Source organism: Aminobacter sp. SR38 (assembly GCF_014843375.1).
GTDB classification, from domain to species: domain Bacteria; phylum Pseudomonadota; class Alphaproteobacteria; order Rhizobiales; family Rhizobiaceae; genus Aminobacter; species Aminobacter ciceronei.
On sequence record NZ_CP062113.1, the window covers coordinates 402,524 to 460,194 of the forward strand.

Consider the following 57,671-nt stretch of genomic DNA (forward strand, 5'->3'; position numbering starts at 1 on the left):
CCGTCAGGTTCGATGGACCTGGCCTCCGAGCGCCAGCTTATCAAGCAGCTCAAGGTCGCCTTCGACGACAAGACCACACTGATTATATCGACCCACCGCTACAGTATGCTGGAAATCGTCGACCGCCTTATCGTGGTGGAACAAGGACGTGTCGTTGCCGATGGGCCAAAAGAGAAGGTCATTCAGGCGCTGCAGAAGCCCAGTGGTTGAGATTTCGTCGGCTTTGGGGGTGATTATATTGGCCTTGTTCAATATAATGGAGATCTAATGATAGCCAGGGAAGATAGGCCGCCATTGTTTGCATCGGCTGTGGTGCTGATCATCGCAGCCCTGTTTGCGGCGTTTGTGGTATGGGCTTCATTCGCCGAAATCGACGAGATCGCCCGCGGCGAAGGCAAGGTCATCCCGGCCTCCAAGACCCAGATCGTGCAGGCAAGCGAGGCAGGTGTGGTCCAGGAGATCGCCGTCAAGATTGGCCAGGTGGTCAAGAAGAACGACCTCATCATCCGGCTCGACAACACGGTCAGCACCTCAAGCCTCGGCGAGCAGCAAGCCAAGGCGCGAACGCTCAGTGCCCGCATCGCCCGTCTCAAGCAGGAGCAGGAAGGCCGGATCGGCGAGCCGCTCGCTTGCCCCGAAAGCCTTGTGAAGGCAGCCCCCGAGATTTGCGAGAACGAGCAGAAGCTGCTGGTGGCACGCCGGCAAAACTTCGAAACCAAGCTCAATGTGCTGAAGTCGCGGCTGGACCAGCGCGAGAAGGAGCTGAACGAGGCCAAGGTCAACGTCCAGCGCCTGACAGAAAGCCTTGGCGTCAGCGACAGGGAAGCCGAGCTCGTCACCTCCATGGTCAAACGCAACCTGATGGCCAAGACCGAGCAGATCCGCGTCGACCGCGAACAGACGGAGATGCGAGGACAGCTCAATCTCGCCGACGAGACGATCAAGAGAACTGGTGCTGCGATCGTCGAGGCGAAGCTCCAGGTCGACGAGTTCGGCCTGCAATTGCAGCAGGAAGCGCTTGACGAACTGACCCAGGCCTTGGCCGAGCTCTCGGTGGTGGAAGAAACGATCCGCGGCGCCACCGACCGTGTCGCCCGCACCGACATCCGCTCGCCTGTGGACGGCATCGTCAACACGCTCGACGTCAACACGTTGGGCGCCTTCGTCCAGCCCGGCGCTGTCGTGGCTGGCATCGTGCCGACCTCCGAGACTTTGCTTGTCGAAGCACGCGTCTCGCCGCGCGACGTCGCCTTCATTCGCCCGGACCAGAAGGCACTGATCAAGGTCTCGGCCTATGATTTCTCGATTTTCGGCGGTCTCGACGGCAAGGTGCAGAACATCACGGCCGACAGCCTCGTAGACCAGAACACCGGCGAACCCTATTATCAGGTCAGGGTTTCGACCGACCGCTCTGCGCTGGAACGGGATGGCAAGTCCTACTCCATCATTCCAGGCATGATCAGCACCGTCGAGATCATTACCGGTCGCAAGACAATCCTGAGCTACCTGCTGAAACCCATCAACAAGGCGCGCGACGAGGCGCTCCATGAACGATAGTGGAGCGGCGCCTGGTGGACCCGTACACCACATCTATTCGGCCGACGATCTGACATCGGATTTTCGCGTTGTCGTGCGCCAGGGCACGCGACGCGGCATCAAGCTCGAGCGCGTGTTTTGGGCAACGCTGAAACAGCTAGCTGAAGACAAGCACCTGACGCTCGGCGAAATAGTGGACGAGATCGAAATTTCCAACACGCAAACCGGCAACCTCACCTCGGCCATCCGTGTTGCGTGCCTGCGCTGGATGACCGATCAGAGCACCGCCTTGGCCAAGCTGGCATCGCTGCGAACCATCAACGCTATCCTGGGTGCCTGCCCGGCGCCGGCTTTTGCATTATCATCGACAAAGAAGATCCTGACCTTCAATCCATCCTTCCAGAACCTGGTCAAACGCCATCTGCCGGTCGGATTCGGAGAAGAAGGGCGCCGCGACCTCCGGCTGTCCCTCGACCTGAACGTCGCCGACATCTTCGCCAGGCTCGACGCCAATTACGGCGTGCCGATCGCCAGCGGCTTCGTCCTCGCCACAGCCGACCGGCGTTACCGCGGCCAGCTCAATATCGTCCGCGCCCCGGTCAAGTCGCCGGATCTGCTGCTTTCTTTCGTGGTCAACGGATAGTTGCAGCCACCTTTTCCTATGCCCACATGACACCTTGCACGATACTCGCGCGACGACCCTAAAGTCTGTTCGACAAGATGCTTCAGGTGCATCTCACCTCTCCAAATTAACCACCCATTAAGTTTTCCTGCTCGCTTGCATATGGGGATATGCAGCTTTGCGCACGCCCCCGTTGCAATCACTCAAATCTCGCTGCTCTGCTGTTGCCAGCAAGAAATTAGGGGATGGGTTATGGCAACCTCCGTTGACCAGGGAAATCTTTCGGCAGCAGCTGCAACCGGCAGCGACGCGCTGCTTGAACAGGCGGCACCATTGTCGGAGGCGCAGATCCTCGCGCAGGCGACCGATCCGGCTGCAAAAGCCGACCCTGTTCCGGTCGATGCAGGCTCGGGCCAGCCAATCCAGGCTGCTCAGCCCAGTACGACGCCGCCCGTGCCGGAGGCAGTCTCCGGTGAATATGCCGCCGACGCCTCCAATGTCGTTCACCTCCCTGCCAACGTCTCCGTCGACAATATCAAGGTCGACGGCAAGAACCTGATCCTCGAGCAGGCCGACGGTACCGAGATCGTCGTCAAGGACGCCGCCTCGAACGTGCCGACCTTCATGCTCGGCGATGTCGAGCTTCCGCGCGTCGCCCTGATCGCCGCGCTTGAAGCCGGCGGCGTGGACGTCGCCTTTGGCCCTGACGGATCGATTTCGGTCGGACCAGGCTCCGCCAACAGCTCCGGCGGAAATTTCGAGACTCCGGTGGGCGGCATCGGCAACGGCTTCGACCTATCGGCTCTGCTGCCACCAACCGCATTGCAGTTCCCGCAATACGAGTATCGCGAACTTTTCCCGGGCGGGCGGCGCAATCGTGCGCCGGAGATGCTCGATTTCGCGGTAAGAGTGTCCGAAGAAGGACTTCAGAATGGCATCAAGGATGACTCGGGAAGTAGCGACACGACCGATCAGGCTATTGCGACTGGCCCGTTCTCGGCGACTGATGCGGATGGCGATCCGTTGTCATATACGTTTGGCGTGCCCTCGTTGCCTGCAGGCATGGCAGACTTGTACTCCGGCAATGACAAAATCGAATGGATTGGACAGGGCACCAGTCAGTTGGTTGGTATGGCCAATGGCTTACCAATCATAACCATCACCGCAACGGGCGATAGCTATTCTGTCGTCCTCTCCGGACCGATCAACCATCCCATAAGCGGCAGCGAGGATGAGCTGACGCTGGTCATCCCTGTCACCGTCAGCGACGGGAAAGGTGGCACGGCAACGGCCAATATGTCGGTGACCATCGAGGATGATAGTCCCGTCAACAATGCCGCGACGGTCAACCTCGGCACGGTGCATGAAGATGCGCTGAACACGGCAGGTGCCGTTGGCAACAGCGAAGGCGGCCAGACGGTGACGGCGTCGATCACCGCGGCCCAGATCGCCGCCCTGGTGACGGCAGGCGCCGATGCGCCGGTGGCGATCGCGCTGAACGCTGCGGTGTCGGGCCCGAGCGGCCTGACCCAGGATGGCCATGCCATCAACTTCGTCTATGACGCCAACAGCGGCGTCATCAACGGCGTTGTGGCCGACGGCCCGAATGCCGGCGGCGTGGTGTTCACCATTGCGCCGAACGGCAGCGACTTCACCTTCACGCTGAAGGACAATGTCGACCATGGTGCGCTGGATGTCGGCGGCGGCGACGCCGAGACGACGAGCCTGAGCCTTGCCAATGTGTTCACGGCAACCGACAGCGATGGCGATGCGATCGTCATCAATGCCGGGGCGAGCGTGACCATCGAGAACGACATTCCGGTCAACAATGCCGCGACGGTCAACCTCGGCACGGTGCATGAAGATGCGCTGAACACGGCAGGTGCCGTTGGCAACAGCGAAGGCGGCCAGACGGTGACGGCGTCGATCACCGCGGCCCAGATCGCCGCCCTGGTGACGGCAGGCGCCGATGCGCCGGTGGCGATCGCGCTGAACGCTGCGGTGTCGGGCCCGAGCGGCCTGACCCAGGATGGCCATGCCATCAACTTCGTCTATGACGCCAACAGCGGCGTCATCAACGGCGTTGTGGCCGACGGCCCGAATGCCGGCGGCGTGGTGTTCACCATTGCGCCGAACGGCAGCGACTTCACCTTCACGCTGAAGGACAATGTCGACCATGGTGCGCTGGATGTCGGCGGCGGCGACGCCGAGACGACGAGCCTGAGCCTTGCCAATGTGTTCACGGCAACCGACAGCGATGGCGATGCGATCGTCATCAATGCCGGGGCGAGCGTGACCATCGAGAACGACATTCCGGTCAACAATGCCGCGACGGTCAACCTCGGCACGGTGCATGAAGATGCGCTGAACACGGCAGGTGCCGTTGGCAACAGCGAAGGCGGCCAGACGGTGACGGCGTCGATCACCGCGGCCCAGATCGCCGCCCTGGTGACGGCAGGCGCCGATGCGCCGGTGGCGATCGCGCTGAACGCTGCGGTGTCGGGCCCGAGCGGCCTGACCCAGGATGGCCATGCCATCAACTTCGTCTATGACGCCAACAGCGGCGTCATCAACGGCGTTGTGGCCGACGGCCCGAATGCCGGCGGCGTGGTGTTCACCATTGCGCCGAACGGCAGCGACTTCACCTTCACGCTGAAGGACAATGTCGACCATGGTGCGCTGGATGTCGGTGGCGGCGACGCCGAGACGACGAGCCTGAGCCTTGCCAATGTGTTCACGGCAACCGACAGCGATGGCGATGCGATCGTCATCAATGCCGGGGCGAGCGTGACCATCGAGAACGACATTCCGGTCAACAATGCCGCGACGGTCAACCTCGGCACGGTGCATGAAGATGCGCTGAACACGGCAGGTGCCGTTGGCAACAGCGAAGGCGGCCAGACGGTGACGGCGTCGATCACCGCGGCCCAGATCGCCGCCCTGGTGACGGCAGGCGCCGATGCGCCGGTGGCGATCGCGCTGAACGCTGCGGTGTCGGGCCCGAGCGGCCTGACCCAGGATGGCCATGCCATCAACTTCGTCTATGACGCCAACAGCGGCGTCATCAACGGCGTTGTGGCCGACGGCCCGAATGCCGGCGGCGTGGTGTTCACCATTGCGCCGAACGGCAGCGACTTCACCTTCACGCTGAAGGACAATGTCGACCATGGTGCGCTGGATGTCGGTGGCGGCGACGCCGAGACGACGAGCCTGAGCCTTGCCAATGTGTTCACGGCAACCGACAGCGATGGCGATGCGATCGTCATCAATGCCGGGGCGAGCGTGACCATCGAGAACGACATTCCGGTCAACAATGCCGCGACGGTCAACCTCGGCACGGTGCATGAAGATGCGCTGAACACGGCAGGTGCCGTTGGCAACAGCGAAGGCGGCCAGACGGTGACGGCGTCGATCACCGCGGCCCAGATCGCCGCCCTGGTGACGGCAGGCGCCGATGCGCCGGTGGCGATCGCGCTGAACGCTGCGGTGTCGGGCCCGAGCGGCCTGACCCAGGATGGCCATGCCATCAACTTCGTCTATGACGCCAACAGCGGCGTCATCAACGGCGTTGTGGCCGACGGCCCGAATGCCGGCGGCGTGGTGTTCACCATTGCGCCGAACGGCAGCGACTTCACCTTCACGCTGAAGGACAATGTCGACCATGGTGCGCTGGATGTCGGTGGCGGCGACGCCGAGACGACGAGCCTGAGCCTTGCCAATGTGTTCACGGCAACCGACAGCGATGGCGATGCGATCGTCATCAATGCCGGGGCGAGCGTGACCATCGAGAACGACATTCCGGTCAACAATGCCGCGACGGTCAACCTCGGCACGGTGCATGAAGATGCGCTGAACACGGCAGGTGCCGTTGGCAACAGCGAAGGCGGCCAGACGGTGACGGCGTCGATCACCGCGGCCCAGATCGCCGCCCTGGTGACGGCAGGCGCCGATGCGCCGGTGGCGATCGCGCTGAACGCTGCGGTGTCGGGCCCGAGCGGCCTGACCCAGGATGGCCATGCCATCAACTTCGTCTATGACGCCAACAGCGGCGTCATCAACGGCGTTGTGGCCGACGGCCCGAATGCCGGCGGCGTGGTGTTCACCATTGCGCCGAACGGCAGCGACTTCACCTTCACGCTGAAGGACAATGTCGACCATGGTGCGCTGGATGTCGGCGGCGGCGACGCCGAGACGACGAGCCTGAGCCTTGCCAATGTGTTCACGGCAACCGACAGCGATGGCGATGCGATCGTCATCAATGCCGGGGCGAGCGTGACCATCGAGAACGACATTCCGGTCAACAATGCCGCGACGGTCAACCTCGGCACGGTGCATGAAGATGCGCTGAACACGGCAGGTGCCGTTGGCAACAGCGAAGGCGGCCAGACGGTGACGGCGTCGATCACCGCGGCCCAGATCGCCGCCCTGGTGACGGCAGGCGCCGATGCGCCGGTGGCGATCGCGCTGAACGCTGCGGTGTCGGGCCCGAGCGGCCTGACCCAGGATGGCCATGCCATCAACTTCGTCTATGACGCCAACAGCGGCGTCATCAACGGCGTTGTGGCCGACGGCCCGAATGCCGGCGGCGTGGTGTTCACCATTGCGCCGAACGGCAGCGACTTCACCTTCACGCTGAAGGACAATGTCGACCATGGTGCGCTGGATGTCGGTGGCGGCGACGCCGAGACGACGAGCCTGAGCCTTGCCAATGTGTTCACGGCAACCGACAGCGATGGCGATGCGATCGTCATCAATGCCGGGGCGAGCGTGACCATCGAGAACGACATTCCGGTCAACAATGCCGCGACGGTCAACCTCGGCACGGTGCATGAAGATGCGCTGAACACGGCAGGTGCCGTTGGCAACAGCGAAGGCGGCCAGACGGTGACGGCGTCGATCACCGCGGCCCAGATCGCCGCCCTGGTGACGGCAGGCGCCGATGCGCCGGTGGCGATCGCGCTGAACGCTGCGGTGTCGGGCCCGAGCGGCCTGACCCAGGATGGCCATGCCATCAACTTCGTCTATGACGCCAACAGCGGCGTCATCAACGGCGTTGTGGCCGACGGCCCGAATGCCGGCGGCGTGGTGTTCACCATTGCGCCGAACGGCAGCGACTTCACCTTCACGCTGAAGGACAATGTCGACCATGGTGCGCTGGATGTCGGCGGCGGCGACGCCGAGACGACGAGCCTGAGCCTTGCCAATGTGTTCACGGCAACCGACAGCGATGGCGATGCGATCGTCATCAATGCCGGGGCGAGCGTGACCATCGAGAACGACATTCCGGTCAACAATGCCGCGACGGTCAACCTCGGCACGGTGCATGAAGATGCGCTGAACACGGCAGGTGCCGTTGGCAACAGCGAAGGCGGCCAGACGGTGACGGCGTCGATCACCGCGGCCCAGATCGCCGCCCTGGTGACGGCAGGCGCCGATGCGCCGGTGGCGATCGCGCTGAACGCTGCGGTGTCGGGCCCGAGCGGCCTGACCCAGGATGGCCATGCCATCAACTTCGTCTATGACGCCAACAGCGGCGTCATCAACGGCGTTGTGGCCGACGGCCCGAATGCCGGCGGCGTGGTGTTCACCATTGCGCCGAACGGCAGCGACTTCACCTTCACGCTGAAGGACAATGTCGACCATGGTGCGCTGGATGTCGGCGGCGGCGACGCCGAGACGACGAGCCTGAGCCTTGCCAATGTGTTCACGGCAACCGACAGCGATGGCGATGCGATCGTCATCAATGCCGGGGCGAGCGTGACCATCGAGAACGACATTCCGGTCAACAATGCCGCGACGGTCAACCTCGGCACGGTGCATGAAGATGCGCTGAACACGGCAGGTGCCGTTGGCAACAGCGAAGGCGGCCAGACGGTGACGGCGTCGATCACCGCGGCCCAGATCGCCGCCCTGGTGACGGCAGGCGCCGATGCGCCGGTGGCGATCGCGCTGAACGCTGCGGTGTCGGGCCCGAGCGGCCTGACCCAGGATGGCCATGCCATCAACTTCGTCTATGACGCCAACAGCGGCGTCATCAACGGCGTTGTGGCCGACGGCCCGAATGCCGGCGGCGTGGTGTTCACCATTGCGCCGAACGGCAGCGACTTCACCTTCACGCTGAAGGACAATGTCGACCATGGTGCGCTGGATGTCGGTGGCGGCGACGCCGAGACGACGAGCCTGAGCCTTGCCAATGTGTTCACGGCAACCGACAGCGATGGCGATGCGATCGTCATCAATGCCGGGGCGAGCGTGACCATCGAGAACGACATTCCGGTCAACAATGCCGCGACGGTCAACCTCGGCACGGTGCATGAAGATGCGCTGAACACGGCAGGTGCCGTTGGCAACAGCGAAGGCGGCCAGACGGTGACGGCGTCGATCACCGCGGCCCAGATCGCCGCCCTGGTGACGGCAGGCGCCGATGCGCCGGTGGCGATCGCGCTGAACGCTGCGGTGTCGGGCCCGAGCGGCCTGACCCAGGATGGCCATGCCATCAACTTCGTCTATGACGCCAACAGCGGCGTCATCAACGGCGTTGTGGCCGACGGCCCGAATGCCGGCGGCGTGGTGTTCACCATTGCGCCGAACGGCAGCGACTTCACCTTCACGCTGAAGGACAATGTCGACCATGGTGCGCTGGATGTCGGTGGCGGCGACGCCGAGACGACGAGCCTGAGCCTTGCCAATGTGTTCACGGCAACCGACAGCGATGGCGATGCGATCGTCATCAATGCCGGGGCGAGCGTGACCATCGAGAACGACATTCCGGTCAACAATGCCGCGACGGTCAACCTCGGCACGGTGCATGAAGATGCGCTGAACACGGCAGGTGCCGTTGGCAACAGCGAAGGCGGCCAGACGGTGACGGCGTCGATCACCGCGGCCCAGATCGCCGCCCTGGTGACGGCAGGCGCCGATGCGCCGGTGGCGATCGCGCTGAACGCTGCGGTGTCGGGCCCGAGCGGCCTGACCCAGGATGGCCATGCCATCAACTTCGTCTATGACGCCAACAGCGGCGTCATCAACGGCGTTGTGGCCGACGGCCCGAATGCCGGCGGCGTGGTGTTCACCATTGCGCCGAACGGCAGCGACTTCACCTTCACGCTGAAGGACAATGTCGACCATGGTGCGCTGGATGTCGGTGGCGGCGACGCCGAGACGACGAGCCTGAGCCTTGCCAATGTGTTCACGGCAACCGACAGCGATGGCGATGCGATCGTCATCAATGCCGGGGCGAGCGTGACCATCGAGAACGACATTCCGGTCAACAATGCCGCGACGGTCAACCTCGGCACGGTGCATGAAGATGCGCTGAACACGGCAGGTGCCGTTGGCAACAGCGAAGGCGGCCAGACGGTGACGGCGTCGATCACCGCGGCCCAGATCGCCGCCCTGGTGACGGCAGGCGCCGATGCGCCGGTGGCGATCGCGCTGAACGCTGCGGTGTCGGGCCCGAGCGGCCTGACCCAGGATGGCCATGCCATCAACTTCGTCTATGACGCCAACAGCGGCGTCATCAACGGCGTTGTGGCCGACGGCCCGAATGCCGGCGGCGTGGTGTTCACCATTGCGCCGAACGGCAGCGACTTCACCTTCACGCTGAAGGACAATGTCGACCATGGTGCGCTGGATGTCGGCGGCGGCGACGCCGAGACGACGAGCCTGAGCCTTGCCAATGTGTTCACGGCAACCGACAGCGATGGCGATGCGATCGTCATCAATGCCGGGGCGAGCGTGACCATCGAGAACGACATTCCGGTCAACAATGCCGCGACGGTCAACCTCGGCACGGTGCATGAAGATGCGCTGAACACGGCAGGTGCCGTTGGCAACAGCGAAGGCGGCCAGACGGTGACGGCGTCGATCACCGCGGCCCAGATCGCCGCCCTGGTGACGGCAGGCGCCGATGCGCCGGTGGCGATCGCGCTGAACGCTGCGGTGTCGGGCCCGAGCGGCCTGACCCAGGATGGCCATGCCATCAACTTCGTCTATGACGCCAACAGCGGCGTCATCAACGGCGTTGTGGCCGACGGCCCGAATGCCGGCGGCGTGGTGTTCACCATTGCGCCGAACGGCAGCGACTTCACCTTCACGCTGAAGGACAATGTCGACCATGGTGCGCTGGATGTCGGTGGCGGCGACGCCGAGACGACGAGCCTGAGCCTTGCCAATGTGTTCACGGCAACCGACAGCGATGGCGATGCGATCGTCATCAATGCCGGGGCGAGCGTGACCATCGAGAACGACATTCCGGTCAACAATGCCGCGACGGTCAACCTCGGCACGGTGCATGAAGATGCGCTGAACACGGCAGGTGCCGTTGGCAACAGCGAAGGCGGCCAGACGGTGACGGCGTCGATCACCGCGGCCCAGATCGCCGCCCTGGTGACGGCAGGCGCCGATGCGCCGGTGGCGATCGCGCTGAACGCTGCGGTGTCGGGCCCGAGCGGCCTGACCCAGGATGGCCATGCCATCAACTTCGTCTATGACGCCAACAGCGGCGTCATCAACGGCGTTGTGGCCGACGGCCCGAATGCCGGCGGCGTGGTGTTCACCATTGCGCCGAACGGCAGCGACTTCACCTTCACGCTGAAGGACAATGTCGACCATGGTGCGCTGGATGTCGGTGGCGGCGACGCCGAGACGACGAGCCTGAGCCTTGCCAATGTGTTCACGGCAACCGACAGCGATGGCGATGCGATCGTCATCAATGCCGGGGCGAGCGTGACCATCGAGAACGACATTCCGGTCAACAATGCCGCGACGGTCAACCTCGGCACGGTGCATGAAGATGCGCTGAACACGGCAGGTGCCGTTGGCAACAGCGAAGGCGGCCAGACGGTGACGGCGTCGATCACCGCGGCCCAGATCGCCGCCCTGGTGACGGCAGGCGCCGATGCGCCGGTGGCGATCGCGCTGAACGCTGCGGTGTCGGGCCCGAGCGGCCTGACCCAGGATGGCCATGCCATCAACTTCGTCTATGACGCCAACAGCGGCGTCATCAACGGCGTTGTGGCCGACGGCCCGAATGCCGGCGGCGTGGTGTTCACCATTGCGCCGAACGGCAGCGACTTCACCTTCACGCTGAAGGACAATGTCGACCATGGTGCGCTGGATGTCGGCGGCGGCGACGCCGAGACGACGAGCCTGAGCCTTGCCAATGTGTTCACGGCAACCGACAGCGATGGCGATGCGATCGTCATCAATGCCGGGGCGAGCGTGACCATCGAGAACGACATTCCGGTCAACAATGCCGCGACGGTCAACCTCGGCACGGTGCATGAAGATGCGCTGAACACGGCAGGTGCCGTTGGCAACAGCGAAGGCGGCCAGACGGTGACGGCGTCGATCACCGCGGCCCAGATCGCCGCCCTGGTGACGGCAGGCGCCGATGCGCCGGTGGCGATCGCGCTGAACGCTGCGGTGTCGGGCCCGAGCGGCCTGACCCAGGATGGCCATGCCATCAACTTCGTCTATGACGCCAACAGCGGCGTCATCAACGGCGTTGTGGCCGACGGCCCGAATGCCGGCGGCGTGGTGTTCACCATTGCGCCGAACGGCAGCGACTTCACCTTCACGCTGAAGGACAATGTCGACCATGGTGCGCTGGATGTCGGCGGCGGCGACGCCGAGACGACGAGCCTGAGCCTTGCCAATGTGTTCACGGCAACCGACAGCGATGGCGATGCGATCGTCATCAATGCCGGGGCGAGCGTGACCATCGAGAACGACATTCCGGTCAACAATGCCGCGACGGTCAACCTCGGCACGGTGCATGAAGATGCGCTGAACACGGCAGGTGCCGTTGGCAACAGCGAAGGCGGCCAGACGGTGACGGCGTCGATCACCGCGGCCCAGATCGCCGCCCTGGTGACGGCAGGCGCCGATGCGCCGGTGGCGATCGCGCTGAACGCTGCGGTGTCGGGCCCGAGCGGCCTGACCCAGGATGGCCATGCCATCAACTTCGTCTATGACGCCAACAGCGGCGTCATCAACGGCGTTGTGGCCGACGGCCCGAATGCCGGCGGCGTGGTGTTCACCATTGCGCCGAACGGCAGCGACTTCACCTTCACGCTGAAGGACAATGTCGACCATGGTGCGCTGGATGTCGGTGGCGGCGACGCCGAGACGACGAGCCTGAGCCTTGCCAATGTGTTCACGGCAACCGACAGCGATGGCGATGCGATCGTCATCAATGCCGGGGCGAGCGTGACCATCGAGAACGACATTCCGGTCAACAATGCCGCGACGGTCAACCTCGGCACGGTGCATGAAGATGCGCTGAACACGGCAGGTGCCGTTGGCAACAGCGAAGGCGGCCAGACGGTGACGGCGTCGATCACCGCGGCCCAGATCGCCGCCCTGGTGACGGCAGGCGCCGATGCGCCGGTGGCGATCGCGCTGAACGCTGCGGTGTCGGGCCCGAGCGGCCTGACCCAGGATGGCCATGCCATCAACTTCGTCTATGACGCCAACAGCGGCGTCATCAACGGCGTTGTGGCCGACGGCCCGAATGCCGGCGGCGTGGTGTTCACCATTGCGCCGAACGGCAGCGACTTCACCTTCACGCTGAAGGACAATGTCGACCATGGTGCGCTGGATGTCGGTGGCGGCGACGCCGAGACGACGAGCCTGAGCCTTGCCAATGTGTTCACGGCAACCGACAGCGATGGCGATGCGATCGTCATCAATGCCGGGGCGAGCGTGACCATCGAGAACGACATTCCGGTCAACAATGCCGCGACGGTCAACCTCGGCACGGTGCATGAAGATGCGCTGAACACGGCAGGTGCCGTTGGCAACAGCGAAGGCGGCCAGACGGTGACGGCGTCGATCACCGCGGCCCAGATCGCCGCCCTGGTGACGGCAGGCGCCGATGCGCCGGTGGCGATCGCGCTGAACGCTGCGGTGTCGGGCCCGAGCGGCCTGACCCAGGATGGCCATGCCATCAACTTCGTCTATGACGCCAACAGCGGCGTCATCAACGGCGTTGTGGCCGACGGCCCGAATGCCGGCGGCGTGGTGTTCACCATTGCGCCGAACGGCAGCGACTTCACCTTCACGCTGAAGGACAATGTCGACCATGGTGCGCTGGATGTCGGCGGCGGCGACGCCGAGACGACGAGCCTGAGCCTTGCCAATGTGTTCACGGCAACCGACAGCGATGGCGATGCGATCGTCATCAATGCCGGGGCGAGCGTGACCATCGAGAACGACATTCCGGTCAACAATGCCGCGACGGTCAACCTCGGCACGGTGCATGAAGATGCGCTGAACACGGCAGGTGCCGTTGGCAACAGCGAAGGCGGCCAGACGGTGACGGCGTCGATCACCGCGGCCCAGATCGCCGCCCTGGTGACGGCAGGCGCCGATGCGCCGGTGGCGATCGCGCTGAACGCTGCGGTGTCGGGCCCGAGCGGCCTGACCCAGGATGGCCATGCCATCAACTTCGTCTATGACGCCAACAGCGGCGTCATCAACGGCGTTGTGGCCGACGGCCCGAATGCCGGCGGCGTGGTGTTCACCATTGCGCCGAACGGCAGCGACTTCACCTTCACGCTGAAGGACAATGTCGACCATGGTGCGCTGGATGTCGGCGGCGGCGACGCCGAGACGACGAGCCTGAGCCTTGCCAATGTGTTCACGGCAACCGACAGCGATGGCGATGCGATCGTCATCAATGCCGGGGCGAGCGTGACCATCGAGAACGACATTCCGGTCAACAATGCCGCGACGGTCAACCTCGGCACGGTGCATGAAGATGCGCTGAACACGGCAGGTGCCGTTGGCAACAGCGAAGGCGGCCAGACGGTGACGGCGTCGATCACCGCGGCCCAGATCGCCGCCCTGGTGACGGCAGGCGCCGATGCGCCGGTGGCGATCGCGCTGAACGCTGCGGTGTCGGGCCCGAGCGGCCTGACCCAGGATGGCCATGCCATCAACTTCGTCTATGACGCCAACAGCGGCGTCATCAACGGCGTTGTGGCCGATGGCCCGAATGCCGGCGGCGTGGTGTTCACCATTGCGCCGAACGGCAGCGACTTCACCTTCACGCTGAAGGACAATGTCGACCATGGTGCGCTGGATGTCGGCGGCGGCGACGCCGAGACGACGAGCCTGAGCCTTGCCAATGTGTTCACGGCAACCGACAGCGATGGCGATGCGATCGTCATCAATGCCGGGGCGAGCGTGACCATCGAGAACGATATTCCGGAGTTAATTGCGCAGGACCTGGCAGTTTACAGGGTGACCGGCGTCACATCGGGCAATTACGATTTCGATGTCGGCGCTGACAATGCTCCGTTCCCACAGTCCTTCGCCGCGCCAGCGCTAACATGGACCAACGTCCCAGATGGCTACACATTCGCCCTCAAGCCTGGCACAACGGCGACCTATCAGGCGCAGTTCGTGGAAGATGGCGTCACGAAAACCTACTTTGAAATCACAATCAAAGCTGATGGTACGTACGACTTCAATCTGGTCGATGCAGCGCCCTCAGTCTCCGTGCCGAGCGGCAACCTGTTGAGCGGGATTTCGGGAGGCAGCGGTCTGCCGAGCTATACTATTCCGGCCAGCACGTTCGGCGGCGCCTTTAGTATTGTCATAACCGGCACCAATAACGGCAACGCGGATACGCTAACGATTTCGTCAACCGACCTTGGCGTCGGCGACAATGTCGTGCACAAGAACGGCGACGTCCTGAAATTCGATCTGCTGCAGCAGGCAGGCTATGAGACGAGTACGCTGAGCACCATGACGTTCTCGGTCGCGTCAGCCGGTATAGCGGCTGGCGACGACGTTTCGATCACCGTACGATACACAGATGGCACAACGCAGACGTTCAACGAAGAGGTAACGGCGGGCCCTGGAGGCAGCATGCAACTTGTTGTCGACGGCTTTAACGCGTCAAAGACCGTCGACTATGTCACGATCGATCCGGTTGACAGCAACATGAAAATTACGGGCGTGGCGCTTTCATACACCACGACCATCAACCCTGCCGACCAACTCCTGAACTTCCAGCTCACTGGCACAGACGCAGACGGCGACAAAGCGTCGGATGCGTTTACGGTGACAGTCATGGCCGGTACCAGCGGCGACGACAATATCACAACCGGCAGTTCCAACGATCAGGTCTCCGGCGGCGCGGGCAACGACACTCTCAACGGCGGCGCGGGCAATGACGTGCTGATCGGCGGTACCGGCAACGACGTTCTGAATGGAGGAACTGGTAGCGATACCGCCTCCTATTCTGACAGCGCCACACCAGTTCGCATTAATCTGGACGACAGCGGCAATGCGGCGACCGATACCGCCAGTTTGACCCCTGCTAATGGTGAAGTTGGCGGTGCTGCATTCGGTGATGACTTGATCGGTATAGAAAACCTCACCGGCGGCTCCGCAGGTGACTATCTCGCCGGCAATAGTTCGTCGAATGTCTTGATGGGGCTTGGTGGCGATGATTTTCTGTTCGGCGAGAACGGCAACGACATTCTGAACGGCGGCAGTGGTCAAGACACCATGACCGGCGGAGCAGGGGCCGACACCTTTGTCGTCAGCGCGGATGCGATCGGTGGATCGATCAATGACATCATCTCAGACTTCACGATTGCCCAGGGCGATCAAATCGATCTGAGCGAGCTGTTGAAAGGGCTTGCCGCCGGCACCGATCTGGAAGCGGGGGGGTATGTCAAGATCGAGCAAACCGGAGTCAATACTTCGACCGTCAGCGTCGACGTCGATGGTGGTGGCAATTCCTATCAGGCCGTCGCCGAGCTGCAGAACTTGACCTACAACAGCGCAACAACCGACACGGTGAAGATACTGTTCGAAGATAATTCGGGCACCAAGCACACGGATAACGTATAAGCGTGATCAGGTGCGAATGATTTGGTCGATGTCCCGATGACAAAGGCGATGGCCGACAACAATGACAAGGGCGTCGGTGCGATCTTGCCGACACCCCTTCAAGACGTGGGGGCTGCGCAGGAAGAAGTTCTGCTTGATGCCGGAGTCTTGCTTGCGCTGCTGGCCACGCCTGCGGTCGAACCTATGGCGCTCGGCGAGATACTGGCCGATGCAGTTATTGGTGACGTCGTCGACATCTCGGACATGCTGCCAGGCATATTCGAAACGACACTGGCTCCGGAGATGGTCGCTGTCGAAGGGCAGCGACTGGATGCGGTCAGCGTGGTCGGCGACCTGATCGACCTTCCGGGCGGCTTTTTTACTTCGGCAGTTGCCTTGGTGCCATTGTTCGACGATGGCGCCAAGGTGCATACTGATGCGTGACAGCAGCTTAGGGTTGGATTGCCGTTTTGACAGTGGGACGCTGGCGAGAACTACTCCCAGTAAAGAGAGGGACTATCGATGCTTGACGGACTGAAGCGGTCGGCCATTGGCGGCCTGTGCGTACTCGCCTTTGCCGGGCAGGTGGCGGCGGCGGACCTCATCGACGTGCCGACGGCAAGCTACTGCCGCCTGGCGACGACGTCGGACCTAGCGCTGAACGAAAACATCGGCGAGGTGAAGACCGAGGTGGTGCGCATGATGGACGAGGCTGTGGCTGCCGCAAACAGCTCGCAGTGGCTCGATTCCTCGCGCCCGGTGTTCGTCTGGGCGTCGGAAGCCAAGGTCGCCTGCGGCAAGGCCTATGGTTACCTCAAGACCAATTATCGCGACGAGGATTACCTCAACAAATGCGAGTGTTTCCACAGCCGCATGGTGGAGTACATGAACTAGTTGAGCGGCGACCGGGCCCGCCCTTCGTAGCGGTCGCTTGATGAGCCCCGGGCTCCGCATGATGACAAAGCATGTCGCCCCGGCACTCCTGGCCGCCAGCCTGACGTTTTCGGCTGCGGCCTCGGCTGCGGTTCCGGAGCAGGTACGGCCACAAGCTGAAAGGGTAGTCCACGCGCGCGCCGCGGCCTGTGATGGGCCCGGCAACGAGGCAGACAGGGAAGCGTTCCGTGCCCTCGCCGCCTGCGAGGCCCGCGCCAAGGAATTGCCGGAAGAGTTCGCTCTTGCGGTGATGGAGATCGAGAGCTTCTACGATCCCGAGGCGCGCGGCGGCGATGGCGAGGTAGGGCTCATGCAGGTCATGCCGGCGACCGCCCGGCTAATGGGGTTCCGCGGCACGCTCGATGAGCTGGCCGATCCCCGGACCAACATATCCCTTGGCGTGCGCTATCTCGCCGGTGCGTTTCGGCTGGCAGAAGGCGATCTCTGCACGACAGTGATGAAATACCGTGCCGGCCACGCCGAAACGCGGTTTTCAGCCCTCTCGGTGCGCTATTGCCTCCGCGCCCGGGCGATTCTCGAACGGGACGGTTTCAAGGTCACCGGCACGGTGCCGGAGGCGACGTTCGGCTTTGCCGCCGTGGCCGGCCTGGGCGAGGTCAACGCCAAGGGTTCGGCTGCGCCCAAAGGCGTCTGCGTCAGAAGGTCCTTCGTGCCTGGCCCGCGCTACATGCGCTGCGTCGAGTACCGACCGGCAGCGCAGGCGCGCCATATCCGTAGCCTGCGCGCCAAGTTGTTCGGTGGCTAAAACCGATGGCACACCTCGGAAGGCTGCAGGAGTGTCAGTTTGTGCCCAACACGGCCACGGTGATCGGACGCTTGTCCACCCGTCCAACTGACTGGTCAATTTTGCAACAGGTGGCGGAACAATTGCTGGTCTGTTCAACGGTCCCTCGCGAAATGACGTGGACATTCCCCCACGCGATAAGCAGGTTGATGGTCGGGGTGCGAGTTTGCGCTCCTGGGGAGGAATGATGAGGGAACCTAAACGGCTGGGGCGTGCCGCATTGCTGGCACTCGCCTTGGCGCTGCCGCTCGGCCTTGGCGCATGCCAATCCGACACCAGCACCGAAGACGTCCTCGGCTCCGCGTCGGACGGCCAGATCGGCCCGCAAAATACTTCAGTTGCAAAATCAGGACCTGCGAAATCGGGCGAAAGCCTGGGCAAGGGACCGATCAAGGTGTCGATGCTGCTGCCCTTGTCGGCAGGCGGGACCGCCGGCGACCGCGGCCGCAAGATGCGCGACGCCGCTGCGCTGGCCATGGCCGACCTCGGCAATGACCTATTGACCTTGAACATCGAGGATACCGGTGGCGACGAAACGCGTGCTCGGACCCTGACGACGGGGGCGCTTGCTTCGGGTGCCAAGCTGGTCATCGGTCCCTCCGAGCAAGGCGCGGTGCGCCAGCTGGCAGCCGTATCAGGCGCCAACAGGCCGCTCGTGCTGGCGCTCGCCGACAACTACGCCGGCGCACCGGGCGTCTATTCGGTGCGGCTCAACGAGGCCGACAGCGCTGCGGCTGGTGCTGCGGCCATTGCCGCCAAGGGCGCGCGCAAGTTCGTGCTGTTCATGGCTGAAGGCGATGCCGGCAAGGTTATCGAAAAACGCGTTGCGAACAGTCTCAGCATCTATGGTGCGTCACTGGCGGTAGCGCTGCCTTTCGGTCCAGCCGGTGGCGGTTCGGACAAGGCAGTTGCAGACATGATGGCACTTGTCGACGATCCACAGGCCATCGTCATCGCCAGCGGCAGCGCCAATCCGGCGCCTCTTGTCTCGGCGCTGAAGGCCAAGGGCGTGCTCGGCAAGAACGTTGCGCTGGTCGGCTCCACCCGCTGGCTCGAGCACGGCATAAGCGACCCGGCACTGCAGGGCGCCCACATCGCCACCCTCGACGCGGCCGAGATCGGGCCGATCGCCGACCGCTTCCGCAAGACCTACAATTACGAACCTGACATCAACGTCGCCTATGGCTACGACACGGTTGCCCTGGCCGCCGGCATTGCCAGCGCCATGGGTCCGAAGGGCTTCACCAAGAAGGTGATCGAAAACCCGACCGGCTTCCGTGGATCGACCGGCATCTTCCGCTTCCGCGACGACGGCGCCGGCGAACGGGCAATGCCCTTCTTTCGGATCGAAAACGGCAAGCTGAAGCAGATCGAGAAATCGACGTCAGGGTTCTGACAGCTCATTCGATGCAGGCACGAGCTCCTATTGCAGTGTCTGGCCGCCGTCGGCGAGCAGGGTCTGGCCGGTGATCCACCCGCTCAATGGCGAGGCGAGGAACAGGACTACGTTTGCGATGTCTCCGGGCGTGCCGAAGCGGCCAAAGGGAAAACTCGCCTGCGTCCTGTCGTAGAGCGCCGGGTTCTGAACCCGGCGTTTGTCCCACCATCCGCCAGGAAATTCCAGGGAGCCCGGGGCAACGCAGTTGACGCGAATGCCCTTGCCGGCAAGGGCTGCGGCCTGCGACCGGGTGAAATGCATGATCGCCGCCTTTGCCGCCCCATAGGCCGGTGTCGTCGGGGCGGGTGCGAAAGCAGTGCGCGAGGAGATGTTGATGATCGCCGGGTTGGTCCCGTTTTCCAGGTAGGGTTGAGCGGCCGATGATGCACGAACGGTGGCGAGTACGTCCACACTGAGGCTTGCGGCCCAGTCCTGTTCGGTGTCGGAACTGGCCTTGCCGGTGGCGTTGTTGACCAGGATGTCGATGCCGCCAAGCCTGGTAGCGGCTTCCTCGACATACGCCTTGATCGAGGCGTGCTCGGCGAGGTCACAACAGGCCGCGTGGGCGACGACACCGTGCATTGCGATCCTTTCTCCGGCAGCTTCAAGGTCGCTTTTGCCGCGGGCGCAGATGGATACCGAGGCCCCAGCCTCGGCGAATGCAAGCGCGACATGGAGGCCAAGCCCCCTGCTGCCGCCGGCGATGACGACATGGCGCCCTCTGAGATCGAGCTCGAACATCTGATACCCTCCCCGCGTTCTCGCCCGCGAACTTATCTGCAATAATTTCATGCTCAAGGAGAAAATTTCCTTGCATGATCCCTTGGCATCGCCATGCTGGGGCGGGTGTGCATGCCCGACGAAGCCATATTGCACCGCCAGCTTCGGCGATCTGCCGAGGTTGCGCGATGGCCAGCCACGGAAGGGAAAGCTGTGGTGTGATGGCACGGAGGCGCCTTGCGAATGTGTGGAAACAACAACAGTGGAACAGGCGAGCTGGCAAATTCGGACATGCGGAAAATGACCACCAAAGAACCGGAAGAGCTGGCGACACTTGAAGCGGATGGGGCTGTTCGCGAAATCAATCGGACTGCGCGCAGGGCTTCGGGCCGCAAGCCGAGCCGCAAGACCGAAGGCGTGCAGGAAAAGATCCTCGACGCTGCCGCCAAGGTGTTTGCCCAGAAGGGTTATCAGCTCACCAAGCTCAGTGAAATTTCCGACGCGATCGATCTGCATGTGACGGCGCTGCGTTATCACTTCCCGACAAAGGACGTGCTGGTCGAGGAAATGATCAACAGCCTGACCCGGGAGCTGCATTTGAGACTCCTGGCCACGCTGCAGCAACTGCCGCCGGAAACGTGCTATCGCGCGCGCATCGAGGCAGCGGCGATCACCTATCTCAACACGACGCTGCAGAAGCTCGACTACATCGCTGCGCATGGCAATGTCATCAATCAGGTTCCAGAGGATGTGCGCGAGCGGCATTTCGGGCTGTTGAACGAGACCAACAGGATCTGGCGCGACCTGATGGCGGCCGCTTCCGAGGCAGGCGAACTCAGGCCAGGCATCAATGTGTCGCTCGCCAACCAGGTGCTGCAGGGAACACTTATCTGGACCCGCGAATGGTACCGGCCTGGCGGGCTTACGCCGACCGAACTCGCCGTGCAGATCCTCGATATCCTGTTCGATGGCATCGCGCCGCGTTAGGCACTGCTGTCAGCGTGCAGCGGCCGCCGGCGAGAAATGGGCCTCGAACTTGCCATCGAGCCCTTTGAAGGCATGCGCATCCTGAGGCGGCGGCAGTTGGGCCGAGATGACAGGCCAATGCGCTGAATATTGCCTGTTCACGGCCAGCCACTTCGCTGCCAGCGGGTCGGTATCGGCGAGGATCGCATCGGCCGGGCATTCCGGCTCGCACACGCCGCAGTCGATACAAACCTCAGGGTCGATCACCAGCATGTTCTCGCCTTCGTGGAAGCAGTCCACCGGGCAGACAGCCACGCAGTCGGTGAACTTGCACCGCACGCAGGCGTCGGTCACCACATAAGTCATTTTTCGTCTCTCCAAAGCCGTGGCGGGAAGCTAGCGAACATTTTTTGTACTTCAACATGAAATTTCATGTTCGAGGAGAAAAAATGTCTTGCACCCTGAACCGGAAGTGCGTAGCTCTAGGGTCACGAGCAACCGGGAGGGGTTACTTGGAACTCGATCTTTTCATTTCCGGCATTGGCGGGCAGGGCATCCAGCTCATCGGCAAGTCGCTGGCGCTCGCCGCCATCAAGGATAGCCGGCATGTGATGCTCGCCGGCGAGTATGGCGGCCACATGCGCGGCGGCAGCTCGATCGGCACCGTCGTCATCGGCGCGAAGCCCTTGAAGGCGCTGCCTATCCTTCCGCATGCCGGCTCAGCCATCGCGATGTCGCATCTGTTCTGGGAGCGTGTCGGTTCGCGTCTGCGGCCGGGTTCGTTCGTGCTGGCCGAAGAGACCATCGCGGCCGACCTGCCCGATATGGAACAGCACAGGCTTGTGAAGCTGCCTGCCACGGCGATCGCCACCGAGCTGGGAAGCCGCATGGCCGCTGGCATGGTGATGCTCGGCGCCTTCGCGGCGCTCACCGGTGCCGTGGAAATCGACAGCGCTGTGGCTGCAATGGCCGAACAGATCCCATCCTATCGCCGCCAGCACATCGAAGCCAACGAGCGGGCGATACGTGCTGGTGCAGCCTCAGTCACGCCGATGGCCTTCGCCGTCGACCTCGACGCACGGGAGGTCGCATGAGACAGGTCACGCGCGGCACGCTCGTCATCGATGCCGACCGCTGCAAAGGTTGCGAACTCTGTATCGTTGCCTGTCCGCCGAGGGTCCTGACCATGTCCAGGACAGGTAACGCCACCGGCTATCTCTATCCCGAACTTGCTCCCGGTTGCACCGGCTGCACCGCCTGTCAGCAGGTGTGCCCCGATTTTGTCTTCGAAGTCTACAAGTACCACGAGCCGATCGTTTCGGGCTCCGACGCCGAAAGGATGCAGTGATGACGATGCGCCTGATGGATGGAAGCGAGGCGATCGTCGAGGCGGCGATCCAGGCTGGCCTGCGCTTTTATGCTGGCTATCCGATGTCGCCGGCGACCGAGCTGCTCGAATACATGGCCGAGAAACTGCCGCACCATGAAGGGGTCTGCATCAATGCGGCGACGGAGATAGAAGGCATCAACATGGCGCTGGGTGCTGCAGCCGGTGGTTTTCGCGCCGCCAGCGGCTCCTGCGGCCAGGGTCTGGCGCTGATGCAGGAGGCAATTGCCGAGGCCGCGCTCAACGAGACGCCGATCGTCATCTTCAACATGGCCCGCAACCAGCAGGATTATTTCCAGGCGACACGCGGCGGCGGTTGGGGTGACTACCGCACCATCACGCTGGCGCCAAAGGATCTGCATGAGGCGGTCGAGCACGCGCAACTCGCCTTCCACCTCGCCGACAAGTACCGCGTGCCTGTCATCTTCATGGGCGACAATCTGCTCGCCCGCACCCAGATGGGAACGACGCTGCCGCAGCTCGACCTCGAGCCGCTGCCGCCCAAGGACTGGCAGCTCGACGGCACTTCGGGTGGCACCGGCAAGTCGCGCCAGATCTGGACCTTCGGTTGCGGCAAGACCAATGATCCTGGACCCGGCCCGAGCAAGCACTGGGAGCGCATCGCCGCCAAGTTCGACGCCATCGCTGACGTCGAGGCGCGCCATGAAGAGGGCTTCACAGACGATGCTGAAACGCTTGTCGTCGCCTTCGGCTCTGGCGGCAAGTTCGTCGAGCATGTGGTGCGCGAGATGCGCGCCGACGGCCACAAGGTGGGCTATTTCCGCCCGATCACGCTGTGGCCCTATCCGGGCGAAGCGCTCGAGCGGGCGTCGCAAGGCTGCAAGCGCGTGCTGGTGTTCGAGCTCAATGCCGGCCAGATGATCGATGACGTCAGGCTCAACGTGCACGACCGCAAGCTGGTGAAGGCTATCGGCGGCGTCAGCTTCGATGAGTCCGGCCTGAACCTCGGCCCCCTCATGGATGCGACCGTGATCCGCGAGCGCATCGAGCTAGCCATCCACGGAGCCAGCAAATGAGCATTGTCATGACCACGCGCCCGCCCGAGGCGCCCAGCAACAAGGTGGCTTCGTTCAAGCCGACGCTGCTGCAGACCGAGGAACATCATCTCTGCCCGGGCTGCGGCGAGCCGGTGGCCATCCGCCTGGTGCTCGAGGTCATCGAGGAACTCGGCCTAGCTCAAAAGAACGTATCGATCATCGGCCATGGTTGTTACGGCTCCTTCATCATGACGATGGATGTCGACTCCACGCTTTGCTTGCACGGACGCGCACCCGCGGTCGCGACCGGCCTCAAGCGCATGCGTCCGGAGGTCGCGGTGTGGACGCTGCAAGGCGATGGCGACATGACCAGCGAGGGCCTCGCCGAGATACTGCATGCGACGGCACGCGGTGAAAACATCACCTGCATCCTGCTCAACAACGGCGTGTTCGGCGACACCGGTGGCCAGATGACGGCGTCCTCCGTCATCGGCCAGCGTACCAAGAACACGCTCGAAGGCCGCGATGCCGCCTATCACGGCTATCCCATCGTCATCGGCGATATGGTGGCCGCGATGCCGGGATCGGCCTTCGTAGCGCGCGGCTCGGTGCACAACGCCGCCTCGATCGCGGCGACGCGGCGACTGATCCGCAAGGGCTTCCAGCGACAGATGGAAAAGAAGGGGCTCAGCCTCGTCGAGATCCTGACCATGTGCCCGACCGGCTGGTTCGTGCCGGCATCTGGTGGCGCGGACTACATGATGGAGTCGCTCGGCAAGACCTACCCGCTGGGCGAGATCAAGGACATTGCGGCTACGGAACAGGCATGATGCAACGGCTCGTCCATCGCATACTCAATCTTGCTGTCAGTTCGACGCCGAACGCACAGGCCGCTTCGTTCGACGAACGCACCATCACGTTCGCCGAGGTCGACGGCTTGGCCAACGCCATGGCGAGGAGCCTGCAGTCGCTCGGCATCAAGCGTGGTAGCCGCATCCTGTTCCAGGCTGAAATGACACTCGATCATCTGGCCTTTTATTTCGCCAGCCAGCGACTGGGAGCTGCCTTCGTGCCGCTGAACCCGGCGCTGTCGCGAGACGAGCTGCTGCCGATCGCCGACTATATCCGGCCGGACCTTCTTGTGCTCGATCCGTCGCGGCAGGACGGCCATCGCTTGTCCTCGGCCTGCGCCGATATTCCGGTGGCGATCCTCGGTGCCGGCGCCGCGGCAACTGCGGGCGTAAACCTTGATGCTCTGGCCAGCAGGGCCAGTTGCGACGGACTTCCCGACCTCGGCGTCGAGGAAGAGGACACCCATGCGATCTTCCTGACCAGCGGCAGCACGGGCCGGCCGAAGGGCGTAGTGCTGTCGCATAAGGCAAGTTGGCTGCGCTCCTATCTCGGCGCCTCGCGTTTCGTCACGTCGGGTGGCCGTGGCGAACTGATGACGTTCCCGATGTTCCATTGGGCCGGCTGGAACTACCTGATGGAGAACTGGGCGCATCGGCGCGCTGTGCACTTCGTCAGCCGTCCCGAAGGCGACATGCTTGCCCGCGCCATAGACCGCTGGAAACCGGCTTTTCTCTACTGCATTCCGGCTGTCTGGGAGCGGCTGCTCGCCTCCAACGTCCCTTTCGACGGCACAGTGGTACGCTCGGCGGCGTCAGGCACGTCGCGCTTCGACCCCGTGCTGATGGATCGCATCCGCGCCCGCTTTCCGCGCGCCTATCGCGCTGCGATGTATGGCTCGACCGAGTTCGGCGCAGCACTCGGCCTCAACGATTCCGAGATCGACCGCAAGCCCGGCAGTGTAGGCCTTCCCTTGCCTGGCAACGAGACGCGCATAATCGATGGCGAGTTGCAACTGCGCTCGCTCAGCATGATGGACGGCTATTTCGAATTGCCCGATCAGACTGCCGAGGTGTTCGTCGACGGCTGGTATCGCAGCGGCGATATCGCCGAGACGGATGACGAAGGCTTCCTGACCATTACGGGTCGCCGCCGCGAGGTCATCCGATCGGGTGGCGAGACGGTGGCACCTGCCGAGGTGGAGCTCGCGCTCGCCGGCTGTCCGGGAATCCGTTCGGTCGCCGTTGTCGGTTTGCCGGACCCTGTATGGGGCGAGCTGGTCTGTGCCGCCGTCGTACTCGACCGCCCGGGCGAATGCCCGAGCCTGGAGGCCGTGCGCAGCCATCTCGGCCAGTCGCTGGCGACCTTCAAGCATCCCCGCCGCATCGTGGCTGTCGACGAACTGCCAAAGACGCCGGCCACCGGACAGATCATGCGCTCGCGCGTGAGGGAGTTGGTTCTGCAGATCCACTGACCGTATTTCATCCGGGGAGGAGGAAGCCCCGGTCTTTTGGGAGGAAGACATGCGATTGAACAGAAGACATTTTTTGACGACTTCTGCAGCGGGCCTCGGCACGCTGGCGATGCCGGGCATCTTGCGAGCCCAACAGGGCGAGGCGGTACGCATCGGCCTGATCACCACGTTGAGCGGCCCGGGCCAGCTCTACGGCAACTACATCAAGGATGGCTGCGAGATTGCGGTCGAGCGCCTCAATGCTGCCGGCGGCGTCAATGGCGCGAAGATCGAGTTGGTGGTGCGCGACGACAAGAACTCGCCCGAAGGTGCCGTCACTGCTTTCCGCGAACTGACCGGCAATGGCATCAAGCTTTTTGCCCAGGGCACCTTCACCGCCAACCTTCTCGGCACCTTGCCGCTGCTCGAGGAAGCTGATGTCACCATGGTCATGGTGGGAGCATCGGCGCTTGCACTGACCCATGAAGCCTACAATCCGCGCGCCTTCCGCCTCGGCTTTTCGTCGCCGATGTGTTTCGGCGGCTACGGCACCCTGATGGCCCAGAAGCACCCGGAGATCGAGAAGTGGGCGACGCTGCGCTCCGACGTCACCGCGCTTGCCGACATCACCAACGCCTTCACCAGGGGGCTGAAGGCGGAGGCCGAAAAAGCCGGTCGCAAGGTCGAGGTGCTCGACCCGGTGCTGGTGCCCTATGGCGGGGCCGACTTCCGCAACCAGATTTCCAACATCATCGGGTCGGGCGCGCCGGGGCTGTTCAACGTCCTGCAGGGCGCCGACGCCATCAGCTACTACAAGCAGGCTCGCACCTTCGGTCTCGACGAGAAGTTCAAGGTGCTGTGCGACAGTGCCAACGAGTTCGCCATCGCCAAAGCCATGGGCGCCAACACGCCTGCGTCGCTGTGGAGCTGGACCGGCTGGTATCCGGCTGCCAACAAGGGCAACCCGGTCAGCGACGAGGTCCACAAGGCCTACATCAAGCTGCGCGGCGACGAATATCCGAACTGGTACATCGGCGTTTCGCACGACAGCATCCTGACGATCGCCAATGCCGTCGCCAAGGCGGGTTCGCTCGACGCGGCCAAGCTGATCCCGACCATCGAGACCGAGACGCCGCAAGGGGCGCTGGGCAAGATCCAGTTCCGCAAGGAAGACCACGGCTTTGCCGGTGACCTGACCTACATCCGCTTCGGCCGCGACGACAAGAATGCCAATGGCTGGAGCGTGTTCGAGACGGCGCAGCTTCCGGGCGCGGAGTTCCTGGAGAAGGCAACTCCTGGCTCCAAGCTCAACTAGAGGCGGAAAGTACGATGTTCACGCTGGTCAACGGTCTCACGACCGGGATGGCCGTGTTCCTCGTCGCCGCGGGTCTGACCCTCGTCTTCGGGATCATGCGCATCCTCAACTTCGCCCATGGCGCCTTCTTCATGATCGGCGCCTATGTCGCGAGCTCGCTCGTCGGCTCGGCTCCGCGTTCGGTCCTGGCGCTGGTTGCCGCGGCCGTCGTTGCGGCGCTGGTGGTGGGCGTCCTCGGGATCGTTGTCCAGCGTTTCGTCCTTCGGCGCATTCAGCATGTCGACGAACACTACATGCTGATCGCTACCTTCGCGGTGATGCTTGTCTGTGTGGGCTTCGTGAAGCTTGTCTGGGGACTGGAGTTCCTGTCGGTCGATCCGCCGCCCGGCATCGATACCGGCGTCGACATCTTCGGTCTGTTCGTGCCGTCCTTTTCGCTGTTCATCATCGGCTCCGGCATCGTCGTTTTCCTGGTACTCGACTTCGTCATCCATCGGGCCTGGGCCGGCAAGATGATCACCGCGATCGCCCGTGACGGCTGGATGGCCGAATTGCTGGGCATCAACGTTCCGGCGGGCATCATGGCGGCGGTTGGCGGCAGCTTTGCCCTTGCCGGGCTTGCCGGCGGACTGCTGCTGCCCAATCAGACGCTGTCACCAGCACTCGGTGACACCTTCCTGCTGCTCGCCTTCATCACCGTTGTCATCGGCGGGCTGGGCAATGTCCGCGGCGCCTTTATCGCCGCCATCCTGCTTGGCCTGATCGACGGCCTCAACACAATGTTCCTGCCGGCCTATCCGGGCGTTGCCGTCTATGTCGGCATGGTCGCCTTCCTGCTGATGTGGCCGAACGGCATACTCGGGGAGAGCCGGCTATGAACCGCACCATTTCGGGCGCTCTGCTCGCGGTCCTTGCGGCAGCGCTTGTCCTGCTGCCCATCTGGGCCAATTCCGGGCTTGTGTTCCTCGCCGGCACGACGATGGTTGTCGCCGTCTTCGCACTCTCCTGGAACCTGCTGTTCGGTTATGCCGGCCTGGCCAGCTTTGGCAGCGGTGGGCTGTTTTCCATCGGCGCCTATACGATGGCAGTGACACTGCGAGGCGGGTATGAAGGGCAGTTCCTGCTGCTGATCGCCCTGTCGACGGCCATTGGCGGAGCGGTGGCGTTTGCCATCGGTGTCGTGGCGCTCAGGCGGTCGACCGGCATCTTCCTGGCCATCCTGACGCTGGCGCTGGCCGAGCTGCTGCGCATCACGCTCGCCAAGATCCATTGGCTGGGTGCGGAGGACGGCATCCCGAGCATTGTCCGGCCGAAGGCCTCCATCGGCGTCGCCACCGTCGATCTCGCCCAAGGCAACCACTATTACTGGTTCCTGTGCGTCGCCTGCGCTCTTCTGGTGGCCCTGTGCTGGTGGATCGCCCACGGTCGCTTCGGTCGCACGTTGCGCACGATCCGGCTGGACACCGAACGCGCCGCGTTCATGGGCGTCGATACTCATCGCTACCGCCTGGTCGCATTCACCATTTCAGGGGCGATTGCCGCCTGTGCGGGCTCGCTCTTCGCGCCCTGGGCCCAGATCGTCACGCCTGACATCGGCAACATGATGCGCTCGACGCAACCGATACTGTTCACCCTTCTTGGCGGTGCTTCGTCCTTCTGGGGGCCGATGATCGGTGCCTTCCTGTTCTCCGCAATCGAGTTCTCGACGCGCACCCTGGTCGGTATCCAGGAGATCATCACCGGCGGCATCCTGCTTGGTGTCGTACTGCTGTTTCCCACTGGCGTGGCCGGTGCCTGGAACGCGCTGGTCGCCCGTCTTGCTGATCCATATCGGGCCGAGGCGAAGGCCACAGCGACGACCCTCCGGCCGGTGAAGGAGTAGGCGTTATGATCCGGCTGCATTCCGTCGACAAGAGTTACGGCGCGCTCAAGGTACTGCACGGCATCGAGGCGGAGATTCTGGAAGGTGAGACCTTCGCCATCATCGGCCCCAATGGCGCCGGCAAGACGACGCTGTTCAAGGTCATGACTGGCGAAGTCGGCTGCGAGGCGGGCACCGTCGAGTTCCTCGGCAAGGATGTAACGAAGGAACCGGCATACCGCCGCACACGCGCGGGCATGGGCCGCACCTTCCAGATGGCGCGCATCTTCAAGGAAATGACTGCTGAGGAGAACATCGTCGTTGCCATCGAGGCGCGCGCCAAGAACATGGGACAGCGGGACACCCCCTGGTATCAGGTCAGACCGTCGCGCGCGACCGTGGACGAGGCCGGTGAAATCCTGGCCAGGCTGTCGCTCGAGCGCAAGGCAAGGATTGCCGCCGCCCAACTGTCGCATGGCGACAAGAAGCGCCTGGAACTTGGCATCACGCTCGCCGGGCGGCCCAAGGTTCTGATGCTCGACGAACCCACCGCAGGCATGTCGCCCAGCGAACGCGTTGGCGTGACCGAGCTGATCCGCAGCATCAGTGGCAAGGGCAGCGGCCTGACCGTCATCATGACCGAGCACGACATGGGCGTCATCTTCGGGCTGGCCGACCGTATCATGGTGATGAACCAGGGCCGCAAGATCGCGGAAGGCAGCATCGATGATATCCGCGCCGACCCTGTGGTGCGCGACGTCTACCTCGGCAAGGAGGCGCATCATGCTTGAGGCGAACCGTATCAACGCCTTCTATGGCAGCAGCCACATCCTGCACGGCGTCGACCTCGATGTTCCCGTCCTCGGCCGGGTGGCCGTGATCGGCCGCAATGGCGCGGGCAAGTCGACGCTCTTGAAGTCGATCATGAATGCCGGCCCGACCGTCGACGGCGAGGTCCGCTGGGAGGGCCGGTCGCTCAAGGGCCTGCCGGCGTTCAAGCGGGCACGGCTCGGCCTGCAGCTGGTACCGGAGGACCGACGTATCTACCAGCATCTGACGGTGCGCGAGAACATCAGGATGGCTGCCTATGCAACCGCGCCCGGCCGTACGCCCATTCCTGCTCAGGAGATCGTCGACCGCTTCCCGATGCTGCAGCCGATCAGCGAACGCGGCGGCGGCCAGATCAGCGGCGGCCAGCAGCAGATGGTGGCGATTGCCAGGGCAATCGCCTGCCGCCCGCGGTTGCTTCTGCTGGACGAGCCGACCGAGGGGCTGGCACCGGCGATCGTCGAGCAGCTTGCCATCAGCGTGCGTGAACTGTGCGAGGCCGAGCAGGCAGCGCTGCTGTTGTGCGAACAGAACATCTGGTTTGCCAGGCAGACAACCGACACGGTGCTGGTGATGGACACCGGCCGCATCGCCTTCCGCGGCAGTTGGCAGGAGTTTGACGCCGACCCTGACATCAAGCAACGGCACCTGGCCGTCTAGCCGAGTACCCACCCACACGTCCACCGTCCAAGCGGACCTGAACCCTTAGCGAGGAGCACGGGGAATGAGCAACCTTACCCAACAGCAGGTGTTGAGCGTGCATCACTGGACCGACACACTTTTCTCCTTCACCACGACACGCGATCCGGCGTTCCGCTTCGAGAATGGCCAGTTCGCCATGATCGGGCTGGAGGTGGATGGCAAGCCGCTGCTGCGGGCCTACAGCGTGGTCAGCCCAAATCATGACGAGACGCTCGAGTTCCTGTCGATCAAGGTGCAGAATGGCCCGCTGACCTCGCGGCTCCAGCACCTCACTGTTGGCGACAGCATCGTGGTCGGCCGCAAGGCGACAGGTACGCTGCTGCTTGCCAATCTCACGCCAGGCCGCAATCTCTACTTGTTCGGTACGGGCACGGGGCTGGCTCCTTTCATGAGCCTCATCCGCGACCCTGAAACCTTTGAGCGCTATGAGCATGTCGTGCTGGTGCATGGTTGCCGGCAAACAGACGAACTGGCCTACAAACAACAGATCACCGAGGAATTCCCGGCCAACGAGTATTTCGGCGAATTGCTGTCGGAAAAGCTGATCTACTACCCCACCGTGACGCGGGAACCCTTCCGCAACCGCGGCCGGATCACTGACCTCGTCCGCGCGAGCACACTTGTGTCAGACATCGGCCTGCCGGAGATTTCAGCAGAAAATGACCGAGCAATGCTTTGCGGCAGCCCTGCTTTCATCGCTGACATGCGCGAGATCCTCGAAGGGCTCGGTATGCGTGAGGGTAACAGCTCGATACCTGGCGACTACGTCGTCGAGAAGGCTTTTGCAGAGAGAGCTTAGTTGGGCTGCGATGCGGCGGCAGCGAGACAGTCGCTGCCTCAACGGTCGAGAAATGGAGTTCTCGACGATCATAAGGGATGCACGCCCCCGCAGGAATGAGGGCAGGTGTAACAGTACCTCGTCGATTTCGCCCGGTTGTCCGCCCCGGCATCTCTACTGCGCCTCGATCTGGCGTCTACGCCAGGTTGAAGGCGCTTCGCCGCAGCGGCGGCGGAAAAAGCGCGAGAAATAAGCCGGGTCGCCGAAGCCGGTCTCAAAGGCGATGTCCTCGACCGGCCGGATGGTGAACATCAAGAGCCGCTTGGCTTCGAGCAAACGCCGCTCCAGCACCACGTCCTTGACCGACATGCCCAGCACCTGGCGCGCGGCCTTGTCGAGCAGGTGCGGGGTCGTCGCCAGTGCCGCGACATAGTCGTCGACAAGCCAGGCTTCGCGATAATGCGCTTCGACGGCTCCGCGCAACGCCGTCGCAAGAACGACAGCGGGGGATCCTACCGCCTGCGGCTGACTGTGGTTGAGCCGCGCGATGTAACACAGCGCTGAGGCCGCCAGTTCAGGCATCAGCTTTCCGGCCAGTGGCGCGTCGTCGCGATACTCGGAGGCCAATGTTTCGACGACCGTTGCAAGCCGGCGCCAGCTGTCGCTTTCGCCTTGGCCGGCGACGAAAACCGGCGTGTCGAGCGACAGCTGAAGCTGCCGTGCCAGATCCTTGAGCATGTCGTCGGCTATGGAAACCACTGTCGCGTCGGCACCAGGCTCGACGTCGAAACCATGGACGATACTGCTCGGGACGAAACTGACCGCTGGCGCGGAAAAGTCCCATGACGTGTCTTCGATCCGGTAGTGGCCACTACCCTGAGTCCACAATGTGATCTGGCCCATATGCGGGTGTCGATGCGCTCGAACCTTGCCGAAATGGATGTCTTTTCTGTCGCTTACAGCCTCGACATGGAGAAAGCCGACTTCGAGCAGGCGGCTAGGTTCGCCATAGACGAAAAAGCTCGGAATGTTAGGATCGGACTGCATGCCGGAAAAAGTACAAGCGAATTTGGCAACCTGTCCATCCCCTGCCCGCTCCTTTCGCGCTAGGTTCGGGCATCATCAGGGGAGGACAGCGTGCGTTCCGAAGATTTCCGCCAAGACAAGACCAAGCCATTCACAGGCGCTGAATATCTCGAAAGCCTGAAGGACGGGCGCGAGGTCTATATCAATGGCGAACGCGTAGCCGACGTCACCTCGCATCCGGCGATGCGCAACTCGGCCCGCTCGCTGGCCCGGCTCTATGATGCGCTGCACGACCCCAAGCGCAAGGACAGCCTGACGTCGCCGACCGACACCGGTTCGGGCGGCTTCACCCACAAATACTTCCGCGTCGCGCGCTCGTCGCAGGAGCTTGTCGCCCAGCAGGGCGCGATAGCCGAATGGGCGCGCATGTCCTATGGCTGGATGGGGCGGACTGCCGACTACAAGGCGGCGCTGATGAACACGCTCGGCGCCAATGCCGACTGGTACGGCCCGTTCAAGGACAACGCCCTGTCGTGGCATAAGCGAGCGCAGGAATCCGTCCTGTTCATGAACCACGCCATCGTCAACCCGCCGATCGACCGCCACAAGCCGGCCGACGCGGTCAAGGATGTGTTCGTGCACATCACCAGGGAAACCGACGCCGGCATCTATGTCTCGGGCGCCAAGGTGGTGGCGACATCGTCGGCGCTGACGCACTACAATTTCCTGGCCCAGAGTTCGGCCACGGTCACCGAGGATCCTTCGCTGTCGGTGATGTTCATCGTTCCGATGAACGCGCCCGGCATCAAGATGTTCTGCCGTGTCTCCTACGAGCAGACGGCCAACACAGTCGGCACACCCTTCGACTATCCGCTGTCGTCACGCTTCGACGAGAACGACGCGATCCTGGTGCTGGACAATGTCTTCATCCCCTGGGAGGACGTGCTGGTGCTGCGCGACGCACCGAAGATCCTGTCGTTCCATCCCGCTTCCGGCTTCATGCATGGCTACTGCTTCCAGGGTTGCACGCGCTTTGCCGTCAAGCTCGATTTCCTCGCCGGCCTGCTGGCCAAGGCGCTGCGCGCCACCGGCGGCGATGCCTTCCGCGGCAACCAGGCAGCCCTGGGCGAGGTCATCGCGCTCAGGCACATGTTCTGGAGCTTCTCAAATGCCATGGCCTACAACCCGATCCCATGGGCGAATGGTGCCGTGCTTCCCAATCTCGAGGCCGCGCTATCCTACCGAACCTTCATGTCGGAGGCCTATCCACGCGTGATCGAAACGGTCCGCAAGGTTATCGCCTCGGGCCTGATCTACCTCCCCTCCTCCGCCGCCGATTTCGACAATCCCGACATCAATCCCTACCTCGCCAAGTATGTTCGCGGCTCCAACGACATGGGCCATGTCGAGCGGATCAAGATCATGAAGCTTCTGTGGGATGCGACCGGTACCGAGTTTGGCGGCCGTCACGCGCTCTACGAGCTGAACTACGCCGGCGCGCCCGAAGAGGTCCGTCTGCAGGTGCTGAAGGGTGCCGAGCGCGGCGGTCGCCTGAAGGCGATGGAAGAACTCGTCGACACCTGCATGGCCGACTACGACCAGAACGGCTGGACCGGTGATACCTGGCTGCCGCCGCTTCGCGGCTGACGGCCAAGGGAGGAGAAAAGCCATGCCGGACATTCTCACGAAGGTCGAGTTCCGCAACGCCATGGCCAGGGTCTGCGCCCCGGTCAACATCGTCTCCACCGACGGTGAGGCCGGTCGCGGTGGCTTCACCGCAACTGCCATGTGCAGCGTTTCTGACGAGCCGCCGACCATTCTGGTCTGCATGAACGGGCGTTCGGCGCAGTGCGACATGTTCCTCACCAACCGGCGCTTCTGCATCAATGTGCTTACGCAGGAACATGCACACCTGGCCGGCAAATTTGCGGGCACGACACAGGACATGGATGAACGTTACGCCGCCGCCGACTGGCTCGTCATGGGCTCCGGTTCGCCGGCGCTGACCGACGCCATCGTCAATCTCGACTGTGAACTGGAGACTGTGCACCGCGTCGGCACCCACAACGTGATGATCGGGCGCGTGACCGAGGTTCGACAGCGCAACGACGGCAACGCGCTGCTCTATGTCGATCGCAACTATGCCCACCCATCGGCGCCTCTCGGCAGTTTCGGCGGCTGAGCCGATCGTATGGAAATGAGGAAAGGGCGGCTCAAGGCCGCCCTTTCTGCTGCCGGCTTTCGGTCGCCAGACTATCCGGCAGCGATCGCCGGAACCTGATCGGCGTAGTGACAAGCCGACTGGCGGCCAGCCGCTACCTGCCGGAGTGCGGGCACTTCACTGCGGCACTTGTCCTGCGCCATCGGGCAGCGCGTGTGGAAAAGGCAACCGTCTGGCGGATTGACCGGACTGGGCAACTCGCCTTTGAGCACGAAACGCTTGCGGGACGCCGCGCGGTCAGGATCGGGATCGGGCGCAGATGAGAGCAGCGCCAGCGTATAGGGATGCAACGGCCGCTCGTAGAGCGGGCCGACCCCCGCGATCTCGACGATACGTCCGAGATACATCACCGCGACGCGGTACGAGATATGGCGAACCACCGACAGGTCATGGGCGATGAACAGATAGGACAGGCCGAGATCGCGCTGCAGGTCCTGCAGGAGATTGATGACCTGGGCCTGCACCGAAACGTCGAGCGCCGACACCGGTTCGTCGCAGATGATCAGCTTCGGCCGCAATGCGAGCGCCCGCGCGATGCTGATGCGTTGGCGCTGCCCACCGGAAAACTCGCGGGGGTAACGGTAGTAGTGCTCCGGGTTGAGCCCGACCCGGCGCATCAGCTCCTGAACCGCGGCTTGACGGCCTTCGGCCGGTGTCATGCCCTGGATCAGGAACGGCGCGCCGATGATATCGCCGACCGTCTGGCGTGGATTGAGCGACGAATACGGATCCTGGAACACCATCTGGATGTCGCGCCGCAGCGCGCGCAGATCGGGCCCCTGGATGTGCGACATGTCGCGGCCCTGAAAGCTGACCCGGCCGCTGGAGACATCGAGCAGCCGGGCGATCAGGCGCCCCGTCGTCGACTTTCCGCAGCCGGATTCGCCGACGAGGCTAAGCGTTTCGCCCGGCGCGACATCGAAGGACACGCCGTCGACAGCGCGGACCGATCGCGCCTGCCCGCCGAACAGACCGGTGGACAGCGGAAAGTGCTTGCTCAGCTTTTCGACCTTGAGCAAAGGGGCAGCGTGTTGCGACGCTGACGCTGGCGCGTTCATGGCTGGACCTCGGATGCTGAGGGCTGGCGTGGATTGGAACGGGCGGCGGCCCGGCCGGTATCCGTAAGATGGCAGCGGATGGAATGGCCGGCAGCGATGTCGGTCGGCAATGGCGCCTGGCTGGCGCACAGCCCGTCAGGCACAGAGGCTGCATGGCCACATCGCTTCCGGAAAGCACAGCCTTCGGCAAGGCCGGCAAGCGAGGGCGGCGACCCCGGGATCGCCGTCAGCCGGTCGCGCTGGTGGTCCAGCCGTGGAATGGATTCGAGCAGGCCCCAGGTGTAGGGGTGCGAAGGCCGATAGAAGACGTCGCGCACTGTGCCGGTTTCGACGGCGCGTCCGGCATACATCACCACCACCTCGTCGGCGACTTCCGCGACGACACCGAGATCGTGGGTGATCATGATGATCGCCGACCCGAACTCGCGCTGGAGATCCTTGAGCAGATCGAGGATCTGGGCCTGAACGGTGACGTCGAGTGCCGTCGTCGGCTCGTCGGCGATCAGCAATTCGGGGTCACAGCACAAGGCCATGGCAATCATAACGCGCTGGCGCTGGCCGCCGGAAAGCTGGTGCGGATAGCTGTCGAAGGCGCGTTGGGCATCGGCCATGCCGACACGCGCCAGCATGTCGAGTGTGCGCTGCCGGGCTGCTTTGCGCGACACACTGCGATGCGTGCGATAGGCCTCGACGATCTGTTCGCCTACCTTGTGATAGGGGTGCATAGCGGTCAGCGGATCCTGGAAGATCATCGCCATACGGTTGCCGCGCAGCCGTCGCAGCGTCGATTCCGAAGCGCCCACCACCTGGGCATCGCCAATGGCGATCTCGCCGCGGATGTGCGCTGCCTTGCCGTGCAGGCCAAGCATGGCAAGGCTTGCCGCCGTCTTACCCGATCCGGACTCGCCAACGATGGCAAGCGTCTTGCCGCGCTCGATCGAGAAGGACAGTCCATCGACGGCGCGGACCAAGCCCTCCTCCGCCGGGAAATGCACCTTCAGATCGCGAACAGAAACGAACATGTCGTCCTCTATTGCTCCAGTGTGGTTTGGAACAAGCGCCCTGCGCCTTCGGCACGGGGATCAACCCCGGCGCGACTGACAGTCGCCCACAAGCCGGCCAGCGGCGAGGTGATGACGGGAATGCCAGCTTCAGCCTCGATTGTGCGTACCGCAGCACGGGTCGCGAGCCCGCCACACGAAATCAACACGGCCTCGGCGTCCGGCGCGGATGCAAAGGCGCGGCGTCCGAGATCCGTGACGTCGTCCTCCGGCACCTGGTGAACCGCATCGACCGACGCGATGCCAAGGTGCTCCAGCGACAACACTTCAATTCCCGCCGCTTCCAGGAAGCGCTGCAGTGAAGCATTGACGTCATCGCGATATGCAGTGGCGACCGCGAGCCGACGTACGCCAAGGGCCGTCGCCGCTTCCAGAATGGCGGTGCTCATGGTCAGCGCAGGAACGCCGGCGCGCACCGCGATCTCGTTTTCCAGCACCGCGTTGAAATCGGGGCCGCGATAAAAGCTGAGCGAGGTGCCCATCAGCGAGACCACACTTGCGCCACGGGCCGCAAGGCGCACGGCAGCAGCGCCGACCGTCTCGATGACCGAGTCGTAGCCGTTGCTGGACAGTTCGGTGAGGCCAAGCCCTTCGGCCAGGAAACTGTATTGTGGGTAGATCGTGGCGGCATCGGGCGGCACGGCACCGGACGCCGGCGGGACGATCAGGCCGAGTTGCGGGCGGTTCAGCATGACCGCCCCGAGAGACCGCGAATGTCGCGCAATACCAGAAACATGAACAACTCCACTGGATGATGTCAGCCGAGGCGGACGCGGGGGTCGCGCACGGCCTGAAGGATGTCGACGCACAGATTGGCAACGACGACGAAGAACGCGGCGATCAGCACGGTGCCCATGATGACTGGAAGGTCGCCGCTCTCGACCGCCTGCACGGCAAGCGAGCCGACGCCGTTGAGACCCCAGATGCGCTCGGTGATGATCGTGCCGCCGAGCAGGCCGCCGAGATCGAGACCGACAAGCGTCATCACGGGTGTCATCGCCGGCGGCAAAGCGTGCTTGTACATGACGCGCTGTTCGCCGAGGCCCTTGGCCCGCGCCGTGCGGACATAGTCCTGATTGAGCGTCTCAAGCATCGAGCCGCGGGCAATTCGGGTGTAGGTACCGGTGCCGACGACCGCCAGGGTTGCCCATGGCAGGATCATGTGGCGCAGCCATTCCAGCGGATCGCGGGTGATCGGAACGAACCCACCCGAGGGAAAGAGCGGAAATCCTGCATTGGTGAGCTGGAAGAACAGGACATAGAACAACAGCGTGCCGACCACGAAGGTCGGAAACGACATGCCGGCAAGTGCCGCCATGGTGATCAGGCGGTCGGCGGCCTGGCCGGAACGCCGAGCCGAGAAGATGCCGGCCGGAATGGCGATCACAAGCCAGACGGCAACCGAGCCCAGCGCAAGCGAGATGGTGGCAGGCATGCGCCGTACGATGGTTGCCAACACCTCCTCCTGATTGACGAAGGACATGCCGAGATCGAAGTGGAGCAGCGCCCACATGTAGCGCAGATATTGCACGTAGACCGGCTGATCGAGCCCGAGCCGGGCACGGACCATGGCAACCTGGTCGGCTGTGGCGAACTCGCCGGCGAAGTTGAGCGCGGGGTCGCCCGGCGTGGCCAGGAAAAACAGGATGAAGACGGCGAGCGTGATCAGCCAGAGCGTAAGCAATCCGAACAGGAGCCGGCGCAGCAAGAACCTCAACATGACAAATCCTATCTGCTGCGCTGGGCCGTCGGGTCGAGCGCGTCGCGCAGGCCGTCGCCCAGGACGTTAAAAGCCAGCGTCGCGGCGAGCAGGAACAGGCTCGGAAACAGGATCGACCACCAGGCAACAGCATAGTTGGTCTGGTTTTCGGCAATGATGCCGCCCCAGGTGGCCGTCGGCGGCGGCACGCCGAGGCCGAGGAAACTCAGGGACGCCTCGAGCACGATGACCTGCGGGATCAGCAGGCTGCCATAGACGATGACCTGGCCTGCGATGTTGGGCAGGATCTCGCGCACCATGATGTGGGTGTCGGAGGCGCCGAGCATGCGTGCCGCGTCGACAAATTCGCCGCTCTTGGTCGCCACCACGAGGTTGCGCACGACGCGCGCCACTGGCCCCCAGGTGAAGAAGACGATGGTGCCCATCATGATGCCGAAGCTCGCGCCATAGACGGAGACAAGCGCCACCGCGGTGATGAGCAACGGCAGGCCCAGGACCACGTCGACGAAGCCGGACAAGAGCGTGTCGATGAGGCCCCCGCGATAACCCGCCAGCATGCCGATGACCACGCCGATGACGATGGCTGTCAGCGCGCAGGCGATGGCGACGAAGACGGTCACCTGGGTGCCGACCACCAGCCGAACGAACAGGTCCCGGCCGACGACGTCGGTGCCGAGCAGGAAGAGCGACCCCGGCGGCAGAGGCACCCCGCCGGCGGTCAGGCCCGTGTCGCGGAACTGTTCGTTGGGCCCATGTCCGACCAGGGCCACGATCAGTGGCGCGAAAACGGCCATCAGCACAAGCAGCAGGATAACGGCACTTGCCGCCATCGCAGCCTTGTCGCGCAGCAACTGTCGCATGACGCGCTGCCGTGTGCTGAGCACTGGCGCGGCCGGCGGCCGCGATGTGGCTGTGGTATCGGACATGGGCATTTCCAACGAGACGGGTCAGTCCTTGGCGGTTCAGTCCCTGGTCAGGGGCGTGGCGTGGTTCGGCGGCAGATCGAACTCATGGCCGGCGACGCCAAAACCGGCGAGCGCCGCGACGATGGCCTCGCCATGCTTTTCGACCAGCGCCACAGCGCCGACATTGTCCTCGAGCTGGCCGATGCGGCTGGCACCGAACAGCAGCGACGCCGTCTGCGGGTTGGCGATGCAGAAGGCGATCGCCAGCTGTGCCATGGAGCAGCCAAAGCCCTCCGCAACCTCGCGTAGCTTCGGCACAAGCGCGATGATCTCTTCGCGGACATTGCCTGGGTCGCGCCCGAGCACGCGCTCGCGGACCAGGCTGCCGGCCAGGATGCCGCCTTCGAGACTGTCGGAAGCGTGGATCGAAATGCCAGTCTCGGCACGCAGCTGGGTGTACTCCTCGGACTCGACGATGTGGCGGCGGGCGATGTTGTATTTCAGCTGGACGATTTGTGGTGTCGGCAGGCCTTCGGCGACGCAGGTTTCGTGCGCGATGCGCAGATCCTTGGCCGACCAGTTCAGGCCACCCCAGGCGCGCGCTTTGCCCGAGGTGACGAAGCCGGCATTCAGACGCGCGGTTGCCGCCGGATCGTCTCGGCCCGGACGCATGCCGTAGCACATGATGACGTCGAGATAGTCGGTGTCGAGGCGGAACAGCAGCTCGTCGAGTTGGTGCTCCAGCGTCGGCTCGTCATTGTCGTACCACCAGACCTTGTCCATGATCATGATCTGGTCGCGTTTCAGGCCGGCATCGCGCAGGGCGCGCGCGAGCACCACTTCGGTGTGCGGGGCCGTGCGATAGTGGGCGACGTCGAAGAGATTGATGCCGAGCTCCGCAGCACGCCGCACGAGATTGACGACGTCGCGATACTCCATCCGCGAATAGGTTTGGTAGGACCCTAGCGACAAGACCGAGGTCTTGAGGTCCGATGTTCCGATCTGACGATACTGCACTTCAGGCTCCGGGCATTTGGATGAGAGGGGGACGGGGCGGCGGTTGGCGCCGCCCGCGCAGGCTTGCTTATTCGTCGATCCAGACCAGAGTCGGGTCGACGTTGTTGAACAGCAGGTTGACGGTGGTGCCGCGCATGCGCTCGGAAGCGTAGAGCGAGATCTTGCCGGTGATCAGCGGCACGACGGGCGCATCCGCCATGATCGCGCGGTCGGCCTGTGCCCAAGACTCGGCAGCGACCGCTTCGTCGGTCGCCGTCAGCGCCTTGTCGATCAGCGCATTGACCGCCGGATTGTTGTAGCAGGTCCAGTTGCTGGTGCTCTTCTCGCAGGCCTCGCCATGGAACATCGGCACGATCATGGTGCGGGCGGAATCGCCGACCCAATCGGCGCGCAGCGAGGTCATGCCAAGGTCCCAGGCGCCGGCATTGGTTGCCTGGCGGTTCTGGTACATCTGCGACATCACCGTGCGCGACGGCCCCGGCTGCATGATCAGCTTGATGCCGGCCTTGGCGAGGTCAGCTTGAAGTGCGGCGGAGTAGAGATCGTAACGGCCGCCGGCGGCATAGCTGTATTTGAGCTCGATGCCATTGGGGAAGCCCGCTTCGGCAAGCAGCTGCTTCGCCTTTTCGGGATCGCCCTTGCTTTCCGGCGTCGGGTAGGGGTCATACGGCTTGTGACCGATGACGTTCGCCGTCAGAAGCTGGCCGATCGGCTGCTTGACGGCTGGGCCGCCGCCGACCTGGACGATCGCCGACTTGTTGACCGCGTAATTCAGCGCCTGACGAACGCGTATGTCGGCCAGCGCCTTGTTGTTGTTCGGCGATGCCAGGTTGATGACAAGGACCGGATTGATCGCGCCGTCGGCGAACTGCAGCAGCTGCGTATCGCCTGGATTGGCCATGATGCGGGTCAGGTCGGCGGTGGCGATAGACAGGTCGAAATAGCCATCGATATCGCCGGCTTCGATCATACGCTGGGTCTTGCCGGCATCGGGTGTCCCGAAAGCAACTTCGATGCGGTCGACATAGGCCTTGTGGATCGGATCGGCAGCCGCGTTCCAGCTCTCGCTGCGCGCAAGCGAGATGCTCTCGTTCAGGATGTAGTCTTCGATCACATAGGGACCGGAGCTGACATAGTTGCGGCGCAGCTCAGGCGAATTGGGCAGGTGGTCAAGCATCTCCAGAGCCACCGGTGCAGAAGAGACGAGTGCCAGGATCGAGGCGAAGTCGGCGGTCGGCCGTTCGAGCGTGATCTTGAGCGTGCGTTCGTCCTCGGCCGTCAACCCTTCGACATCGGTGCCCTCGACATAGTCGCGAATGGCCGCGACATCGGCAGGCACCTTGGCGAAGCCAGCGCAATAATCGGCGAAACCCTTGATGACGCCGATGTAATAGGTCGGCGTGCCGGTCGGCTGGACCGGGTTGCACAGGCGCTTGAAGCCGCGGATTGCATCGGCTGCGGTGATCTGGCGCGGCGTCTCGGTGTTCCAGGTCGCACCTTCGCGAATGGTCAGTCGATAGACGAGCCCCCCCTCCTCGGCCACCGGCACGGCTTCGGCCAGATCGGCGACCGGCTGCGCGGCAACCTTCGGGTCGGCATCGGTCGGGAACGCCACGAGGGTACGTGTCAGGGCGCGGTGCAGGAATACGGCGGCCGTGCGCGCGGATACCGGATCGAAGCCGGCTACGTCACCCGATCCAACGAGCTTGAATGTGCCGCCCGACTTGGGCTCCGCGGCCACGGCCTGGCCGGCCAGGCAGAGCGCCACAGCAGCGGCACCCAGCATCCACCTGCCGGCTGATACGATCTTCATCCTCATGTTTCCTCCCCTGTCAGCATGCCGGGCAACGATGCATTCGTCTTGTTCCGGCGAATTTAGAGTTTGCTTTCTGTGCCGTATTTCGGTATGATGTTCCAAATTACGGCATGATTGCTATTTCAGGCTTGGGAGGATGTCAAGGCATGAACAGCGTGAGGAAGGCTCTTGTGGTGCTGGAAACCGTTGCCGACCTGCAGCCGGTCGGGGTCAGCGAACTCGCCGTCCACCTCAAGCAGCCGAAATCATCGGTTCAGCGCGCGCTTGAAACGCTGCACGAGGCGGCTTGGATCCGGCCGGCCAGTGGAGAGCGCACACGATGGGAACTGACGTTCCGGGCCAGCCGCCTCGCCCGCAAGGCGGGCAACCATTTCGGCCTGCGCGAAGCGGCCTTGCCGGTGATGGAACAGCTTCGGCGCGAAACCGGCGAAACCATCCATCTCGCGGTTCTGGACGAATCCGAAATCGTGCTGATCGAGCGTCTGGAAAGCCCGCATGCGGTGCGCCATGTCGAACCGCTCGGCGGTCGCGCTCCGGTGCTGGTCACCGCAACCGGCAAGGCCATGCTGGCGCAGATGCCGGAAGCGGACATCGAACGGATCTATAGCGAAGCGGTCAAGGCAGACAGCCAGGCAAGTGCCGTGTCAGCCGCGTTGCCGCTTGGCGAGCTGCTCGTCGAACTGCGCGGCATCGCCTCGCGCGGCTACGCCACCACCGCGTCGTGGCGCGACGGCGTGTTTGCAACGGGCGCCGCCATCAGCGGGCCGGACCGGCGACCTATTGCTGCGATCAGCATCTCAACGCCGGCTGCCCGCGCCACCGCCGAAGCCCGCACCACGCATGCCGAGCTTATCGTCGCCGCCGTCAGCCAGATCGCCGAGCATTTGAACTAGGACCTGCAAGCCTCAGCCGGCCGTGTTGAGCAGCTACGCGGCCGCTACCCGCAACTTGCTCGGCAGGACCTTGAAGTGATCGCGGAAGCTTTTCGAGAAATGCGATGACGAAACGAAGCCGCAGGCAACCGCGACGTCCATGATCGGCATCGCCGTCAGCTCGATCAGCTGGCGCGCCTTGGCAAGCCGCAGGCCGAGATAATGCTGCCACGGCGTTGTCGCGAGATGGCGTTCGAACAGCCGTTCGATCTGGCGGCGCGACAGCGAAACCCGCTCCGAGATCTCCTCGAGCGACAGCGGCTCTTCGATGTACTTTTCCATAAGCTGGATGATGCGCAACAGCTTCTTGCCGGTGTTGCCGTAGCGCAGGCCGGGTGGCACCGACTGGCAGGCCGCGCCATCACGCCAGCGGTCGGCTGTGACGTGTTGGCAGATGCTGCGCGCCAGCTCGGTGCCGCAGCGCTCCTGCACGATGTCGATGGCGAGGTCGAAGGCCGCCAACTCACCGGCGCAGGTGATGATCTGGCCATCACGCACGAACAGCGCATCGTCGATGGCGAGGTCGTAAAAGGTCTCGGACAGCGCCGCCATCTTGCCCCAGTGGATGGTGCAACGGGCGTCACCGAGCAATCCAGCGTCGGCCAGCAGCCAGGTTGCGGTGCCCAAGGCATAGATCGGGAGTTGGGCGCGGCCGACACGGCGCAGGCAGGCGCGCAGTTCCTGCGAGCCGTGCCGTTCCACACCCTCCCCGGCGCAGATCGCCAATGCCGCCTGCGGCTCGAACGGCAGCGCCCTGGCCGCCTCGGCGAAGCTGCCGGAAACCTCAATCGAAATGCCGCTGGCGCTCGCCACCGAGCGGCCGTCGAGGCTGACGAGCTTCCAGCGGAACAGCTCGGCACCGGCGAGGGAATTCGCGAGCCGCAGCGGTTCGACCAGTGACGACAGGCAGAGCTGGGAAAAGCCCTGCAAGAGCAGGATGGAGAACGCGGCAGATGCCTGCGCCACCTGGGATCGCGGCACCGGACGCTGGAAACCCACGCCCGGCCAGCGGGCTGCCACATCGAAGTCCGTGTGCTTGCTTGGCGCGTTCATATGGCCCTCCCGGCGCAGGCGGCAAGGCAGGAGCTCGACTTTTCCCAGGCCAAAACCGTCGAGGCACAAATTGGCGCAAAATAGCACAAAATGCAACATTGCGATTCTTGGCAGCGTCACTCCAGGCAGTCCTGGTTCACTGCCCGACAGCTGCCACGGGCGCAGTCACGCTCAACAGCCAGTCACGGAAAGCCGTCACCTTCGGTGACCTGGCTTTCTGCGGCGTGGCAAGGAACCACTGGATTCTCAAGGGTGAGGAGGTGGACCTCAAGGAAATCGAGGTCAAGGCCTTCGGCCGCCGCAGCCGGGCGACGGTCGTCGAGCGCTGCGCCTACGACTAGCCAGAGCGCCGCGCGTCCGAACAGACATATGCGGCGTTCTGATGTGGCGCCACACTCCACATGCCACACATTGCAACATCTGCTTGCCATAACAGGTGCAATGCCGCCACATAGAGTGCATGTCCGACTCGCAGAACCACAGGGCGCTCGCGCCGCGCCGCCACGATGAGATCCTGAGGCGGCTGGCCACCGACGGATCGGTCGGCATCACTGAGCTCGCCGCCTTCTTCGACGTGTCGCGCGAGACCATCAGGCGCGACATGAAGTTCCTGGCCGAGCGCGGCCAGCTCGACCTCGTCCATGGCGGCGCAACCCTGTTCGAGGCGACCGAACCGACGCTCACCCTGCGCAGCCAGGAGAATGCCGGCGGCAAGGCGGCAATCGGCCGAGCGGCGGCAGCACTTGTCGAGGACGGTATGGTGGTGTTCCTCGATTCCGGCACGACCACGCTCGCCGTGGCGCATGCGCTGACAGGCAAGCAGAACCTGACGATCTGCACCACCAGCCTGACGATCGCGCTGCATATGTGCCGCCAGCAGCATCTCCGTGTGCACATGCTGGGCGGCGAGATCGACCCGTCGGAAGAAGCCGCCGTCGGAATCGACGCGCTCGACGCTATCGGCCGCTTCCGCATCGACGTCGCCTTTCTCGGTGGCGGCGCGCTGTCGCCCGATGGCGAGATTACCGATTTCACCCGCAACGGCGCCGAACAGCGCTCGCGCATGGCGGCGACTGCCGCCCGCTCCTATTTCGTGCTCGACAGTTCCAAGTTCGGCCGACTGACGCCGCTGCGCATTCCCCGCTTCGAACTCGCCGCCGGCGTCATCGTCGACGCTCCTCCGCCCGCAGCGATGATCGAGGCGCTGGAGCGCAAGGGGCCGAAGGTGATCGTCGGGGAATAGATGGCGAAGCGCGGCGCCGTCGCTCCGCCTTTTGCGTGAACGTCAAGTCAGCTTCCGCCGCCGCTCCAGTTCCGCCTCGGTCGGCGTCTCGAACTCGAACGAACCGGTGACGATGTCGCCGTCGCGGACATATTTGTTGACGGTCACGCCGGTGCCGGAAACCTTGGACGACACCAGTTTCAGCTTCGACGGCAGCGCCGCGTCGCCGAACAGGCGCTTGCCCTTGCCGAGCACCAGCGGAAAGATCGAGACGTTGAGCTCGTCGACGAGGTCGCTGGCGAGCAGGGTCTTGAGGAAATCGGTCGAACCCTGGGTGAGGAGGTCGGGCCCGTCTTCGGCCTTCAGCTTGCGCACGGCAGCTACCGCATCCGGGCCGAGCGAATGACTGTTCTGCCAGCCGAGCTTCAGCTCGGGGTTGCGTGTCGCCACATATTTGTTGATGCGGTCGAACAGCGGGCCGATCGGGTCGTCGGCGTCGACATAAGGCCAGTGCGCGGCGAAGATGTCCCAGGTCTTGCGCCCGAGCAGAAGGTCGAAGGGCCTGGCGAACATCCCACCCACCGCCTCGGTCATGGTCTCGTCGAAATACGGCGCGGCCCAGCCGCCAAATGTGAAGCCGCCGATCGGATCCTCGTCCGGTCCGCCCGGCGCCTGCATGATGCCGTCGAGGCTCATGAATGCACCCACCACGATCTTTCTCATGTCATTCTCCTTCATCGCCCCTGCCGGCTTTACGTCTTCAAGACGTTCGGCGGCGGCGCGTTCCGACAGCGCCGCGAAAATTTCTGCCAGCCGCGCCACGCAGCCGCAAGGTCGCCATCAGGCGCGTGATCCAATGTGGCTATTTGTTGCATTTTGTGTTGCATTTTGTTGCGATCAAGATATGGTGACAAGCATCACCTTTGGGAGGTTCTTTCATCATGGCGCAGCAATTCCCGACGCAGGCACGCGTCGTCATCATCGGCGGTGGCATCATCGGCTGCTCGGTCGCCTATCACCTGACAAAACTCGGCTGGACCGATGTCGTGCTGCTCGAGCAGGGCCAGCTGAGTGGCGGTACCACCTGGCACGCCGCCGGCCTCGTCGGGCAACTGCGCAGCCACGCCAACATGACCAGCCTGATCAAATACTCGACCCAGCTCTACAGCGAACTCGAGGCCGAGACCGGGCTTGCGACGGGCTGGAAAAACTGCGGTTCGCTGTCGGTGGCACGCAGCGCCGACCGCATGACCGTGCTGAAGCGCACCGCCGCCTCGGCCCGCGCGCAGGGCGTTGACATCGAGGTGATTTCGGCCAGGGAAGCGCAAGAGAAATGGCCGGTGATGGCCATCGACGATCTGGTCGGCGCGGTCTGGCTGCCGGGCGACGGCAAGGCCAACCCGACCGACCTGACCCAGTCGCTGGCCAAGGGCGCGCGCAACCGCGGCGCGCGGGTCATCGAGCGTGTCCGCGTCACCGGCATCCAGACCAAAGACGGCCGGGCGACAGGTGTTTCCACCGACAAGGGAGACATCGCAGCCGAAATCGTGGTCAACTGCGCCGGACAGTGGGCGCGCAAGGTTGGCGCGATGTGCGGCGTGACCGTACCGCTGCATTCGGCAGAGCACATGTACATCGTCACTGGCAAGATCGAGGGTGTGCATCCGGACCTGCCGGTGCTGCGTGACCCCGACGGCTACATCTATTTCAAGGAAGAGGTCGGCGGCCTGGTCATGGGCGGCTTCGAACCCGAGGCCAAGCCGTGGGGCATGAAGGGCATTCCTGACGATTTCGAGTTCGCGCTTCTGCCCGACGACTGGGACCAGTTCGAGATCCTGATGCAGAACGCGCTTATCCGCGTGCCGCAGCTGGAAACCTCAGAGGTCAAGAAATTCTACAACGGGCCCGAAAGCTTCACCGCCGACAACAACTTCATCCTCGGCGAGGCACCGGAACTGAAGAATTTCTACGTTGGCGCCGGTTTCAATTCGATGGGCATCGCCAGTGCCGGCGGCGCCGGCCGGGCGCTGGCCGAGTGGATCGTCAATGGTGCAGCGACCATGGACCTGTGGCCGGTCGATATCAGGCGCTTTGCCGGCTTCAACAACAATCCGCGCTGGCTGCACGACCGCGTCAAGGAAACGCTCGGCCTGCACTACGCCATGCCCTGGCCGAACCGAGAGCTCGACACCGCCCGTCCCTTCCGTCGCTCCGCGCTGTACGACCGGCTCGCCGCGAAGGGCGCCTGCTTCGGCTCCAAGATGGGCTGGGAGCGCGCCAACTGGTTCGCCGCCCAAGGTGAGAAGCCCGAGACGCAATACGCCTTCGGCAAGCAGAACTGGCATGAGGCGGTGAAGCGCGAGATGAAGGCCACCCGCGAGGCATCAGGCATTTTCGACCAGACCTCGTTTGCCAAGATTTTGGTGCAGGGCCGCGACGCAGCGCGAGTGCTCAACCGCATCTGCGCAGCCGATATCGACGTCGAGATCGGTCGCTCGATCTATACCGGCCTGCTCAACGAGCGCGGCGGCTATGAGAGCGATCTTACCGTGATGCGTCTCGGCCGCGACAAGTTCTTGCTCGTCACCGGCTCGGCCCAGGCGGTGCACGATGCCGACTGGATTTCAAAGAACGTCCCCGAGGACGCGCATGTAACGCTGACCGACGTCACCTCGTCTTATGCCGTGCTGGCGCTGATGGGACCACGCTCGCGCGACATCCTGGCCAAGCTGACTTCGGCCGATCTTTCCAATACCGGCTTCCCCTTTGCCACCATCCGCGAGATCGACATCGGCTATGCCACCGCCTACGCCAACCGCATGACCTATGTCGGCGAGCTTGGCTGGGAGCTGATCGTGCCGACCGAATTCGCCATCGGCGTCTATGAGGCGCTGCACGAAGCGGGCCGCGAGCATGGCCTTGCCGACTGCGGCTACTATGCGCTGGAAGCGCTGCGTATCGAGAAGGGCTTCCGCGCCTGGAGCCGCGAGCTGACGCCCGATATCACCCCGTACGAGGCCGGCCTCGCCTTCGCCGTGTCGATGGACAAGCCTGACGGCTTCATCGGCAAGGAGGCGCTGGTCACCGCCAAGGCCAAGGGCAAGCTCACCCGCCGCATCGTACAATTCACGGTGGACGATGCGGCACCCATGCTCTGGGGCGGTGAACTGATCCTGCGCGACGGCAAACCAGTCGGCGAAGTGCGCTCGGCTGCTTACGGCCACACGCTCGGCCGCTCGGTGGCGCTCGGCCTGCTGCACAACGAGGCCGGCATCGACAAGGACTTCATCGAAAGCGGCCGCTTCGAGATCGACCTTGCCGGTGAACGCTACACGGCAACGGCTCATCTCAAGGCGCCCTACGATCCCAAATCCGAGCGCGTGAAGGCCGACAGCACGGAACTGCACGAAGCTGCCTGATCATTCCCAGACCCCTCCCCCGACTGCCCCTCCCGCCGCGGGAGGGGCTTTTCTTTTGCGTCAGGCTTCCGCCAGCTTCAGCATGGCGATGCCGGCAAGCACGACAATGACGCCACCCAGCTTCAACGGCCCAAGCGTCTCGCCGAACAACACGACGCCCATAATGACCGTGCCGGCTGCGCCAAGACCGGTCCACACCGCATAGGCGGTGCCGACGGGCAGGACCTGAAGTACCTTGCCAAGCAGATAGACGAAGGCTGCCAGCAGAAGCACCGAGACCACCGTCCAACCGGGCCGAGTGTAGCCTTCGGCATGTTTCATCGACACCGCCCAGGCAACGTCGAGCACGCCCGCCACCACCAGAAGCGCCCAGGCAAGTCCCTGGCCCATGGTCAGGCCGCGAGCTTCATGCCTTCGGCCCGCATCGCGTCGCGCACCTTGGGCCGCGCGCCGACACGATCCATGTAGGCGCGCAGTTGCGGGAACGCGGAGAGGTCGACCTTGGCATAGGCGGACCAGCCGACAATGGTGAAGAGATAGGCGTCAGCGGCGGTGAAGGTCTCGCCCATCAGATAGAGGCCGCTGCGCTCCAGATGGCGTTCGACATAAGCCAGACGTTCGGTGATCTTGCCGCGCGCCACCTCCTGCGCCTGGACGCCATATTCGGGGTGGAACAGCCACGGGCTGTACATCTTGTGCAGTTCGGTGGCGACGAAGTTGAGCCAGGACTGCAACTGGTAACGCTCGCGGGTGCCGGCCGCCGGTGCCAGCCCGATTTCCGGCTTAAGATCGGCAAGGTACTGCACGATCGCTGCCCCCTCGGTGAGGAGCGAGCCGTCGTCGAGTTCGAGCACCGGCACATAGGCGTTCGGGTTCACCTTGGTGAAGTCCTGGCCTGCGCCGGTGACATGCGGCTTCCTCATGATGTCGACGCGCTCGATGTCGAGCGGGATACCTGCTTCCAGCGCCACGATGTGGGGCGAAAGCGAGCAGGTGCCGGTGGCATAGTAGAGTTTCATGGTCTGTCCTCTTGGGTTCTGACCTGACGGTCGTTGCTTCAGGGGACAATCTAGAGCTTGCGATCTGGCAACGCTCATTGGCATTTCGCCAACCACGCTTGCATGACTGCAAAGATACGCCGTGCTAGAACGTATGCATGGAAGACTGGAATGAACTCAGGCTGGTCCTGGCAGTGGCCCGTGCCGGCAGCCTCACCTCAGCCGCAGCATTGCTCGGCATCGACCACTCGACGGTGTTTCGCAGGCTCAACGGGCTCGAACAGAAGCTGGCGGTGCGGGTGTTCGAGCGCCTGCCCGGCGGCATCTACCAACTGACACCGGCAGGCGAGCGCATGGCGGCGGCTGCCGAGCGCATGGAGGACGAGGCGCTGGCGCTGGCACGCGACATCGCTGGCGCCGATGGCCGCCTGTCCGGGCGGCTGCGCGTCACCTCGTCGGAAACGCTCGCCTACTCCAGGCTGACCAAGCATCTGGCCGGGTTCCGCGCCGTGCATCCCGGCATCGTTGTCGAACTGGCCATCGAGAACCGTGTTCTCAGCCTGTCGCGTCGCGAGGCCGACGTGGCGCTCAGGCCGATCCGGCCCAGGGAAGGCGACCTCTGGGGCCGCAAGCTTGCCGGCGTCGCCTGGACCTTCTTTGCCTCGCCGGCTTATCTCGACGCCCATGATGGCGCGATCCGCGACACAGCGGCGCTCGGACCGCATGCCCTGGTCGGCTGGGAGGAGACGGCGGGTGGCATCACGGCCGCAGACTGGCTGGACCGCAACGTTCCGGCCGAACGTTTCGTCTACCGCACCAACAGCCTGGTCAACCAGTCGGTGGCGGCCCGGGCCGGCATCGGCCTGGCACTCCTGCCTTGTTATCTCGGCGACGGCGAGCCGGGGTTGGTGCGCGCGCTGGCCCGGCCGATCGAGGAACTCGCTGGCGAGCTCTGGATCGTCACCCATCAGGACCTGAAGGGCACGGCGCGTGTCCGTGCCTTCTTCGACGTCGTCGGCGAGGGATTGGCTCGCGAGCGCGAGCTTTTCGAAGGCATACGCATGTGATCGGCTGCCGTCCTGCCAAGACGGCGACCGGGCAGCTTTTGACACTTGAAGTCAGCGCCAAACAATGGCTCGCTTGTCCGCAATCGGAAGGTGCGGAAGAAGAGAGGAACAACCATGCTGTATGCCATCCTGGCCTATCACGCCGAGGGCGTTGTCGAATCCTGGACCGAGGAAGAAGACGCCGCACTTATGGAGGAACTGCTCGAGGTCAATGATCGTCTCGTCGGCGAAAAGCATCTGGGACCGGCAGCGCGCCTCGGGCCGACCGAAAGCGCGGTCACGCTGCGGGGAAAGGGACTGGGACTGGTCACCGACGGTCCGTTCGCCGAGACGAAGGAGCAGCTTCTCGGTTTCTACGTGGTGGACTATCCCAGCATGGACGGCGCGGTGGCCGCGGCACGCGAGCTGCGTTCCGCCAACCCGACCGCGGTTTACGAAATACGGCCGATCTTGCTCTATGTTCCTGGCGCTGCGATCGCCGTCGACGGCTAGCAGGCATTCTCCTCCGGTTCCGCCTCAGGCCTGCGCTGTCAGGCATTCGGTGATCGTCTGACGTCCGGCTCCCGCCATGGTCTGCAGGGCACGGCGCACACCCGGCGTCTGCATGTCTCCCGCGCCAAGGACCCGGGCAACGAGGCATGCGCTCAGGGCCAACAGCTGGAGGAAGGTTGATGCCGTTTTCATAGCCATCGCCAGTCAATAGCGACCTGCCGAAGCCCGGAGGCTTCGGCACATGGTTCGGTTGCTTGGGTCTGCGAATGTTCGGATGGCGGCCGATTGCCGATCTGATCCGAAGTCAGATAATTCCTAACATGAAATCTTGTTTCACACCAGAGAAAATTTTTGCAAAGTGTTGAACCCGGAACCGCCAGATCGCTAAGACCATGCCTGGGCCGGTGAGCCAATCGTCCGAACAAGAACTGCAACCGATATGGCAAACAGCAGATAGGCAAGCGCCGCCTCCTGGGCGCCTATGGGTAGCCCCACCAGCAGCAGCGTGTCGTTGCCACCAGGGATAAGCACTGCCCCGCTTCCCATCAGCGTCCCTCCGACGAGGCGGCGAAGCGCGCCGCGGAGGCTCGGCCACTTGATGCTGTTTTCGCCTCTTTCCGACCAGCGACTGCCAATACTGCCGGCAAACATTGCCGCTGTAATGGCTATCGACGCCAATGGAAGCGATTGAGCATGTGACAACGCGATGGACCAGCCCGGCTTGAGCAGGACGATCGTGGCGTAGGCCACGCCGATGGCCAGCATGGCGCATGTCATCTTGAGAAATGCCGTGACGTTGTTTCGCTGGATCACAAAACGGAGGACGGCGAAACCGATCAGCATCGACAGCGAAACCGGCGCCGCAACCTGCAGCGACATCGACGATGTCGCTACGGCGGGCAACAGGTTTGCAAGGCTTGCGACTATCGAGACCGCATAGATGCCAAGGAATGTGAAGCCGAATTGGGTGTCGCCATTGCCGAGATGGCCGACACTGCCGAACGCGCAGGCGCCGTTCACGAAAGCCCCGATACCAAAGATCACGCCGCCGGTTGCAGCGTAGACCAACCCCGACCAATGCGCCTGCGGCATCAGCTGCCATACGGAATAGGTGAGCGCGCCCCAGAGCGTGCATTCGAAGAATGCTACGAAACGCGCCGGTTTGCGCTCCTGGATCAGTTCGGTGATCGCGATCACCGCGCAGGTCGAGCCACGGTTAAGGGCAAAACCGAGCGAAAAGGCCAGCGACAGCAGCAGCAGCGAGAGGACGATGATCTCCAAGATTGGCACGCCTCCCAGGCTGATGGGCAAGCAAGCCTAGCACAGGTCGCTAGCCGATGCTCATGTACGTCGCAGTGATCGATAGCAACTTACGCCGATCCCGGCCCTTATCAGAAGGCTCAGCCCTCCCCACAACACCGTCATGAACGGCTCACGCCCATCCAGTCCCGGATTGGAAAACCCGACCGGCATGATCGAACAGGCAGACGCGCCATCCAGCCAATATCCGAGACCGAAGAGAACAGCATAGTAGCTATGCCAAACGGCGACCAACAGCGGCGGCACCAGAGCAATGTAAGCCAACCATCCGGGCCGCCGCCAAATAAGAATCGCCAAGCCAACAGCATAAAGGACGAATGTGTAGAGGCCACCCATCAAGCTGTCGGCAGAACCACCGGTACAGGTTTCCACGGTCATCGCGAGTATCGCGTTGGCCGCACCCAACCAGATCAGGACTATTGCTGCGGCGGTCATGCCTTCGACATCCTCTCGCGTAGTCTGGCATTACCCCGTAGCCATCGACCTAGCGATATCGAGGAAGACCCGCACCAGCTTGCCGCCGCTGCGCTCCTTGAGGCAGATCAGTGCTTCGTCCATCAGCATTTCGGGCGCAGCGATCGGGATCTGGACCAGTCGGACGTCCTGTCCGAACTCTGCCGCCGATACGAAGCCGACACCGGCGCCCGAGGCGACGATCTCGCGCACCGCCTCGCGGCCTTCCGCCTCGATCGCCGGCTTGAATTCGTAACCCTCCTTCGAAGCGAGGTCCTCCAGCTTGGCGCGGGTTTTCGAGCCGCGTTCGCGCATCACCAGCGGCAGCAAGGACAGTTCGTGCAGCGACAGCGACTTGGCTGTCGCCAGCGGATGATCGGTCGAGACGAATGCTATGATCGGCGTCGAATTGAGCTTGACGATCTCGAAATCGCGGCCGGTCGGAATTTCGCCGAGCACGCCGATATCGGCTTCGTAGCTGTAGAGGCTGGAAATGACCGTTTCGGTATTGCCAGCGCGGACCGAGACCTGGATACCGGGATACTTCTGGCGGAATTGGCCGAGAATGTGCAGCAGATGGTGGGCGGCGTCCGCGACGATGCGCAGCGTGCCTGAGCGTAGCGCGCGGGATTCCGACAAGAGCTCGAGTGCCTGCTGTTCCGTGTCGAACATGCGCCGCGTGATTTCGAGCAGTTGCAGGCCCGACGCCGTCGGCGTCACCTGCTTCTTGTGACGGTTGAACAACAGCACGTCATACTCTTCCTCCAGCTTGCGCACCTGGTCGGAAATGGCCGGCTGGGTGAGAAACAGCATCTCGGCGGCGCGTGAAAAACCGCCGCACACCGCGACATAGTGGAAAGCCCTGAGCTGCACGTAGCGCATGTCTGATCCCTGATATCAGATCAGACTAGCAATAAACTGGAGCGATAGAAACATCGAAACTAACGATTTGATTTATGGCCTGACATGCCGAGGATAGGGCAGGCGCCACCCTTGCGCGCCGCGCGTTGGGAGGCACGGCACCATGCATCTTCTGTATATCCTGCTGCAGCTGGCAGGCGCCATCATGCTTCTGCTGTGGGCCGTGCGCATGGTGCGCACCGGCGTCGAGCGCGCCCATGGCGTATTGTTGCGCGAGGCGCTGCGTGGCGCCACCAAAGGCCGGGTGCGTGCGGCGGCTGCCGGCACCGTGCTTGCCGTCATGTTGCAGAGTGCGACGGCCGTTGCAGTGCTCGCCGCGGGTTTCGCTGCAACCGGCGTGATGACCGTCTCCGGCGGGCTTGCCGTCATGCTGGGCGCCGATGTCGGCTCTGCGCTGGTGGTGCAGGCGCTGTCTTTCGACCTCAGCTGGCTGGTGCCGTTGCTGCTGTTCGCCGGCGCCACAATGTTCCTCAAGGTCGAGGCCCGGATCGTCAAGCAGACCGGGCGCACGCTGCTCGGCATCGCCTTCATCCTGATCTCGCTGCGCATGGTCGGCGAAGCGACCGCACCGATGCGTCACAGCGCCTTGCTGCCGATGGCGATCGACTATCTGCGCGGCGATCCGGTGACGGCCTTCGGCGCAGCTGCACTGTTTACATGGCTGATCCATTCCAGCGTCGCCTCGGTGCTTTTGTTCATGTCGATGGCGGCCCAGGGCGTGCTGCCGGCAGAGGTGGCGCTGCCGATGATCCTCGGCGTCAATCTCGGCGCCGGACTGGTCGCTGTCGGCTTGACCCGTGGCCAGGCAATCGATTCCAGACGCATCCCACTGGGCAACCTGATCTTCCGGGCAACGGCAGCGGTCGCCATTCTGGTTGGCCTGCAGGCGACTACCTTGCCGATATCCTGGTTCGGCGAGTCGGCCGCCCGGCAGGTGGTCAATTTGCACCTCGCCTTCAACCTTGCTTTGCTGGTCGTCTGCCTGCCCTTCACCACGACAATGGAACGACTCGCGCGGTTGATCCTGCCTGACGCGCCGGCAGGCGAAGAAACATTCGACCTGATGTCGCGGCGCAAGAGCGCCCTCGACCGCACCGTCATCAAGATGCCTGGCGTGGCGCTGGCGAGCGCCACCCGCGAGGTGCTGCGCATGGCCGAAACGGTGGAGATCATGCTGCGGCCTGTCATGGAGCTGTTCGAAAGCGGCGACAAGGCACGCGTGGCACAGTTGCGTCGGCTCGACGAGGAGGTCAACCGCGCCCACACCGACATCAAGCTCTACATCGCCGAGGTCAATCGCGGCACGATGAGCCAGGACGAGGCGCGGCGCGGCATCGAACTGACCGACCTCGCCATCAATCTCGAACATGCCGGCGACATCATCGCCAAGAACCTTTTGGTACTGGCCGAGGAGAAGAGCGACAAGAGGCTGAGCTTCTCGAGGGAAGGCTGGTCGGAGCTGACGGCCCTGCATGACCGGGTTCTGGCCAACATGCAGATTGCCATGAACGTTCTGGTGTCGGGCGACCTCGAAGCGGCGCGCCAGCTGGTGGTCGAGAAGGAACGCATGCGCAAGCTGGAGCGCGACAGCCATGAACGCCACCTGAAGCGCCTGCAATCGGGTACGGTGCAGAGCATCGAGACCAGCGACATCCATCTCGAAGCGGTGCGGGCGCTGAAGGAATTCAACTCGCTGCTGGTATCCGTCGCCTACCCGATCCTGACCCAGAGCGGCGACCTCTTGGAAAGCCGGCTGGCCAAGACGGCCTGAGCGAATTTGCCCGTGTCATCCAAACATCATCACCAGGACTTATCATTGGATACGAAATAACGATTGTACATATGGATCAGGGGATTCCAAGGTGAGCCATAGGCAATCTCAGGATGACGGCGAGGAGACGAAAATGCTGTCCGAACATAAGCTTGCGGCTCAGGCCACCTTCCCTGCTCCGGCCCCCCTCCCTGCTCCGGCATTGGGCGAGCCCTATTTGCTCACCCCTGGGCCGTTGACCACCTCCTATGCCGTCAAGCAAGCGATGCTGCGCGACTGGGGCTCATGGGACGGCGACTTCCGGGCGATGACATCAGAGATGCGCCAGCGGCTGCTCGCCATGCTCGGCGATACCAACAACGAATTCGACTGCGTACCGATGCAAGGCTCGGGCAGCTTCGCCGTCGAGGCGATGCTCGGCTCGTTCGTGCCGCGTGACGGCAAGGCGCTGGTGCTGGTCAATGGCGCCTACGGCCAGCGCATCGTCCAGACCCTCGGCTATCTCGGCCGCGACCACGTCGCCATCGACAAGGGCGACTACATGCCGCCGCGCGGTGATGAGGTGGCTGCAGCCCTCGACGCCGACCCTGCCATCACCCACGTCATCCTGGTCCACTGCGAGACCAGCTCCGGCATCCTCAACCCGGTCGCCGAGATATCCGAAACCGTCTACGCCAAGGGCCGCAAGTTCCTGGTCGACTCGATGAGCGCCTTTGGTGCCATCCCGCTCGAAGTCGGCGACGTGCGCTACGAGGCCATGGTGTCTTCCGCCAACAAATGCATCGAGGGCGTACCCGGCTTCGGCTTCATCATCGCCCGCAAGAGTGAGCTCGAAGCCGCAAAGGGCCGCAGCCACTCGCTCAGCCTCGACGTGCATGCCCAGTGGGCGCACATGAACAAGACCGGCCAGTGGCGCTACACTCCGCCGACGCATGTGGTTGCTGCCTTCCTCGAGGCGCTGCGCCAACACGAGGCCGAAGGCGGTGTCGCCGGCCGCGGCGCCCGCTACACCAGGAATCGCGACGTCATGGTTGCGGGCATGCGCGAACTCGGCTTCGAGACGCTGCTCAAGGACCGCTGGCTCTCGCCGATCATCGTCACCTTCTTCAACCCGGCCCATCCGGACTTTGCCTTCGACCGCTTCTACGAGCTGATGAAGGAAAAGGGCTTCATCATCTATCCGGGCAAGCTGACCGTGGTGGACAGCTTCCGCGTCGGCTGCATCGGGCGGATGGACGAGCATGTCATGCGCAAGGTCGTCGAGGCCGCCGGCCAGTCCCTGCGTCAGATGGGCGTCGACACCGCTGCTCCCCCCGCAGCCGCCATCGCCGAGCGCGCCAAGCTCGCCGCCTGATAACAAGAAGATCACAAAGGACCCCTCCCAATGAACAAGATGACCACGATCAACGTCAGCGCCAATGGCCGCAGCTATGAATGGCCGCGCGTGCCGGCGATAGCCATCTGCCTCGACGGCTGCGAGCCGGCCTATCTCGACGAAGCGATCAAAGCGGGCCTGATGCCGAACCTGGTGAAGATCCGCGCCAACGGCACCGAGCGTACCGCCCACAGCGTCATTCCGAGCTTCACCAACCCCAACAACCTGTCGATCGCCACCGGCCGTCCGCCGGCAGTCCACGGCATCTGCGGCAACTATCTCTACGAGCGCGAGACCGGCAAGGAAGTGATGATGAACGACCCGCGCTTCCTGCGCGCGCCGACCGTCTTCCAGGCCTTCTACGATGCCGGCGCACGTGTTGCCGTGGTCACCGCCAAGGACAAGCTGCGGGCGCTTCTCGGCAGCGGCCTGAAGTTCGACGACGGCCGCGCCATCTGCTTCTCGTCTGAGAAGTCCGATGTCTCGACAAAAGCCGAGCACGGTATCGACAATGCGTCGGCCTGGCTCGGCAAGCCGGTGCCGGAAGTCTATTCGGCCGAACTGTCGGAGTTCGTCTTTGCCGCCGGCGTCAAGCTGCTGAAGGAATTCAAGCCTGACGTGATGTACCTGACAACGACCGACTATGTGCAGCACAAATATGCACCCGGCGTGCCACAGGCCAACGCCTTCTACGAGATGTTCGACAAATATCTCGGCGAACTCGACGCCCTTGGTGCGGCCATCGTGATCACCGCCGATCACGGCATGAAGCCCAAGCACAA

The 57,671-nt window shown here is 63.5% G+C and carries 49 protein-coding genes (2 of these 49 running past the window's edge); 31 read left to right on the forward strand and 18 right to left on the reverse strand.

Annotated features, from left to right (window positions below; all coding sequences use genetic code 11):
• From IG197_RS29725 to IG197_RS29760, 8 genes are all read left to right on the forward strand, one after another.
• Positions 1-210, forward strand: partial view of a type I secretion system permease/ATPase gene (locus IG197_RS29725; RefSeq protein WP_192320170.1) — the 3' portion only. 1,926 nt of this gene lie to the left of the window's left edge; 210 of the gene's 2,136 nt are visible here — the last part of the coding sequence; the start codon falls outside the window, past its left edge; its stop codon occupies positions 208-210.
• Between the two features lie 57 nt (positions 211-267).
• Positions 268-1,557, forward strand: a complete 1,290-nt coding sequence (locus tag IG197_RS29730; protein WP_192320172.1) for an HlyD family type I secretion periplasmic adaptor subunit — start codon at positions 268-270, stop codon at positions 1,555-1,557.
• A 73-nt stretch (positions 1,558-1,630) separates the two neighbouring features.
• Positions 1,631-2,179, forward strand: coding sequence for a ribbon-helix-helix domain-containing protein (locus tag IG197_RS29735; protein WP_246765448.1), 549 nt, complete (start codon positions 1,631-1,633; stop codon positions 2,177-2,179).
• A gap of 231 nt (positions 2,180-2,410) precedes the next feature.
• Complete coding sequence (locus IG197_RS29740; RefSeq protein WP_192320175.1) at positions 2,411-16,030, forward strand: type I secretion C-terminal target domain-containing protein; 13,620 nt, start codon at positions 2,411-2,413, stop codon at positions 16,028-16,030.
• 36 nt (positions 16,031-16,066) lie between these two features.
• A complete protein-coding gene (locus IG197_RS29745; RefSeq protein WP_192320177.1) occupies positions 16,067-16,453 on the forward strand; it encodes a hypothetical protein in 387 nt (128 codons plus the stop codon).
• A gap of 78 nt (positions 16,454-16,531) precedes the next feature.
• Entirely contained in the window at positions 16,532-16,903 is a 372-nt protein-coding gene (locus IG197_RS29750; RefSeq protein WP_067968175.1) for a hypothetical protein, read from the forward strand.
• A gap of 58 nt (positions 16,904-16,961) precedes the next feature.
• Positions 16,962-17,708, forward strand: coding sequence for a lytic transglycosylase domain-containing protein (locus IG197_RS29755; RefSeq protein ID WP_192320179.1), 747 nt, complete (start codon positions 16,962-16,964; stop codon positions 17,706-17,708).
• A gap of 226 nt (positions 17,709-17,934) precedes the next feature.
• Positions 17,935-19,143 (forward strand): ABC transporter substrate-binding protein, encoded by a 1,209-nt coding sequence (locus tag IG197_RS29760; protein WP_192320699.1) that lies wholly within the window; start codon positions 17,935-17,937, stop codon positions 19,141-19,143.
• 27 nt (positions 19,144-19,170) lie between these two features.
• On the opposite strand, the gene IG197_RS29765 is transcribed toward IG197_RS29760, so the two are convergent.
• A complete protein-coding gene (locus IG197_RS29765) occupies positions 19,171-19,926 on the reverse strand; it encodes an SDR family NAD(P)-dependent oxidoreductase (protein ID WP_192320181.1) in 756 nt (251 codons plus the stop codon).
• A gap of 279 nt (positions 19,927-20,205) precedes the next feature.
• On the opposite strand from IG197_RS29765, the gene IG197_RS29770 reads away from it, so the two are divergent.
• Positions 20,206-20,892, forward strand: coding sequence for a TetR/AcrR family transcriptional regulator (locus tag IG197_RS29770; RefSeq protein WP_182575051.1), 687 nt, complete (start codon positions 20,206-20,208; stop codon positions 20,890-20,892).
• Positions 20,893-20,901: 9 nt separating this feature from the next.
• Here the strand turns inward: IG197_RS29770 and fdxA are convergent, their stop codons facing one another.
• Positions 20,902-21,237 (reverse strand): ferredoxin FdxA, encoded by a 336-nt coding sequence (gene fdxA / locus IG197_RS29775; protein ID WP_067968160.1) that lies wholly within the window; start codon positions 21,235-21,237, stop codon positions 20,902-20,904.
• 146 nt (positions 21,238-21,383) lie between these two features.
• On the opposite strand from fdxA, the gene IG197_RS29780 reads away from it, so the two are divergent.
• From IG197_RS29780 to IG197_RS29830, 11 genes are all read left to right on the forward strand, one after another.
• Complete coding sequence (locus tag IG197_RS29780) at positions 21,384-21,965, forward strand: 2-oxoacid:acceptor oxidoreductase family protein (RefSeq protein ID WP_192320183.1); 582 nt, start codon at positions 21,384-21,386, stop codon at positions 21,963-21,965.
• Positions 21,962-22,219, forward strand: coding sequence for a 4Fe-4S dicluster domain-containing protein (locus tag IG197_RS29785; protein ID WP_067968154.1), 258 nt, complete (start codon positions 21,962-21,964; stop codon positions 22,217-22,219). Before IG197_RS29780 ends, IG197_RS29785 begins: the two co-directional genes overlap by 4 nt.
• Positions 22,219-23,295, forward strand: a complete 1,077-nt coding sequence (locus IG197_RS29790) for a hypothetical protein (protein WP_192320185.1) — start codon at positions 22,219-22,221, stop codon at positions 23,293-23,295. Before IG197_RS29785 ends, IG197_RS29790 begins: the two co-directional genes overlap by 1 nt.
• Complete coding sequence (locus IG197_RS29795) at positions 23,292-24,086, forward strand: thiamine pyrophosphate-dependent enzyme (RefSeq protein ID WP_067968149.1); 795 nt, start codon at positions 23,292-23,294, stop codon at positions 24,084-24,086. Before IG197_RS29790 ends, IG197_RS29795 begins: the two co-directional genes overlap by 4 nt.
• On the forward strand, positions 24,083-25,579 hold the full coding sequence (locus IG197_RS29800) for a class I adenylate-forming enzyme family protein (protein WP_192320187.1): 1,497 nt from the start codon (positions 24,083-24,085) through the stop codon (positions 25,577-25,579). The genes IG197_RS29795 and IG197_RS29800 overlap by 4 nt, the downstream gene beginning before the upstream one ends.
• 73 nt (positions 25,580-25,652) lie before the next feature.
• Positions 25,653-26,873, forward strand: coding sequence for an ABC transporter substrate-binding protein (locus IG197_RS29805; RefSeq protein ID WP_192320188.1), 1,221 nt, complete (start codon positions 25,653-25,655; stop codon positions 26,871-26,873).
• Positions 26,874-26,887: 14 nt separating this feature from the next.
• Entirely contained in the window at positions 26,888-27,751 is an 864-nt protein-coding gene (locus IG197_RS29810) for a branched-chain amino acid ABC transporter permease (RefSeq protein ID WP_067968139.1), read from the forward strand.
• Positions 27,748-28,755, forward strand: a complete 1,008-nt coding sequence (locus IG197_RS29815; protein WP_192320190.1) for a branched-chain amino acid ABC transporter permease — start codon at positions 27,748-27,750, stop codon at positions 28,753-28,755. Before IG197_RS29810 ends, IG197_RS29815 begins: the two co-directional genes overlap by 4 nt.
• A gap of 5 nt (positions 28,756-28,760) precedes the next feature.
• Positions 28,761-29,525 carry an ABC transporter ATP-binding protein gene (locus IG197_RS29820; protein ID WP_067968134.1) on the forward strand — a complete coding sequence of 255 codons (765 nt, stop codon included), beginning with the start codon at positions 28,761-28,763 and terminating at the stop codon, positions 29,523-29,525.
• Complete coding sequence (locus tag IG197_RS29825; RefSeq protein WP_192320192.1) at positions 29,518-30,222, forward strand: ABC transporter ATP-binding protein; 705 nt, start codon at positions 29,518-29,520, stop codon at positions 30,220-30,222. The genes IG197_RS29820 and IG197_RS29825 overlap by 8 nt, the downstream gene beginning before the upstream one ends.
• Before the next feature lie 64 nt (positions 30,223-30,286).
• The gene (locus IG197_RS29830) at positions 30,287-31,063 is read left to right on the forward strand and encodes a ferredoxin--NADP reductase (protein WP_067968126.1); all 777 of its coding nucleotides are present in this window, start codon (positions 30,287-30,289) and stop codon (positions 31,061-31,063) included.
• Positions 31,064-31,216: 153 nt separating this feature from the next.
• On the opposite strand, the gene IG197_RS29835 is transcribed toward IG197_RS29830, so the two are convergent.
• A complete protein-coding gene (locus IG197_RS29835) occupies positions 31,217-32,089 on the reverse strand; it encodes a helix-turn-helix domain-containing protein (protein ID WP_192320194.1) in 873 nt (290 codons plus the stop codon).
• A 90-nt stretch (positions 32,090-32,179) separates the two neighbouring features.
• On the opposite strand from IG197_RS29835, the gene IG197_RS29840 reads away from it, so the two are divergent.
• Entirely contained in the window at positions 32,180-33,715 is a 1,536-nt protein-coding gene (locus tag IG197_RS29840) for a 4-hydroxyphenylacetate 3-hydroxylase family protein (RefSeq protein ID WP_192320196.1), read from the forward strand.
• Positions 33,716-33,737: 22 nt separating this feature from the next.
• Positions 33,738-34,250: a flavin reductase gene (locus IG197_RS29845; protein WP_192320198.1), complete on the forward strand. Its 513-nt coding sequence runs from the start codon at positions 33,738-33,740 to the stop codon at positions 34,248-34,250.
• Between the two features lie 71 nt (positions 34,251-34,321).
• Here IG197_RS29845 and IG197_RS29850 read toward each other — a convergent pair whose 3' ends face one another.
• The 7 genes from IG197_RS29850 to IG197_RS29880 form a co-directional block, all read right to left on the reverse strand.
• Entirely contained in the window at positions 34,322-35,347 is a 1,026-nt protein-coding gene (locus IG197_RS29850; protein ID WP_192320199.1) for an ABC transporter ATP-binding protein, read from the reverse strand.
• Positions 35,344-36,369 (reverse strand): ABC transporter ATP-binding protein, encoded by a 1,026-nt coding sequence (locus IG197_RS29855; protein WP_192320201.1) that lies wholly within the window; start codon positions 36,367-36,369, stop codon positions 35,344-35,346. The genes IG197_RS29850 and IG197_RS29855 overlap by 4 nt, the downstream gene beginning before the upstream one ends.
• 8 nt (positions 36,370-36,377) lie before the next feature.
• Positions 36,378-37,100 carry an aspartate/glutamate racemase family protein gene (locus tag IG197_RS29860; RefSeq protein ID WP_210252503.1) on the reverse strand — a complete coding sequence of 241 codons (723 nt, stop codon included), beginning with the start codon at positions 37,098-37,100 and terminating at the stop codon, positions 36,378-36,380.
• A 65-nt stretch (positions 37,101-37,165) separates the two neighbouring features.
• Positions 37,166-38,128 (reverse strand): ABC transporter permease, encoded by a 963-nt coding sequence (locus IG197_RS29865; RefSeq protein ID WP_192320203.1) that lies wholly within the window; start codon positions 38,126-38,128, stop codon positions 37,166-37,168.
• Positions 38,129-38,136: 8 nt separating this feature from the next.
• Positions 38,137-39,054 carry an ABC transporter permease gene (locus IG197_RS29870; protein ID WP_154384368.1) on the reverse strand — a complete coding sequence of 306 codons (918 nt, stop codon included), beginning with the start codon at positions 39,052-39,054 and terminating at the stop codon, positions 38,137-38,139.
• A gap of 36 nt (positions 39,055-39,090) precedes the next feature.
• Positions 39,091-40,050, reverse strand: coding sequence for an aldo/keto reductase (locus IG197_RS29875; RefSeq protein WP_192320205.1), 960 nt, complete (start codon positions 40,048-40,050; stop codon positions 39,091-39,093).
• Positions 40,051-40,117: 67 nt separating this feature from the next.
• Entirely contained in the window at positions 40,118-41,863 is a 1,746-nt protein-coding gene (locus IG197_RS29880) for an ABC transporter substrate-binding protein (protein WP_192320207.1), read from the reverse strand.
• Positions 41,864-42,012: 149 nt separating this feature from the next.
• Here IG197_RS29880 and IG197_RS29885 point away from each other — a divergent pair, with 149 nt between their 5' ends.
• Entirely contained in the window at positions 42,013-42,759 is a 747-nt protein-coding gene (locus IG197_RS29885) for an IclR family transcriptional regulator (protein WP_192320209.1), read from the forward strand.
• 33 nt (positions 42,760-42,792) lie between these two features.
• Here IG197_RS29885 and IG197_RS29890 read toward each other — a convergent pair whose 3' ends face one another.
• Positions 42,793-43,851, reverse strand: a complete 1,059-nt coding sequence (locus IG197_RS29890) for a GlxA family transcriptional regulator (protein ID WP_192320211.1) — start codon at positions 43,849-43,851, stop codon at positions 42,793-42,795.
• Between the two features lie 107 nt (positions 43,852-43,958).
• Between IG197_RS29890 and IG197_RS29895 the strand changes: the two genes are divergently transcribed.
• Positions 43,959-44,192: a hypothetical protein gene (locus tag IG197_RS29895; protein ID WP_192320213.1), complete on the forward strand. Its 234-nt coding sequence runs from the start codon at positions 43,959-43,961 to the stop codon at positions 44,190-44,192.
• A gap of 119 nt (positions 44,193-44,311) precedes the next feature.
• Complete coding sequence (locus IG197_RS29900; RefSeq protein WP_192320215.1) at positions 44,312-45,094, forward strand: DeoR/GlpR family DNA-binding transcription regulator; 783 nt, start codon at positions 44,312-44,314, stop codon at positions 45,092-45,094.
• A gap of 42 nt (positions 45,095-45,136) precedes the next feature.
• On the opposite strand, the gene IG197_RS29905 is transcribed toward IG197_RS29900, so the two are convergent.
• Positions 45,137-45,796, reverse strand: a complete 660-nt coding sequence (locus tag IG197_RS29905; RefSeq protein WP_067968508.1) for a dihydrofolate reductase family protein — start codon at positions 45,794-45,796, stop codon at positions 45,137-45,139.
• A gap of 218 nt (positions 45,797-46,014) precedes the next feature.
• Here IG197_RS29905 and IG197_RS29910 point away from each other — a divergent pair, with 218 nt between their 5' ends.
• Positions 46,015-48,492: an FAD-dependent oxidoreductase gene (locus IG197_RS29910; RefSeq protein WP_192320217.1), complete on the forward strand. Its 2,478-nt coding sequence runs from the start codon at positions 46,015-46,017 to the stop codon at positions 48,490-48,492.
• Between the two features lie 60 nt (positions 48,493-48,552).
• On the opposite strand, the gene IG197_RS29915 is transcribed toward IG197_RS29910, so the two are convergent.
• Both IG197_RS29915 and gstA read right to left on the reverse strand, forming a co-directional pair.
• A complete protein-coding gene (locus tag IG197_RS29915) occupies positions 48,553-48,882 on the reverse strand; it encodes a multidrug efflux SMR transporter (RefSeq protein ID WP_182575071.1) in 330 nt (109 codons plus the stop codon).
• 2 nt (positions 48,883-48,884) lie between these two features.
• A complete protein-coding gene (gstA, locus tag IG197_RS29920; RefSeq protein WP_192320219.1) occupies positions 48,885-49,511 on the reverse strand; it encodes a glutathione transferase GstA in 627 nt (208 codons plus the stop codon).
• Between the two features lie 137 nt (positions 49,512-49,648).
• Here gstA and IG197_RS29925 point away from each other — a divergent pair, with 137 nt between their 5' ends.
• On the forward strand, positions 49,649-50,557 hold the full coding sequence (locus IG197_RS29925) for a LysR family transcriptional regulator (RefSeq protein WP_067968047.1): 909 nt from the start codon (positions 49,649-49,651) through the stop codon (positions 50,555-50,557).
• Positions 50,558-50,671: 114 nt separating this feature from the next.
• Positions 50,672-51,049 (forward strand): YciI family protein, encoded by a 378-nt coding sequence (locus IG197_RS29930; RefSeq protein ID WP_154384356.1) that lies wholly within the window; start codon positions 50,672-50,674, stop codon positions 51,047-51,049.
• 24 nt (positions 51,050-51,073) lie between these two features.
• Here the strand turns inward: IG197_RS29930 and IG197_RS29935 are convergent, their stop codons facing one another.
• From IG197_RS29935 to IG197_RS29950, 4 genes are all read right to left on the reverse strand, one after another.
• Positions 51,074-51,241, reverse strand: a complete 168-nt coding sequence (locus IG197_RS29935; protein ID WP_169808396.1) for a hypothetical protein — start codon at positions 51,239-51,241, stop codon at positions 51,074-51,076.
• Between the two features lie 192 nt (positions 51,242-51,433).
• Positions 51,434-52,330, reverse strand: coding sequence for a YeeE/YedE thiosulfate transporter family protein (locus IG197_RS29940; protein WP_192320221.1), 897 nt, complete (start codon positions 52,328-52,330; stop codon positions 51,434-51,436).
• 60 nt (positions 52,331-52,390) lie between these two features.
• A complete protein-coding gene (locus tag IG197_RS29945) occupies positions 52,391-52,804 on the reverse strand; it encodes a hypothetical protein (RefSeq protein WP_192320223.1) in 414 nt (137 codons plus the stop codon).
• Positions 52,805-52,834: 30 nt separating this feature from the next.
• Positions 52,835-53,704, reverse strand: coding sequence for a LysR substrate-binding domain-containing protein (locus tag IG197_RS29950; RefSeq protein WP_182575074.1), 870 nt, complete (start codon positions 53,702-53,704; stop codon positions 52,835-52,837).
• A 142-nt stretch (positions 53,705-53,846) separates the two neighbouring features.
• Between IG197_RS29950 and IG197_RS29955 the strand changes: the two genes are divergently transcribed.
• The 3 genes from IG197_RS29955 to phnA form a co-directional block, all read left to right on the forward strand.
• Positions 53,847-55,514 carry a Na/Pi cotransporter family protein gene (locus IG197_RS29955; protein WP_192320225.1) on the forward strand — a complete coding sequence of 556 codons (1,668 nt, stop codon included), beginning with the start codon at positions 53,847-53,849 and terminating at the stop codon, positions 55,512-55,514.
• A 133-nt stretch (positions 55,515-55,647) separates the two neighbouring features.
• Positions 55,648-56,868, forward strand: coding sequence for a 2-aminoethylphosphonate--pyruvate transaminase (locus IG197_RS29960; RefSeq protein ID WP_192320227.1), 1,221 nt, complete (start codon positions 55,648-55,650; stop codon positions 56,866-56,868).
• A 30-nt stretch (positions 56,869-56,898) separates the two neighbouring features.
• Positions 56,899-57,671: the 5' portion of a phosphonoacetate hydrolase gene (gene phnA, locus IG197_RS29965; RefSeq protein ID WP_192320229.1), read on the forward strand. 484 nt of this gene lie beyond the right edge of the window; the window shows 773 of its 1,257 coding nt (coding positions 1-773); it begins with the start codon at positions 56,899-56,901; its stop codon lies beyond the right edge, outside the window.

Coding starts and splice junctions, on each gene's coding strand:
- IG197_RS29885 (WP_192320209.1), top strand. CDS start 42,013: ATGAACAGCGTGAGGAAGGCTCTTGTGGTGCTGGAAACCGTTGCCGAC.
- IG197_RS29800 (WP_192320187.1), top strand. CDS start 24,083: ATGATGCAACGGCTCGTCCATCGCATACTCAATCTTGCTGTCAGTTCG.
- IG197_RS29905 (WP_067968508.1), bottom strand. CDS start 45,796: ATGAGAAAGATCGTGGTGGGTGCATTCATGAGCCTCGACGGCATCATG.
- gstA (WP_192320219.1), bottom strand. CDS start 49,511: ATGAAACTCTACTATGCCACCGGCACCTGCTCGCTTTCGCCCCACATC.
- IG197_RS29890 (WP_192320211.1), bottom strand. CDS start 43,851: ATGAACGCGCCAAGCAAGCACACGGACTTCGATGTGGCAGCCCGCTGG.
- IG197_RS29935 (WP_169808396.1), bottom strand. CDS start 51,241: ATGAAAACGGCATCAACCTTCCTCCAGCTGTTGGCCCTGAGCGCATGC.
- IG197_RS29760 (WP_192320699.1), top strand. CDS start 17,935: ATGAGGGAACCTAAACGGCTGGGGCGTGCCGCATTGCTGGCACTCGCC.
- IG197_RS29785 (WP_067968154.1), top strand. CDS start 21,962: ATGAGACAGGTCACGCGCGGCACGCTCGTCATCGATGCCGACCGCTGC.
- IG197_RS29845 (WP_192320198.1), top strand. CDS start 33,738: ATGCCGGACATTCTCACGAAGGTCGAGTTCCGCAACGCCATGGCCAGG.
- IG197_RS29820 (WP_067968134.1), top strand. CDS start 28,761: ATGATCCGGCTGCATTCCGTCGACAAGAGTTACGGCGCGCTCAAGGTA.
- IG197_RS29915 (WP_182575071.1), bottom strand. CDS start 48,882: ATGGGCCAGGGACTTGCCTGGGCGCTTCTGGTGGTGGCGGGCGTGCTC.
- IG197_RS29865 (WP_192320203.1), bottom strand. CDS start 38,128: ATGTTGAGGTTCTTGCTGCGCCGGCTCCTGTTCGGATTGCTTACGCTC.
- IG197_RS29945 (WP_192320223.1), bottom strand. CDS start 52,804: ATGACCGCCGCAGCAATAGTCCTGATCTGGTTGGGTGCGGCCAACGCG.
- IG197_RS29815 (WP_192320190.1), top strand. CDS start 27,748: ATGAACCGCACCATTTCGGGCGCTCTGCTCGCGGTCCTTGCGGCAGCG.
- IG197_RS29900 (WP_192320215.1), top strand. CDS start 44,312: ATGTCCGACTCGCAGAACCACAGGGCGCTCGCGCCGCGCCGCCACGAT.
- IG197_RS29955 (WP_192320225.1), top strand. CDS start 53,847: ATGCATCTTCTGTATATCCTGCTGCAGCTGGCAGGCGCCATCATGCTT.
- IG197_RS29740 (WP_192320175.1), top strand. CDS start 2,411: ATGGCAACCTCCGTTGACCAGGGAAATCTTTCGGCAGCAGCTGCAACC.
- IG197_RS29850 (WP_192320199.1), bottom strand. CDS start 35,347: ATGAACGCGCCAGCGTCAGCGTCGCAACACGCTGCCCCTTTGCTCAAG.
- IG197_RS29925 (WP_067968047.1), top strand. CDS start 49,649: ATGGAAGACTGGAATGAACTCAGGCTGGTCCTGGCAGTGGCCCGTGCC.
- IG197_RS29930 (WP_154384356.1), top strand. CDS start 50,672: ATGCTGTATGCCATCCTGGCCTATCACGCCGAGGGCGTTGTCGAATCC.
- IG197_RS29790 (WP_192320185.1), top strand. CDS start 22,219: ATGACGATGCGCCTGATGGATGGAAGCGAGGCGATCGTCGAGGCGGCG.
- IG197_RS29730 (WP_192320172.1), top strand. CDS start 268: ATGATAGCCAGGGAAGATAGGCCGCCATTGTTTGCATCGGCTGTGGTG.
- IG197_RS29860 (WP_210252503.1), bottom strand. CDS start 37,100: ATGCTGAACCGCCCGCAACTCGGCCTGATCGTCCCGCCGGCGTCCGGT.
- IG197_RS29810 (WP_067968139.1), top strand. CDS start 26,888: ATGTTCACGCTGGTCAACGGTCTCACGACCGGGATGGCCGTGTTCCTC.
- IG197_RS29750 (WP_067968175.1), top strand. CDS start 16,532: ATGCTTGACGGACTGAAGCGGTCGGCCATTGGCGGCCTGTGCGTACTC.
- IG197_RS29855 (WP_192320201.1), bottom strand. CDS start 36,369: ATGTTCGTTTCTGTTCGCGATCTGAAGGTGCATTTCCCGGCGGAGGAG.
- fdxA (WP_067968160.1), bottom strand. CDS start 21,237: ATGACTTATGTGGTGACCGACGCCTGCGTGCGGTGCAAGTTCACCGAC.
- IG197_RS29870 (WP_154384368.1), bottom strand. CDS start 39,054: ATGTCCGATACCACAGCCACATCGCGGCCGCCGGCCGCGCCAGTGCTC.
- IG197_RS29880 (WP_192320207.1), bottom strand. CDS start 41,863: ATGAAGATCGTATCAGCCGGCAGGTGGATGCTGGGTGCCGCTGCTGTG.
- IG197_RS29950 (WP_182575074.1), bottom strand. CDS start 53,704: ATGCGCTACGTGCAGCTCAGGGCTTTCCACTATGTCGCGGTGTGCGGC.
- IG197_RS29910 (WP_192320217.1), top strand. CDS start 46,015: ATGGCGCAGCAATTCCCGACGCAGGCACGCGTCGTCATCATCGGCGGT.
- IG197_RS29755 (WP_192320179.1), top strand. CDS start 16,962: ATGATGACAAAGCATGTCGCCCCGGCACTCCTGGCCGCCAGCCTGACG.
- IG197_RS29960 (WP_192320227.1), top strand. CDS start 55,648: ATGCTGTCCGAACATAAGCTTGCGGCTCAGGCCACCTTCCCTGCTCCG.
- IG197_RS29835 (WP_192320194.1), bottom strand. CDS start 32,089: ATGCAGTCCGATCCTAACATTCCGAGCTTTTTCGTCTATGGCGAACCT.
- IG197_RS29825 (WP_192320192.1), top strand. CDS start 29,518: ATGCTTGAGGCGAACCGTATCAACGCCTTCTATGGCAGCAGCCACATC.
- IG197_RS29795 (WP_067968149.1), top strand. CDS start 23,292: ATGAGCATTGTCATGACCACGCGCCCGCCCGAGGCGCCCAGCAACAAG.
- IG197_RS29770 (WP_182575051.1), top strand. CDS start 20,206: ATGACCACCAAAGAACCGGAAGAGCTGGCGACACTTGAAGCGGATGGG.
- IG197_RS29830 (WP_067968126.1), top strand. CDS start 30,287: ATGAGCAACCTTACCCAACAGCAGGTGTTGAGCGTGCATCACTGGACC.
- IG197_RS29765 (WP_192320181.1), bottom strand. CDS start 19,926: ATGTTCGAGCTCGATCTCAGAGGGCGCCATGTCGTCATCGCCGGCGGC.
- IG197_RS29745 (WP_192320177.1), top strand. CDS start 16,067: ATGACAAAGGCGATGGCCGACAACAATGACAAGGGCGTCGGTGCGATC.